A 57546-nucleotide genomic window follows, 5' to 3' on the forward strand; every position below is an offset into this window, starting at 1 on the left:
CAAGCAAGGCGGGATTTGCTCAAACCCAAATGCGGCGCTAAACAACTCATCAGGGCGGTGCGAAGGCTGGTGGTCATCGAAGGATCCTTTTGCTGAAGAATCCTCCATTCCATCATATCGCGCCGCCCGCCGATACACTGTCGTGTACTGTGGATTCAAAGAAAGCGGATCCGCTCTAAGAAGCCGCTCCACTCCCTTGAAAGATAATTCGCCAGTTGGCCTGTAAGCCGGGTTCTGTATGGCTCCGGCAAAGCCGGAACGTGGCAGCCATTCATCTGGGACGACGCTTGCGCGCCGCCTCGTGCAACCCACCCGGATGACCGGCCCGGAAACGGGCTGGGGCGCTTGCGCGCCCCGCGTCATCCCTATTCGGTCTTGCTCCCGGTGGGGTTTGCCGTGCCGTCGCTGTTGCCAGAGACGCGGTGGGCTCTTACCCCACCCTTTCACCCTTACCCGCTTGAAGCGGGCGGTTTGCTTTCTGTGGCACTTTCCCTAGGGTCGCCCCCGCCGGACGTTATCCGGCACCGTGTTTCCGTGGAGCCCGGACTTTCCTCCCCTCACCGCCTTTCGGCGTTGGTGAAGCGCGGCTGCCCGGCCAACTGGCATGGGCTCCTTAACCGAGAGCCGAGGGGATTGCCACAGAAATTTGCCCTGCTGCTCGCAGGCATCAAACGAAGATCGGCGTCAGCTCGGCCCCGAAATCCTCAGCGCCGAGACCGCCTTCGCGCATCAATAGCGCGCCGAGGCGCCCGAGCTCATCCGAGCACTTGGCGGCAACGAAATTGCCACCGGTCAAGACGGCGATGCGTGGCGCGTCGGTAAATCCGACATAGGGATAGGACGTGCGCGTGAAGGAAGCGACGCAGGCGGCACTGCTGATAGGGCAACCCTCAAGTCCGGGCATGATCTTGCGCGCGATGCCAACGAGATGATCGCGTTCGGCCGGATCGCCCTCCGAGCGGAACCAGTCGCCGATATCGCCAAGGCTGCTGAAGACGCGCCCCTCGCTGTCTCCGCCGATCTTCAGGTAGGTCTTGCCGTCGGGATAGACGACCGGCGGCAGGATATAGACCAGATCCTCATCCCTCTCCGCAAAGACGACGGCCGAGGGCATGTTCGCAAAGATGGCACGCTCGCGATCTCCAAGTTCGAAGAAGACGACCGTTCGCGCCGTGACCCGCATATCGACCGGGCGCGGCAGCAGCGAATGGAAATTGCTGAACCCGCCGGCGGCCACCAGCACGCGTTCCGCCGTGTAGCGGTCACCGCTGGCCGTCACCACTTCGGCAGCGCCGCCGTTATCGCGCACTGCAACGACCGTATCGTCGATCACCACCGCACCGGCTGCCTTCGCGAGCACCGTCTCGGCGCGCACCAGCGCGCGTGGATTGAGATAGCCGGCCCGCTCGCGCTCGAAATAGCCGGTCAAACGCCGATCCAGTGAAAACTCAGGAAAGCGTCCACCGAGCGCCTCGGGCGCAATGGTCTCGACGTCAAGTCCGAGCTGATCGCGGACGCGAAAGGCCCTGCCGAGATAAACCGTCTCATCCTTCGGCGCCGGCCCGGCAAAGAGGCATCCGACCGACCTGCTGAAGACGATCCCGCTTTGCGCCTCCATTTCCCCGAAACGCGCAAGCGACCGCGAGGCAAGCGTCGACCATAGCCTGTTGTCGTCGAAGGTGCGGATAATGCGCGCCTCGTCATAGTGACTGGCAAAGACGCCGGTGTGCGCGCGGAGATCCTTCGGCTCGTCCGGGCCGATGACGGCAACCCCTTCGGCGGCCGTTGCCAGATGGCGGGCCGCCGCCGCTCCCATCATGCCGCGCCCGACAACGATATACTTGAAATCCAAAGCCATACGCTACCCGTGTCCTTTTTGAGAACGTTTCAATACTGCCGACATCCCTCACCCAACGCATAGCGTTCCCTTGCCGTCACCGCTCAGCTTCCAAAATGAGCTGAAAAATCCGTGTTATAGCCGTCATCCTTGATTCGACCTTCGAGCAGCAGCTCGGCGCCGAGCCGGCCGATCTCGTCCGAGCTCTTGGCGGCCATGCCGTTGCCGCCGGTCAGCACGGCGATCCGCGACGATGCCGTGTAGCCGATCATCGGGTAGCTGGTCGGCGTATAGGAGGTGACGCAGGAACCGGTCGAGAACGACAGCGCATTCAGCCCGGGAACAAGGCGTTTGATGAGCCGCGTCAGATGCGCGCCGACCAGCTCGCGGCCGTCGGTGCGGAACCAGGTCCGCAGGTCGCTTTCGCGCTCAAGATCGAAATCATCCGGATCGCCGCCGATCTTCACGTAGTATCGGCCGTCGGGATAGCGGATCGGCGGCAGCAGATAGATGCTGTCCACGTCCAGGGCGCTTTTGAAGATCAGCGAAGGCATGGCGGCGAGCGCGGCGGCGTCGGCTTCGCTCACTTCAAAGAAGGCGATCGTACGGCCGCGAACCTGCAATTGAACAGGCGCCGCTAAGAGACCGTCCGCAATGGAAAATCCGCCCGTGGCGAGCAACGCCTTCTCGGCGCTGAAAGTTTCTCCCTCGACCGTGCGAACGACCGCCAGGCCATTTTGTTCTCGCACCGAAGCGACCGTCTTCTTGATGATGCGCGCACCCGCCTTTTCGGCGAGCAGCGACTGTGCCTTCACCAGCCGGCGCGGGCTGATGTGGCCGGCGCCGTTCGCTTCGTGCACGCCCTCGCTGCGTTCGGGAAAGGAGAAGAACGGGAACCGGTCTTTCAGGCGAGCGTCGTCCAAAAGCGCGGTCTCGACGCCGAGGCGCGTCGCGGCGTCCAAGACGTTGCCGATGTATCTGTCCGTGCCGCCGCGCTCGGGGCCAACGACGAGGCAGCCGGTCGGCGTGTAGAAATCGATGCCGCTCTCGCGTTCGATGTCGGCGTAACGCGCGATCGAGCGGTTGGCGAGCAGCGCCCAGTCGGCATCCGGATCTATGGTGCGCGTAATGCGGCCCTCGTCGTAGTGACTGCCGAAGACACCCTCATGAAGCTTGAGATTTTCCGGTTCGTCAGGTCCGATCGCGGCGACGCCGTCGGTCTGCCGCGCCAGATGCCGGGCTGCCGCCGCGCCCATCATGCCCCGACCAATGACGATATATCGAAAATCCGCAGCCATGCTTCGCTCCTCGTTTCGGACGAGACGGGATAGCATGGCAGCGGAACGATTCACCACCCCACCGGTCGGTTGAGGGCGTCAGCGTCAGTCGAGCAGGGCCAGGACCTTGCCGCAATATTTCTCGGAAATCGGGTTCATGCGGGTTGCGGCGTGGCCGGCATTGTATTTGAGGATCGTGTTGCAGGTCTGACCGCCGCCGAGCCGCTGAGCCTTCGCCAGATATTTCATGCCGATCTTGATATTGGTTTCCGGGTCGTAAAGGTCCTTGACCGACCCCTTGTAGCCCATCAGCCGCGCCGTCGCCGGCTTGACCTGCATCAGGCCGATTTCCCCGGCACTACCGCGCTTCTTCGGATTGAAATTGCTTTCGATCTGGACGACGGCCGTTGCGAGCTCCACCGGAACCCCGGTTTCCAAGGCATACTTGGAAATCAGATACGCATAGGGATTGGCCTTCTCGACGGAGCCGCTGGTGGCGCTGGCCACCTTATCGGTTGCCAGGGAGGCAACGCTCGGCCCGGCATAGCCCTCGCTCCGGGTAGCGGTTTTCAGGGGCCGGGTCTCGGCCTTATCGGCTGCCGAGGCGCAATGAACTCCCATCAGCAGCACGCTTGCGCATGCCACAGCCGCAACAATCATATTCTTCATGCAGTCTTTTCTCTCCGACCGGGGGAACGAAGGACCGCGCAAGGCGCAGCCGATCCCGAGCGCTTCGCCAAGAACAGGCAACAGCACCGCAACGATCCCCGTAGTTTGATTTACGGTCGCACGGGAACAACAAACTGGGGTTGTGCGACCGCCGTTCAGTGAGCGCCGTTAGACCATCGCAATTGGGAGATAATAGGGAAATGATGTGGCAGGGCAGGATGTTAGGAATATTTCAATATTAAATCGTTATCGGCCCGCCGGCACGGGTACAACCAGATCACGAAAACCGCGGAAGCGTCGCGAGCAGACGGTGCAGCGTATCGATGGTCGAGAAGTCGGCGATACCGTCCACCCTCTCCTGGCGAAAATGGCGCTGGAAGGCCTCGACGACACCGACAAGTGCCGGCGAAAATTCCCCATTGATTTCGGTAGCATATCCATAGAGCGACAGCATTGACTGCAGGGCCTCGATCGGCTGGCCGTGGTCGCCTTGTTGGAAGAAGCGCCCCCCGCTGATCGGCGCCGGATCCACCCAGTGTCCAACCCCCGCCGCATGCAGGTTTGCCCAGGGGAATCGCTCGCCCGGATCGACCTTGCGGACGGGGGCGACATCGGAGTGGCCGAGCACCCGTGACGGCGGGATGGCCCAACGCTCGCCGCAATCGCGACACAGTTCGATGACGGCTTCGATCTGCGCATCGGGGAAATGCGGCAAACCTCCCGGATGGCCCTCGTTGGCGATCTCGATGCCGATCGACATGGAGTTGACATCGCCCTCGCTGGCCCAGCTGCTCTTGCCCGCATGCCAGGCGCGACGCTCCTCGGGAACGAGCTGGATGACCCTGCCGTCCTCATAGACGAAGTAATGGCTCGAGACCTGGCTTTCCTCGCGACAAAGCCAATCAAGCGCCGCATCGGCGGTTCCCATGCCCGTGTAATGGAGAAGAATAAGGTCGGGCTTGCGCCCAGCCACCCGCTCCCCGTGGTTGGGGGAAGGATGGACGGCGGCGCGATCATAGTCGGCCCTGAATGCAGTCATGCGGCGCGGCGTTCTTTCTCGATTTCGGCGTAAGCCGCGTTGAGTGCCGCCATGCGCTCATTGGCGATGACCTGGAACTCCTGCGGCAAGCCGCTCGAAAACAGCCGGTCGGGATGGTGCTCGCGCACGAGACCACGGTACCGGCGGCGGATCGTCGAGAAGTCGTCGGCAGGCGACACGCCGAGCACCTTATATGGATCTCGCCCGTGCACGGAGACGTGACGCGCCATGATCTGCTCGAAGCGTTCGCGGCTCATCTTGAAGATTTCGGCGATGCGCTCGAGGAAGGCCAGCTCCATCTCGTGGATCAGCCCGTCCGCCTTGGCGATATGGAAAAGCCCGTCGAGGACGTCTTCCAGCACCGGGCAATTCTTCGAGCATGTGACGCAGAGCGTCGACAACCGCTCGGCGTAGGTCTCGAAACCCGCGACATCCTGACGCGCGAGGTTATAGAGACGCGCGACGTTCTTGCCCTGATCCGGTGGAAATTCGAAGATCTCGCGGAAAGCGTCGACCTCGTTTTCGGTCACGACGCCGTCTGCCTTCGCCATCTTGGCGGAAAGCGCGATGATGGCGACGGAGAAGGCCACCTTCCGGCGTGTTTCCGGATCGCCCTCGAACACAGTTCGAATAGCGTCGATGACCGATCCCAGCGCGTTGCCGGCGCTGTCGGTCATGGCACTCAGCAGTTTTTCCCAAAAGGATATCGAAGCCACTGTCGCTCTCCTGATGGGAAACACCATGACCAAATATTGCCTGCCTTTGCAACCCGTCCATTGGTCGCACGGTTGAAAACACCTTTCACATTTCCGTATCGACACGGACGGACTGCGAATTGAGGATGGCTTCCGTCGCTTGGTTCGCCGCTCGGCCCGCACTACCTTCAATTCTTCACTTTACAGACTCCCTTCGCTATCGCATCCATTTCTACGGCGCCGCGCATCCTGACGTGCAACGGACGCTGGAACACTCTTTATGTGCGCATGATCCTTCTTCGAATCAATTCCGATCTGAAGGGCCACGCGCCAAGAAGCGAATGCTATGGCGCGAGGCGCCTGCGAGGAGGACACGATGGCCAAGAAGAAAGTCGCAATGCTTACCGCCGGTGGATTGGCACCGTGCCTTTCCTCGGCAGTTGGCGGCCTCATCCAGCGCTACACGGATGTCGCGCCCGACATCGAACTCATCGCCTATCGCTCCGGCTACCAGGGCGTTCTTCTCGGCGATCGGATCAACGTGACTTCAGCCATGCGCGAGCGCGCCCATCTCTTGCACCGCTATGGCGGCTCGCCGATCGGCAACAGCCGCGTCAAGCTCACCAACGCCGCCGACTGCGTCAAGCGCGGACTGGTCAAGGAAGGCGAGAACCCGCTTCGCGTCGCGGCCGAACGGCTGGCCTCCGACGGCGTCACCATCCTCCATACGATCGGCGGCGACGACACCAACACGACGGCGGCCGATCTTGCCGCCTATCTCGGCGCCAACGGCTACGACCTCACGGTCGTCGGCCTTCCGAAGACGGTCGACAACGATGTCGTGCCGATCCGCCAGTCGCTCGGCGCATGGACGGCCGCCGAATATGGCGCGACCTTCTTCGACAACGTCAGCAACGAGCAGAGCGCGGCACCGCGCTCACTCGTCATCCACGAAGTGATGGGGCGCCATTGCGGCTGGCTGACGGCCGCCACCGCTCGCGCCTATATCCAGAAGACGAGCGCCAACGAATATGTCGAGGGCTTCATGCTGGATGCGGAGATGAAGAAGATCGATGGCCTTTACCTGCCGGAAATGGCATTCGATATCAACGGCGAGGCCGAACGGCTGCGGCAGGTCATGGACAAGACCGGCCATGTCACGCTGTTCGTTTCGGAAGGCGCCTGTCTCGATGCCATTGTTGCCGAGCGGGAAGCCGCCGGTGAAAGCGTCAAGCGCGACGCTTTCGGCCATGTGAAGATCGACACGATCAATGTCGGCAACTGGTTCCAGAAACAGTTCGCCGCCCTCCTCAACGCCGAGCGATCGATGGTGCAGAAATCGGGCTACTACGCCCGCTCGGCCCCCGCCAACGGCGATGACCTGCGCCTCATCCAGGGCATGGTCGATCTGGCTGTCGAAAGCGCGCTCAACAAGGTGTCCGGCGTTACCGGCCACGACGAGGCACAGAAGAACAAGCTCAGGACCATCGAATTCCCGCGCATCAAGGGCGGCAAGCGCTTCGACATGTCCGCCGAATGGTTCGGTAAAGTGATGGATCACATCGGCCAGAAATATCAGTCTGCATGATTGACGGGCAGCGAGGAAGCTGTCTTTGCTGGTCGGAACGGCGCCCCCGCTAAAATCATGGGGAGTGCGCCTATTGCAAAAGCATGGTGCGGTAGCGGTCGAGGAGTTCGCTATCGCCTCGTGCCCGATGCTCTGAATTTGGGAGGCGGTGTTCGGATTTCACGCAGGTCGGAGTTGAAGTCATCCGCCATTGGAATGGGAGAAATACATGTCCCTCGAAACCTGGCTGGCCTTTGCCGCCGCTTCGGCGATCATGCTCGCCATCCCCGGCCCGACTATCCTGCTGGTCATCTCCTACGCGCTCGGCCACGGCCGCAAGACGGCGCTCGCCACGGTGAGCGGCGTCACCCTCGGCGATTTCACGGCCATGACCGCATCGCTTGCCGGGCTCGGCGCCTTGCTTGCGACATCGTCCACATTGTTCACGGTGCTGAAGCTCATCGGCGCGGCCTATCTGATGTACCTTGGCATCAAGCTGTGGCGCGCACCGATCGTGACCGGCCCGTTGGGCGACAACGACAACCTGCCTGAAGAAAAGCCGCTGAAGATCATGGCACACGCATACCTTGTAACTGCCTTGAACCCGAAGAGCATCGTCTTCTTTATCGCCTTCGTCCCGCAGTTCCTGGACATGCATAAACCCTTCCTGCCGCAAACCCTTATTCTGGAGGCTACCTTCCTGACGCTCGGCGCCTTGAACGCGCTTCTCTACGTCTTTTTGGCCGACATGGCGCGGGGCTTCATCCGCAAGGCAAGCGTGCAACGGGCTGTCAATCGGACCGGCGGAACGCTGCTGATCGCGGCCGGCGCTGTGACCGCGGGCTACCGCCGACTGGCCGCGTGAGGTCGTCCGCGCTTGCGACCCCGGGACGAATAGGTTAAGGAAAATTCATAATTTTATTTTTCCTGTGACTGATTTGCATCGCAGAGGGGCTACATTTTGAGAGTGAGGGAATGGTAGGGACAGGATTTTCCAGCCTGAAACACAGCGTTGCCGCGTCGGCAATCCTGTGCGGCCTGCTCACCGGTTGCGCGAGCACCGAGCAGCATGCCCAGGCGGGCCTTTCGCCCGCACAAACCCCGGCGCCGGCCAATGTGCCGCATCCGGCTACCGTGGCGGATGCGTCCGCCCCGGGTGTAACCGAGGTTGCACAAGCGGGTTCGACGCTCGCCCAGGGCGAGCAGACTACTCTGGCAAAGACCGGCCGCCTTCAGCCCGGCCAACCGCTGCCGGGCGTACCGCAGTCCGTTGCGACACAGACCGCTCAAGCGCAGGCTGCACCGGGACAAGTCACCGACCCCGCCATGCTTGAACAGCGGATGGCGCAACCGACGGCGAACCAACCGCAGGCTGCAAGCCAGGGCCAAGCAGCGATTTCCGCCGCCACAGGCGTTGCTGGCGCCGGACAGACGGCAGCGGCCGCGTATGCAGAACCCGCCGTCCCTATGGTGGTGGCGATCCCGATGCCAAATCCCGCCCGCCCGGGCGAGGAAGAGGCGATGCGGCCGCTGATGGCCAATACATATGCGGAACAATCGCCTATCCCGCTGACGCCGGAAATGGTGGCGATCCAATCGGTCCTTCCGATCCCGCGTCCGAACGAAGGGCCGGCATTCGAGCCCACCGAAGTGGCACTTGCCTCGCCGGTGCTGCCGCTCGCCTACGCGACCCGGCCGCAATACGATTTCAACTTCGACACATCAGGCCCGACCGTCGTCCCAGCCGTGCTGGACTACAGCAACGACGCGTCCGCCGTATCGCCGACCGAGAAGGCATATATTACTAAGCTGATCGACAAATACGCGAAGATCTACCAGGTGCCGGCGGCACTCATCCATCGCGTCGTCCATCGCGAAAGCCGGTACAATCCGAAGGCCTACAATAGCTACGGCTATTTCGGCCTTATGCAGATCAAGTACAACACGGCAAAATCCATGGGATATGAGGGGCCGCCCGCCGGTCTCCTGGACGCTGAGACGAACATCAAATACGCCGCCAAATATCTGCGCGGCGCCTGGGTGGTCGCCGACGGTGAGAAGGACCCAGACAACAAGCAGGCAGACGCCGTCGGCCTTTACGCTCGCGGCTATTACTACGAAGCCAAGCGCAAGGGCCTGGACGATATCGCCAACGGCGATTACTGAGCGCATCCGGATGCGAGACAACAAAAGCCCCGCTCCGATCGAGCGGGGCTTTTGCGTTCAAGGCTTGCGTTAGTTGGGAGCAGCGCTTGCCGACTGCGGCGCCGCCGTGGTCTCTTCGAGCAACTTTTGCAGAAGCCGCTGGGGGCGGTAGCCGAGAGCGGAGGGGGTGAGCCCAAGCCGAACGAAGACGAGATCGGCGGAGGGCAGGATCGCGATGGACTGGCCGTCGTGGCCCTGCATCCAGAAGGTATCCACCGGCAATCCCAGTTCGCCGACCGCGCCGCCAGGACCATGAAGCCAGGCCTGCACCCGGCCGTAGCTGCCGTTCGATGACTTGCTCGGCGTGCGCATCGCGCCGACGAATCCCTCCGGCAGGAGGCGCTGACCGTTCCACACCCCGTCTTGCAGCAGGAACTGGCCGAATCGCGCCCAGTCGCGGGCGGTGGCATAGAGATAGGATCCTCCGACGAACGTACCGTGCTCATCCACTTCCAGCGTTGCGCTCGACATTCCGAGCGGCCCGAACAGGGCGTTGCGCGGATAGGCGATCGCCTCGCCGGGGGTCGAAAACTTGTTCATCCAGAGCCGCGACAACAGCACCGCCGTGCCGGTCGAATAGCTGAAGCGTGTGCCGGGCGCGGCGATTTGCGGTGCGCTCGCCGGCAGTGCCGCCATGTCCGGCGACAAATACAGCATCCGCGTCACGTCGGAAACGGCGCCGTAGCTCTCGTTGAAGGCAAGGCCGCTTTCCATTCCGAGCAGGTCGCCAAGTCGGATATGGGCGCGCTCATCGCCATGCCATTGCGGCAAGAGATCGCTGTCGTCGAACGACAGGCGGCCGTCCTGCATCAACCGGCCGATGATCGCAGCATTGACGGTCTTCGTCATCGACCAGCCGATCAGCGGCATATCCTTGTTGAAACCGTCGGCATAGGTTTCCGCGATGATTTGACCGTTCTTGACGACGACGATCGCGCGCATTCCGGGGCCGGAGAGATCCGGATCGCCGATAAGTTTCGTGAACCGCGCGTTGCCATCGGCATCGACCCGATCGCCAGCCGGCCAGAGCGCATCGCCGCCGGAGACCGGATGGACTGCCGGCAGAGCCGCCGCCTGCAGGGCCTCAAGATTGCCGTCCGGCACGGAGGTGCAGCCGAGCCCTGGCCGATAGAGCGCATAGTTCGGTGCAAACAGGCCGAGGATGCGCGCCGTGACCAGCCCCCTCTCCCGATCGACGCTCGCCCGGATGAGTGTCAATGCCGGATTTCCCGGCGCCTGCACGTCTTCGCTCAACACCGCCTGCGGATCGCGTCCGGCGAGAAACGTATTCGAACAGATGATCTTCGCGGCATAGCCATCCCCGACCCGCAATAGATCGGGCGGCGTCGTGGCAAGCCACACAGCACCTCCTCCAAGGATGGCTGCTACCAGGGCCGCGCCGGTCCAGGCGAGCTTCTTCCATAGTCTCATGCAATTCTCCTCCAACTGCCAGGACAGAAGCAGGAAAGCGTGCCGCACGAAATAGGCGGCCAGCGAAAAGTCGTGCCGAAGCGGGGGTATCCACCGGTTGCAAACCGGCCGCGTCATCAAACTGTATCAGTGGCGGGGTACATGCCCTCAACGCGATAAAACGGTCAGGAATCAGATGACGGAATTCGCCCCGGACGCCGGTTTCCGCAAGAATCGGAAGCTGAAAGATGCCCTCCTCCAGCACAAGGCACTGTCGAAGGACGGCCTTTCCGAGCGCCTGTTCAGCCTGCTTTTCTCCGGTCTCGTCTACCCCCAGATATGGGAGGATCCGGATGTCGATATGGAGGCGATGGAGCTTCAGCCGCATCACCGCATCGTTACGATCGGCTCGGGCGGTTGCAACATGCTCGCCTATCTGTCGCGACATCCTTCTTCCATCGATGTCGTCGACCTCAATCCGCACCATGTCGCTCTCAACAGGCTGAAGCTGGCGGCATTCCGGCTTTTGCCTGTTCATGCCGATCTCGTACGCTTCTTTGCGACGCCAAAGTTGTCGAGCAACAGCGCAGCCTTCGATCGGTTCATCGCACCTGAGCTGGACGTTTCCACGGCTGCCTATTGGAACGGACGCGACCTTTACGGCCGCCGCCGCATCACGGTGTTTAATCGCAACATCTACGAAACCGGACTGCTCGGCCGCTTCATCGGCGCGGCGCACCTGCTTGCGCGCCTGCACGGGGTCAGGCTTCAGCGGATCACCGAGGCTCGCACATTGCGCGAACAACGGCGGTTCTTCGAAGAGGAGATCGCGCCGATCTTTGACCGGCCCGTGGTACGATGGCTGCTTTCCCGCAAGAGCTCTCTTTTTGGACTGGGCATCCCGCCGCAGCAATATGACGAGCTTGCCAGCCTGGCTGGCGGCGGCTCCATTACCCAGGTGCTAAAGCAGCGACTGGAAAAGCTTGCCTGCCATTTTCCGCTTCAGGACAACTATTTCGCCTGGCAGGCTTTCGCGCGGCGTTATCCCGATGCGGGCGAAGGACCGCTGCCGACCTATCTGCGGCCCGAGCACTATCCGGCAATCCGCGCCAATGCCGGGCGCGTGACCGTTCACCATGCAAGCTTCACCGAACTGCTTGCCGCCGAGCCTGCAGCCTCGCGCGACCGCTATGTGCTGCTGGACGCGCAGGATTGGATGACCGACGAGCAGCTGAACGCACTCTGGGGCGAAATCAGCCGGACAGCTCGTCCCGGAGCCCGTGTGATCTTCCGTACCGCCGCTGAAAAGAGCATCATCGAGGGCCGCCTTTCACCGGCGCTTCGCGCGCAATGGCACTATGACGAAGAGCGCTCGCAGGCGCTGAATGTCCGGGATCGGTCCGCCATATACGGCGGTTTCCACATCTATGGGAAAGCAGCATGAGCGGGGCGAACGCGGAGCTGCGCGGCGAAGGCGCCGCCCACGCCGGACTGATGGACGGCATGTACCGTTATCAGCGGCACATCTATGACCTGACCCGCAAATACTATCTGCTCGGCCGCGATCGCACGATCCGCGAACTCGGCGTGCCGTTCGGCGGCTCGCTGCTCGAGGTCGGTTGCGGCACGGGCCGCAATCTGATTCTTGCCCGCCGCACCTATCCGAACGCGAGGCTCTACGGCCTCGACATCTCCCAGGAGATGCTGACCTCGGCCAACAACAATTTCCGCGGTCTGGCTCCCGCCCCGGTTCTGCGCCTTGCGGATGCCACCGACTTTTCGCCGAAGGATTTCGGCGTCGACGGCTTCGACCGGATCATGATTTCCTATGCGCTGTCGATGATACCCGATTGGCAGCGCGCAGTGGATTCGGCGCTCGATGCGCTTGGCCCGGGCGGCGAGCTCCACATCGTCGATTTCGGCCTGCAAGAGGACCTGCCGCGCTGGTTCCAGCGCCTGCTGCAATCCTGGCTGAAGCGGTTCCACGTGACGCCCCGCGCGGAGCTCAATGCGGTCCTTCGCGCGGCCGAGAGCCGCTGCGGCGGTCGCCTGACGATCGAGAACGTCGGACGCGGCTACGCGCGGCGAGCGACAATTATGACGGATAGGTAATATTTCGCTTGAAGCTAACGCATTTTTTACGTTGATATGGTGAAAAGGAGGTTACGCCTCCTTGGAAGCATCGGGGACAAACAAGCACGGATGCGAAGCATTGGGGCAGCTAGCTAACTCTCGCCATTTCGGGACGTCCATGCGCCGGCTTTTGTTGAGCTTATTCCCGCTCGCCCTCATCCTCAGCAGCTGCACCGCGGGCTATGACGCCCTTTCGACCGCGTCGGTCAAACCCGCGCGTCGCTTCCACGATACCAAGCCCCAGGACTTCGGTGGCAACCGGCCGGAAATGCGCCCCGTCCACGGCATCGACATTTCGAAGTGGCAAGGCGATATCGATTGGGCGAAAGTCCGTAACTCGGGCGTCGCCTTCGTGTTCATCAAGGCGACGGAAGGCAAGGACCGCGTCGATTCGCGCTTCGACGAATATTGGCAGGAAGCCCGCGCCGCCGGCATCCCGCACGCGCCCTACCATTTCTACTATTTCTGCTCCACCGCCGACGAGCAGGCGGATTGGTTCATCCGCAACGTGCCCAAGGAAGCGATGAAGCTGCCGCCCGTGCTCGACGTCGAGTGGAATGGGGCATCGCCCACGTGCCGCTTCCGCCCGGATCCGGCCACCGTCCGCGCCGCGTTGCAGCGCTTCATGGACCGACTGGAGACCTATTACGGCAAGCGTCCGATCATCTACACCTCCGTCGATTTCCACCGGGACAATCTCGCGGGCTATTTCCAGGACTATCATTTCTGGGTCCGCTCCGTCGCCAAGCACCCCGAGGTGACCTACGCCGACCGCCGCTGGGCGTTCTGGCAGTATACTTCGACGGGCGTGATACCCGGCATCAAGGGCCCCACGGATATCAACGTCTTTTCCGGCTCCGAGCAGAACTGGCACAATTGGGTCGCAGCCGTCGACCGAAACGGCAATTCGTAAGCTTTGCGGAATTTTATCCCTTGCTTCCGTCACAATCTTTTGGGAAAGCCACGCAATAACTTTCCGCAAAAGAGGCTGGCTCTATGAATTGCTTCACTGCCCGACGCACTGCACTTGCGCTGTTCTTCGCGTCCGCCCTGACGGGCGTAGCGGCGGCGCAGGATGCGACATCTCCTCAGGCGCCCTGCGGCGGCGATCTCAACGAATTCCTGGCCGGCGTCAAAGCCGAGGCGATCGCGGCCGGTGCGAGTGCCGAAGCCGCCGACAAGGTACTCGCGGGCGCGCAGATCGACCCGAAGGTGCTGTCGCGGGACCGGGCGCAGGGCGTCTTCAAACAGACCTTCCTCGAGTTCTCGCAGCGCACCGTCAGCCAGGCGCGGCTCGATATCGGCCGTCAGAAGATGAAGCAATATGCCGACGCCTTCGCGAGAGCCGAGCAGGACTACGGCGTGCCGCAGGGCGTTATCACCGCCTTCTGGGCGATGGAAACCGATTTCGGCGCCGTTCAAGGCGACTTCAACACCCGCAACGCGCTCGTGACGCTGTCGCATGATTGCCGCCGGCCCGAGCTCTTCCGCCCGCAGCTGATCGCGCTCATCAAGATGGACGAGCACGGCGACGTCGACCCGTCAGTCACAACAGGCGCCTGGGCCGGTGAGATTGGCCAGACGCAGATGCTGCCGAAGGATATCATCGCCTACGGCGTCGACGGCGACGGCGACGGGCATGTCCGCCTGAAGGAGAGCGCGCCCGACGTCATCCTGACCACGGCCAACTTCATCAAGCATCTCGGCTTCGAGCGCGGCCAGCCCTGGGTCCAGGAAGTGACGCTGCCTGAAAACCTCCCTTACGAAAAGTCCGGCATCGGCGGCGCGATGACGGCGGGCGACTGGTTCGCACTCGGCGTCAAGCCGCGCGACGAGAACACGTCCTTCGGCTCGCTGAAAGCCGACCTCATCCTGCCGCAGGGCCGCATGGGACCGGCCTTCCTCACCTATCCCAATTTCGGCATCTATCTCGAGTGGAACAAGTCGTTCATCTACACGACGTCCGCCGCCTACTTTGCCACGCGGCTTTCCGGCGCACCCACCTATCTCAAGGGCCAGCCGGAACAGGGACTGAACGACGCCGAAATGAAGGTGCTCCAGACGAAGCTGCAGGCCCATGGCTACGATGTCGGCAAGGTCGACGGTATCCTGGGCTCCGGCACACGCGTCGCGATCCAGAAGGAACAGCAGCGCCTCGGGCTGCCGGCCGACGGCTGGGCCACGCCCTCGCTGCTCAGCCAGCTCTAAACACCAAAAGGCGGCCAATCGGCCGCCTTTTTCCATCTGGGTTTCATAACTAAATGGTGGAGCCGAGCGGGATCGAACCGCCGACCTCCGCAGTGCGATTGCGGCGCTCTCCCAGCTGAGCTACRGCCCCTTGGCTAAATTCTTATCCAAGATTATCAATCCCAGCAAGATTGGTGCAGCGTTTACGCTTCACGTCGGCAGGTTTCGGGTGGTCTTGTCGCGCCCTCATGCGATTGTCCCGAAATCAAAGGGAGAGAGATTCGATGAAGTCCGAAAACACCATGAACGCGCTGACCTGGGGCCTTTTGGCTGCGCTCGGCCTGATCTGGGGAGGATCGTTCTTCTTCGCGCGGATTGCCGTGCAGGATGTGCCGCCGCTGACGCTCGTGTTCCTGCGCCTGTCGCTCGCCGCGCTTGCACTGCACGTCTATATCGCCGGACGTTTTGGGCTTTACGACATGCTGCGCACCCGTTGGCGGCAGTTTCTCGTGCTCGGCCTCATCAACAACGCCCTTCCGCACACGATGATCTTTCTTGGCGAAACCGAGATCGGCGCCGGTTTGGCAGCGGTACTGAACGCCACGACGCCGATCTTCACGGTGATCGTCGGCAACTATCTGACCACCGACGAGCGGCTGACGCCCGCAAAGCTGCTCGGCTGCATCGTCGGCCTTCTCGGCACCATGGTCCTCGTCGGCCCGAGCACCATGGCGGCAAACGGTGCCCCGCTATGGGCGCTGCTGCTGCCCATCCTGGCGGCCGTATCCTATGGCTTCGCGGCGGTCTACGGAAAGCGCTTCAAGGGCATGCCGGCACCGTCGATCGCGGCGGCGCAGCTGACGTGCTCGTCGCTGCTGATCCTACCCGTGGCGCTCGTCGTGGATCGGCCCTGGGAGCTTGCCATGCCGCCAGTAGGCTCGATCGAGGCGATCCTGGCGCTCGCGCTCCTCTCCACCGCCTTCGCCTATATTCTCTACTTCCGCATCATGGCCCTTGCCGGCGCGACCAACGCCTCGCTCGTCACCCTGCTCGTACCGCCGAGCGCGATCCTTCTCGGCGCGGTGTTTCTTAACGAGACGCTCGGCATCACCGAAGCTGCCGGAATGACGTTGATCGGCGCAGGTCTCGTCATTCTCGACGGACGCGCCTTCAAGCGCTTCCGGCCGGCTTGAAGGGACCGCCACTGGTGTGTGAAATCCGATGCTGCCGTGCCGCGAACGCGCTCGACAATGGCCAAGTGGGTTAACCATAACTAGCCATATTTAACACTTCATTAAATTACGTGAACGCGCCTGTGGATAATTTTATCGCATAAAACCAATGGGTTAAAAATATAACTGGACCGAAGCCTTGTTTTGATGACGCAACGCAGCATCGATTCTGCCTTCCACCCTTCGCAATTCTGACATAAGTTTTAAGGGTTAACTGAGGAGGCAGACATGGGACTGACGCAATCCTTCAACGTCCTCTTGGTCAGTGCAGCGTTCGTGTTCGTAGTGGCGATGCTCTTCATCTGAAAGCGACATTCACTCACTCCGGCAATCAAGACGGCAATGCAAACTCCTGAAAGCTAACAGCAAAGACCGTTGACGGAAAAAGCGCGTACCGAGAGGGAACGCGCTTTTTTCTTGTCCGCTTTTGAAACGGCCCGGTGCAATGTCGGACTATGCCGCGGCTCCGGCGCGACGATCCGACCGGTTCCGAAGGCCGAGACGATCGAGCACGGCGCTCACAAGCGGCGCGCGGTTCATTGTGTAAAGATGGAATTCGTCGAGGCCGCGACGCATCAGATCCTCGATCTGCTCGGCCGCCACGTCGGCTGCGACCGCCGCCCGCTCTTCGGGCTTGTCGTCGAGGCCGGCGAAGCGATCGTCCAGAAATGCCGGCACGGACGCGCCGCAGCGGCGGGCAAACCGCTTGAGTTGCGTGAGGTTCTGGATCGGCATGATCCCCGGCACGATCGGAATGCCGATGCCTGCCGCTCTTGCCTGCTCTAGATAGCGCTCGTAGACGTCGTTATCGAAGAAGAATTGCGTCAGCGCCCGTGCGGCCCCCGCATCGGCCTTGCGCTTCAGCGTGTCGATGTCGGCGTTAAAATCCGGGCTTTCCGGATGCTTTTCCGGATAGGCCGAGACAGAAACGTCAAAATCGCCATAGGCCATGAGCATGCGAACCAGATCGGCCGTATCTGAAAAACCCGTCGGATGCGGCACATAGGCTGCGCCGATGCCGGCGGCGGGATCTCCCCTCAGCGCCACGATGCGTCTGACGCCGGCGGCGCGATATTCCTCGACCACCGCCCGCACATCGTCCGTGGAAGCGTCGACGCAGGTCAGATGTGCCGCCGTCTTCAAACCGGTCTCGGAGATCATGCGGGTGACGGCTGAGAGCGTCGGCTCCTTCGTCGATCCGCCGGCGCCATAGGTCACGGTGACGAAACGTGGGTTCCAGTCCGCGAGTTCACCAACTGTCTCCCAGAGCTGCGCTTCCATCTCGTCGGACTTCGGAGGAAAGAACTCGAACGAGATGCGGACATCGCGGCCGCCATTTTCCGCTTTCGAAGCCATATCAAGCCCTCTTCGCAAGAATGCCGGGAATTTCGCTGTCGTTTCCGGCGGCCATCAGCATCCGCGGATCGCGGGCGAGCCAGATGGTGACGGTAAGCGCCGGGTTTCCCTCCCCGCCAGCGCGGAGATCCTGAACCGTTTCCACATCCAGCTCCGCCTTCGTCAACCAGTCGGCCACCATCTGGTGCGAAAAACCGAGGCGCAGATGGGCGTGCTCGTCGCGCAGGTATTCGAGATTATGCGGCGCAAGATCGATGATCACCAACCGGCCGCCCGGCCTCAGGAGCTTCGCCGCTTCGGCGATCGCGAACTCCGGCTGGTCTAGAAAGTGCAGCACCTGATGGATGGTGATGAGATCGAAATCCTGCGCGTCGAGCGGCAGATTGAAGATGTCGCCGTGGCGGACGGAGGCGGCAGTGATCTTTGCCTTGTCGAGATTGGCACGGGCAACCGCAAGCATGTCGCGGCTGGCATCGACGCCAACGGCGCGCCGGTAGTGGCCGGAGAGAAGCTGCAGCATGCGGCCTGTGCCGGTGCCGAGATCGAGGAAGGCATCGACGGGCTTTTCGCCGATGAGCTCGATCAGCGCCTCGTCCACCTGCTCGTCGGCGACCTGCAGCCGACGCAGCTCGTCCCATTCGGCGGCATTGCGGCTGAAATAGTCCTGAGCGCGCTCGGAGCGGATGCGCTTCACTGCGGCTAGCCGCTCGGCGTCGCGCTGAAGCACCGGATCGTTTTCCGACGCGTATTTGAGGAGCGTATTGGCAAGCTCGACGGAGGCACCCTGCTGGGTCAGCCGAAAATAGGCCCAGGCGCCCTCCTGATAGCGATCGATCAGCGCCGCCTCGCCGAGCAGCTTCAGATGGCGCGAGATCCGTGGCTGCGACTGGCCGAGAATTTCAGTCAGATCGGTAACCGTGAGATCGCCGGCGGCGAGCAGCGCAAGCAACCGAAGGCGCGTCGGTTCGCCCGCCGCCTTCAGCACATCCACCAGAGAATCCAGTCCGAATTTCACGAAATTCGCCATGACGCCAAGCCCAATCAAGATATAAAGATATCTTTATGTGATTTGCATCATTCTTGCAAGAGCAATACCGCCGTCGCGATATCACAAGCTTACGTCGCCCTTGGGAAAACGCAAAAGAAAACCCCGGAAGCCGGGGTCTGGAAGTCGCTGGATGGAGCGTCTCCGTTTTTCTTCAAAACACGGAGACGCTCTAACTCGCCGGAATTGCCTTATCGCGTCAGGCGCTTGTAGGTCACGCGGCTGGGATTGACACTGTCGGCGCCCAGGCGACGGATCTTGTCCTGCTCATAGTCCTCGAAGTTGCCTTCGAACCATTCGACATGGCTGTCGCCTTCGAAGGCGAGGATGTGGGTCGCAAGACGGTCGAGGAACATGCGGTCGTGGCTGATGATAACGGCGCAGCCTGCGAATTTCTCGAGCGCGTCTTCAAGTGCGGCCAGCGTTTCGGTGTCCAGATCGTTGGTCGGTTCGTCGAGCAGCAGAACGTTGCCGCCCGCCTTCAGCATCTTTGCCAGATGCACACGGTTGCGCTGCCCGCCGGAGAGATTGCCGACCTTCTGCTGCTGGTCGCCCCCCTTGAAGTTGAACGCACCGCAATAGGCCCGCGAGTTCATGTCGAACTTGCCGAGCTTGATGATTTCGGCGCCGCCGGAAATCTCTTCCCATACGGTCTTGTTGGCGTCGAGCGCGTCGCGGCTCTGGTCGACATAGCCAAGATGCACCGTATCGCCGACGCGGATGGAGCCGCTGTCAGGCGTCTCCTGCCCGGTGATCATGCGGAATAGCGTGGTCTTGCCGGCGCCGTTCGGGCCGATCACGCCGACGATGCCGCCCGGAGGAAGCTTGAGCGACAGCCCGTCGATGAGCAGGCGATCGCCATAACCCTTGGAGATGCCGTCCATCTCGATGACGACCTGGCCGAGACGTTCGCTGACCGGAATGATGATCTGCGCATCGCCCGGGCGCTGCTGTTCGGCGGCCGTAACCAACTCGTCATAGGCCTTGATACGGGCCTTCGACTTTGCCTGACGGGCCTTCGGGCTGGATGCGATCCACTCCTGCTCGCGCGAAATCGCCTTCTGGCGAGAGGCCTCTTCGCGGCCCTCCTGCTGCATGCGCTTGGCCTTGGCCTGCAGGTAGGCGGAATAGTTGCCTTCGTACGGAATGCCGCGGCCGCGGTCGAGCTCGAGAATCCAGCCCGTGACGTTGTCGAGGAAGTAGCGGTCGTGGGTGATCATCAGCACGGCGCCCGGATATCCGCGCAGGTGCTTTTCGAGCCAGGCGATGGTTTCGGCGTCGAGGTGGTTGGTCGGTTCGTCGAGCAGCAGCACATCCGGCTGCGACAGCAGCAGTTTGCAAAGCGCCACGCGGCGGCGCTCGCCGCCCGAAAGGCTGGTGACATCGGATTCCGCCGGCGGGCAACGCAGGGCATCCATGGCCATTTCCACCTGGCTTTCGAGATCCCAGAGGTTCTGGCCGTCGATGATGTCCTGGAGCCGTGCCCCTTCATCCGCCGTCTCGTCGGAATAGTTCATCATCAGCTCGTTGTAACGATTGAGGATGGCGGTCTTCGAGGCGACCCCTTCCATGACGTTTTCGAGTACGGTCTTTGCCGGGTCGAGCTGCGGCTCCTGCGCGAGATAGCCGATGGTGGCGCCTTCGGCGAGCCACGCTTCGCCGGTGTATTCCTTGTCCAATCCCGCCATGATCCGAAGCACGGTCGATTTACCGGCGCCGTTCGGGCCGAGAATACCGATCTTCGCATCGGGATAGAAGGAAAGGTGAATGTTTTCCAAGATCTTCTTGGCGCCATAGGCCTTGTTGAGGCCGGCCATATGGTAAATGAATTGACGTGCCATTGCTGCGCGCTCCACGGACGGAAGAATGAAATTCGTGCCGCTATGTAGGCGAAACACGCCTATCGGGCAACGCCGAAACCGGCATTGCACGGGATTTATGCGTCCGATCGGGAAATAGGAAGATGACGGAGCCTCAGTGTCCGACTGCGCTGACGACACCTTCATTGCAGCCGAACGACGTCCGGCCCGCCGACTGGATGAGGTCGGCAAGCCGCGCGCCGGGTGCGGCCTGATCGAGCGCATCGGCGGAAAGGCCGATTGTCAGCTCCGAAATCACGCGCTCGTCGCCCACCCGCCGGCAGCTCATCTTGACGCGGTCGCCGGCACCCGGACCAAAGCTTTCGTCGAACGCCGCCTTGATGCTCTCCGCATCGATTTTGCGTCCGATGTTGTCTGCGAACAGCTGCCTGACGGCCGAAGCGTTCAACTGGTCGATGAAGCCAACCGCCGCACGAAAATAGGCGTCGGGGGACACTTTGGTGCAGGTGCCATGCTTGGTCCATTCGTGCCGTTCAAGGCCGGATTGCGTGCCAGGCATTGCCTTGTCGAGCACCGCCTTCGTCTCCGGCGAAAGCTGCACGTCCGGCAGGCTCTTCCAGTCGCCGTCGCGATCGGCGCGCTGTTGCTGCTCGGACACGTCGCAATAGTCCTCGCGCATCGGCCATAGACCGTGGAGCGAGAAATTCTTCGCGTCAAAGCCGTCGCGGGTTTGAACGCGGCACTCGCTCTTCTGCCGGTTTGTAGCACAGAAGGCCGGCTGCCAGCTGGCAGCGAGGATGAAGCGCGTGGCGCCCCTGCCGGCATCACGTGCCGCGCCGTCCGAAACGAGCGCCAGCAGACAAACAACCGCCGCGCCCAGCGCTCGCATCCATGTCGCCATGGTTAGCCCTCCAACCAGAACAATAGAGGAACAAGTAAGCAGGTTGCAGCAACTGACGCAACCCCTAATCGCAAAGATCAGCACAAATTGTTCCGTGTTCTTTGATCGCTTGGCGTTGCAATCACGCGGCAGATAGCCTTTGTTCGCGGGACTGAGGAGGACCGTATCGCCAATGTTTGCCCACATGCTGCGGCACGACAGCCCGACCGGGGCGTCGCTTGCCTACCATCACCTGCCGGCGGAAGGTAAGGCGCGGGCGATCCTTCTCGTCTGTCATGGGCTTGCGGAACACGCGCGACGCTATCAGCGCTTTGCCGAAGCCATGGCCGCACGCGGTTTCCACGTCTATGCCCATGACCACCGCGGCCATGGCGAGACGCGCTCTGCCGATGCTCCGCTCGGGCGGTTTTCGCGCCACGACGGCGTCGAGCGCGTGATCGACGACGTGATGGCGATGCGCGCCGTTGCGGCCGCCAATCATCCGGGCCTGCCCGTCATTCTGTTCGGTCATTCGATGGGCGGACTGATCGGCCTCAACACGGCGGTCAGCCATCCCGGCAGCTTCGATGGCGTCGCGGTCTGGAATTCCAATTTCAATCCGGGGCTCGCCGGCCGGCTCGCACAGGTCATTCTTCGGACTGAGCGGATGCTCAAGGGCTCCGATGTGCCGAGCGCTATTCTGCCGAAACTCACCTTCGGCGCCTGGGGCCGATCGGTTGCAGATCGCCGTACCGACTTCGACTGGCTCTCCCGCGATCCGGCAGAGGTCGACAAATATGTGGCGGACCCGCTCTGCGGCTTCGACGCCTCGGTGTCGCTGTGGCTCGACGTCTTTGCGCTGACGTTCCGCGCGACCCAGCAGAGATATCTGGACAGGCTGCCGCGCGGCCTGCCGATCCATCTCGTCGGCGGCGGCCATGATCCGGCGACGGCAAACGGAAAAGCGGTCGAATGGCTGGCAAAGCGTTTGAAACGGGCCGGCTTTTCCCATATCACTCTTCAGATATATCAGAGCATGCGGCACGAAACCCTGAACGAGCTGGGCGCCGACGCCGCTATCGACGAATTTGCGAATTGGTGCGATCGGGTCGCCAAGCGATGCTGATTGCCGAGGAATGACGTGAATGACGGCCCAGAACGGCATCCCATCGCCCCGCCTGCGTGCTTCGGAGCTGACGATCGGACTGCTGACGATGTTCGTGGCCGTACTGATATCTCCGATCATCGACATCTTCTCGAAGCTCGCCGCCGTCACGGTACCGCCCGTCGAGGTCACCGCCGTGCGCTTTCTCCTTCAACTCGTCTTTACGCTTCCCGTCATGCTCGTGAGGCGCAACTGGGGCGTCTGGACATTTGAGCACGCAGCGCTTCATGCCATGCGCGGCGGCACGCTGATGCTCTCCATGATCTGCTTCGTCACGACGCTTCAGGTCATGGAAGTGGCGGATGCAATCGCCATCTTTTTCGTCGAACCGATCATCCTGACCATCCTGAGCAGCGTCTTCCTGAAGGAAACCATCGGCTGGCGCCGCTACACCGCCTGCGCCGTCGGTTTCTTCGGGGCGATGCTGATTATTCAGCCGAGTTTCCAGGAAGTCGGGTTGATCGCCCTGCTGCCTGTCGTCACCGCCTTCTGCATTGCAGTCTACGCGCTTCTGACACGGGTGGTTTCCCATCGCGAAGATGCCTGGGCCATGCAGTTTCAGACCGCCATTTGGGGCATGCTCTTCAGCGGCATCCTGCTCTGGCTCGGACACGGCAGCGGCTCGCCGATCTTCGATAGCGTCGTGCCGAGCCTGCGCGCAGGCCTTTACCTCCTCGGCGTTGGCGCCACCGCGGCACTCGCCGGCATCCTCAGCGTCTATGCCTATCGTTCCGCCCCCGCCTCGACGCTGGCACCGATCCAGTATTTCGAGATCGTCTCGGCGACGATCTTCGGCTGGCTGATCTTCGACGATTTCCCAAATCTCATGAAGTGGGTCGGCATCCTGATCATCATCGCTTCGGGTCTTTATATTATCTGGCGCGAGCGACGCTTTGCTTCCAAACCCGTATCCGATACATCTGAGGCGACGCGCGCGCCTTGAAGTTGACCACCAGGACCGACATGACAAACGTGACTGAGAAGAAACCTCCCCTTTCCGGCATACGCGTCATCGAGCTTGCCCGCGTGCTCGCGGGCCCCTGGGCAGGGCAACTGCTTGCCGATCTTGGCGCCGACGTCATCAAGGTGGAGAACCCCGACGGCGGCGACGACACGCGCCAATGGGGCCCGCCCTTCGTCGAGGGCAAGGACGGAGAAAACCTGTCCGCCGCCTATTATCATTCCACCAACCGCGGCAAACGCTCGATCACCGCTGACCTCAAGACAGCGGAAGGCCAGGACCTCGTCCGCCGGCTGGTGATGACGGCCGACGTGCTGATCGAGAACTTCAAGCTTGGCGGCCTTGCCAAATACGGGCTCGACTACGAAAGCCTGAAGAAGATCAATCCGAAGCTCGTCTATTGCTCGATCACCGGCTTCGGCCAGACCGGCCCCTACGCGGAGCTCGCTGGCTACGATTATATCGTGCAGGGCATGTCGGGCTTCATGTCGATCACCGGCGAGCCGGACGGCCAGCCGATGAAGGCAGGCGTCGCGATCGCCGACGTCTTCACCGGCATCTATGCGGTATCGGCCATCGAGGCGGCGTTGATCCATGCGCTGAAGACCGGCCAAGGCCAGCTTGTCGACATGGCGTTGTTCGACGTCCAGTCCGCCGTGCTCGCGAACCAGAACATGAATTACCTGATCTCAGGCAAGGCGCCGCAGCGGCTCGGCAACGCGCACCCCAACATCTCCCCCTACGAGGTGGTGCCGGCATCGGACGGCTATCTCATTCTCGCCGTTGGAAACGACGGCCAGTTCCGCCGCCTCTGCACCATACTCGGCATCGAGGAACGGGCCGGCGACGAGCGCTTTTCGACCAACAAGGCCCGTATCGCCCATCGCGACGAGGTTCGTCGCTTCGTCTCCACCGAGACCCTGAAGTGGAGCAAGGACGAGCTTTTGCGCGCCTGCGAGCAAAACGCGGTCCCTGCCGGCGCGATCAACACGATCGAAGAAATGTTCGCCGATCCGCAGATCGCGGCGCGCGGCCTCAGGATCGAGCTGGAAGACGCGGCCGGGACCAGCATCCCGAGCGTCCGCACGCCGATCGTGCTTTCGGAAACACCCTTGCGCTATACGCGGCCAAGCCCGCGTCTGGGCGAGCACCAGGAGGAGGTGCTTGCCGAATTGAATGACCTGGAGAGGAAGGCTTAGAGAATGAAAAGAAGTGGAGGAGAGCTGATCGTCGAGGCCCTGAAGGCCAACGGGGTGAAGCGAATTTCCTGCGTTCCCGGCGAGAGCTTTCTCGCCGTGCTCGACGCGTTGCACGACACCGACATCGACGTGCTTGTCTGCCGTCAGGAGGGAGGTGCCGCGATGATGGCGGATGCCTGGGGCCGGCTCACCGGCGAACCCGGCATCTGCATGGTCACCCGTGGTCCTGGCGCCACCAATGCGTCGGCCGGCTTGCACATCGCGCGCCAGGATTCCATTCCGATGATCCTGTTCATCGGCCAGGTCCAGCGCGACGCCCGCGAGCGCGAGGCGTTCCAGGAAGTGGAATTCCGGCGTGCCTTCACAGAATTCGCCAAATGGGTCGGCGAGATCGACGATGCGTCCCGTATTCCGGAGTTCGTCAGCCGCGCCTTCGCCGTCGCTACCTCCGGCCGCCCCGGCCCGGTCGTCTTGACGCTGCCGGAAGACATGTTGCGCGACGAGGTGGATGCACCGGCCGCAAGGCCCTATACCCCCGTCGAGAGCCATCCGGGCAGGAGCCAGATCGCCGAGCTCGGCCGCAGGCTTGCCGGCGCCGAACGACCGATGGTCATCCTCGGCGGCACACGCTGGGACGAGCAGGCGGTTACCGGCATCAGCGCCTTCGCCGAGCGCTTCAAGCTCCCGGTCGGCTGCTCCTTCCGCCGCCAGATGCTGTTCGACCACACGCATCCCTCCTACGCCGGCGATGTCGGCATCGGCATCAATCCGGCGCTCGCCAAGGAGATCAAGCAATCCGATCTGCTAACCCTGATCGGTGGCCGCCTGGGCGAGATGCCCTCCTCCGGCTATACGTTGATGGACATCCCCTACCCCTCGCAGACGCTGGTCCATGTCTATCCAGATCCCTCCGAACTCGGTCGCGTCTACCGCCCGGAGCTTGCGATCTGCGCAAGCCCGACCGAGTTTGTCGCCGCCCTTGCCGAACTGGAAGCGCCCGCGTCGCCGAAATGGGCAGCGCGCACCGAGCAGATGCATGCGGCCTACCGTGCCTGGTCGACGACGCCGGAAACGAGCCCGGGTGCCGTCCACATGGGGCGGATCATGGACTGGATCGAAGCCAATACGGCGCCGAACACCATTTTCACCAACGGCGCCGGCAACTACGCGACCTGGCTGCACCGTTTCCACCGCTTCCGCCGCTTCGCCACGCAAGCAGCCCCCGCCTCCGGCTCCATGGGCTACGGCCTGCCGGCCGCGGTTGCAGCCAAGCAGCTTTTCCCGGATCGCGAGGTCATCTGCTTTGCCGGCGACGGCTGCTTCATGATGCACGGCCAGGAATTTGCGACCGCCGTGCAATACAATCTGCCGATCATCACGCTCGTGATCAACAACGGCATGTACGGCACGATCCGCATGCATCAGGAGCGCGATTATCCCGGCCGCGTCAGCGCGACCGCGCTTAAGAACCCGGATTTCGCGGCTTTCGCCCGCGCCTACGGCGGTCACGGTGAAACGGTGAAGGCAACGGAAGAGTTTGCCGCAGCCTTCGAACGGGCACGCGCGAGCGGTAAGCCCTCAATCATCGAAGTCGTGCTCGACCCGGAAGCAATCACCCCCTCGCGAACACTCAGCCAGATTTCGGCGGGGAAGTAGGCCGAGCGCAAGCCACAAAAAAGCCGGTGAGCAAAACTCACCGGCCTCTCTGTCCGCGGCAAGTTGAGATGCCTCGGCTTATATCCACAATCCAGAGCGCGGCGATGCTTCACGCTGCGCGGCGGAAGGAAAATGTCCGGTTGTCGTTGGTGGAAATCAACCCCATGCGATGAAGCGACGCTAGCACGGCTTCAACGGACCGCCGCGCCTTCTGCCCCTGCTTGAAGCGAGCCGCGATCGTCGCAGCATCGAGCGCGGCATCGGCAGCCATAAGCTGATACAGCACGGCCGGCGTCTGGTCGCGATCGTCGGACGGAAAGCCCGGTTTTGGCCCAGCGGCGATTGGCATCACCTCGCCGAGATCGGCCTCGAGCTGCTCGGCCTTTTCCTTCTCCGATCCGAAGCGGGGGATCTGGTAGTCGGGACGCAACCAGCGGACCAGGCCGCGCCTTTCCTCATCCGCCCGCTCTTTGTTAAGTGCCACCAAGCGACCAAGCACCTCGTCTTCCGGCAGATCAGCCGGCCAGCCATAGGCCTCGGCCACGGCTTGATCCAGCTTCTCGTGTAGTTCCTTCACGATCAGCACCAGCCCGTCGTCGAAGATGCGTCGCCCCTTAGGGTCGAGATCGTCCGGCCGTCCGCCGCCCTTCAGCCGCTCCAGCACGTTGTAAAGCCCAGTCAGGGTGAGGTGCGCGTGATCCCCCAGGACACGTTTGCGGTGTGCATCCAGTTCCTCGGCGATCTCGCCGATCTTTTGTTTTTGCTCGTCGGTGGCGGCAGGGAATGGGAAGGGGTCGAAGCAGCGGGATTTTGAATAGCGAGGATCGTTCCCGATGCCCAACCAACCACCAGCGCGCAGAGCCCAAATGCCATGAAAGCGCGAAGATAGGACGCCGAGGCAGTCACCGCCATCGAGAGCTATTGCAATGAGCATATGATCAGGAAGGATGCTGCCGTCGAGAAATTGAAAAACTCGGTGTTTCGTTGTTTCAACAGTCGCGGTATAGCGGGATTGACCAACCAACGCCGGCCTCAACTCTGTGCGGGGCCGACCAAAGATCCACCACCGCTCCCGAAATGCCCTTTCGGCGTTTCGATCCCGCTCGGGCTTCACTCGACTCAGAATATGTTGATAGACACGCGGGTATCTCTCCCTTACCTCCTGCGAGTCTAAACCATACAAGTCTATAGCTTTCAGGTTCCTCGGCCTCGAAGTCAAATCCCGTCCATTTCGATAATCGCGAATATGATGACCGAGGCCAGCATCTGATCCAAGCCCCAAGAAGACGGCTTCTTGGGCGGTTACTAGAAATCCGTTGCCCGCTATCATAACCCCATTGCTGGAAAGGCCCGAATTCGCCTTCAAAGCTACTGCGGTTGTTACATCAACCCCTACAGTCAAATCCGAATTAATCCTGCCGCCCCGTTCTTCGAACACGATCACTGGACTGTCGGTCTCGACCCCCTCCTCCGCGATCACGTCAAAAAGCAAACCGTCCTTCTTTCCAACTTCCGCCACCGTCATGGCGATACGCACGGCGGCACTGTCGCGTGTAACCTTTGTCCATGGATGGTCGGCGATCGCCATGATGACCGAGAGCGGCTTCTTGGTATTGAGATGCGTCTCCATTACCCGTCTATTGAACATCTGGCTGATAGAGTTGGTAGTAACGAAACCGAAACGCTTTAGCCGCGTCTTCGGCTTGAGCAAAATATCTGCGGCGCGATCCCACCAGTACATGACGAAATCAGCGCTCTCGTTCATGTGCGGATGTGCCTTCCACAGCGCTTTAAGTTTCGCTTCTGCAAAAGCCGCGCGCATCGGCTCTCCTTTGCCGACAAAGGGCGGGTTGCCGACGATGTAGTCCGCCTCGTAACCCGCCACCTTCCAGCTCGGCCGGCGCGGATTGGGATAGGCCTCTTTGCCGTCGACAACTTGCGGCCATGGATAACCGTCCCAAAGTAGCACGGCGTCCCGGTTCTCGACGTTGTGGAAAGCTTTCAAGATCGGCTCGGAGGGAGCGATACCGCGGTTGCGGAAATGCCATTGCAGATGGCCGATCCAGAGCACCAGTTCAGCTATCGCCGCCGCGCGCGGATTGAGTTCCAGCCCTAAGAACTGGTGCGGGTCGACAGTGTGGCTTTCAAGGGCCAACGCCTCCTGACCGCCGAGATCGGCAAGTGCTTCCAGCACCTCGCCTTCCAGCCGTTTCATCAGTTGCATCGAGACATAGAGGAAGTTGCCCGTGCCGCAGGCCGGATCGAGCACGCGGGTGTCACAGAGTTTCTCGTGAAAAGCTTTCACCGTTGCGATAGCCGCGTCACCCCTGCCCTCGCTCTTTTGCCGGTCCGCTGTGGAGCGTGCACTGTCCCATTCGGCACGCAAGGGGTCGATGACAGTCGCGATCACCAGCCGCTCAACATAGGCGCGTGGCGTGTAGTGGGCGCCGAGCTTGCGGCGATCGACCGGGTCCAATGCCTGCTCAAGGAAAGTGCCAAAGATCGCCGGCTCCACATCGCGCCAGTCATAGGCGGCAGCCGCGGCCAGTTCACCGATCTCCTCTCTGGCTAGAGGCAAAGCACGACGGTTCTTGAAGAACTCGCCATTGAATTTCTTCACCTTCTCACGAAGTGTGGCGGTAAAACCGCCCTCGTCCATTGCCTTCCAAAGATCTTCCATCATGCCGGGAAAAATTTTAGGCTTCTCGGCGCAAAGCTTGAGAAGATCCTTGAAACTGTCCTTCGGCAATAGCTCCACGTCCTCGGCAAACATCGTGAAGAGCACGCGCATGAGGAACATCGCCACCTCTTCCGTGGCATGCCCTTCCTTTTCCAAGGCTTGGCTGACCTTGGCAATGCGTCTCGCGATCTCGCGGGTGACCTTGGCGGCATGGCGGGAGGGATCGAGCGAAAGTGGATCGGACCAGATAGCGATAAGTCGGTCGCGAACCTCCGGGTGTTGCAGATCTTCGAGATAGATACGAAATGAGCGACGGTCGGGAAACTGGTCGTAGGCCTTTCCGTCACGGCGGAAATTGGCATAAATTTCGATGCAATGGCCGACGTCGCAGACCAGCACGAAAGGTGGCGGCTCATGGGAAGCCGGTAGGAGCCGCACATAATTCTCGGCCTGTGTACGCGCATTCATCATCAGCACGTCCCAAGCGCGATTGGCACCGGCGCGCCGGCCGCGTGGAGCGATTTCGAGTCCGGGGAGCGTCGGCGTATCCGCCAACTTCTTTTCTCCTGTGAGCCGACTCTGCTTGGCTTCAAGTATGAAGCAATCGCGCTTATAGAGATCAATACGCTTGAAAGAGATGGAACCATCGCGGGCCACCTCTTTCACACTCCGCTCGAAAACATAGTCGTTGCCCTCTGTCCTGGCAGAGGCGGGGTCAGCATGGGGAAGACCTAACAGGTCGCACAGTTCAGTCAGGAAAAGCGCGTAGTTCGCTCTTTCTTGCCCGCCTTCCTGCCCCTGCCAGCGGCTGACAAAGAAACTTGCTTTAGATTGCATCTATATAAATAAACCCTCAGAGAGGGTATTATTGATGGAATCGGCGGCAAATCAAGCGATATTTACAATCTAAAGCTTAGATAATTTCAACTCCATTTCTCTTGTCTCGAAGCACCACCCAACAAAAAAGCCGGCGGGCGAACCCACCGGCTTCCGATTCGGCTACGTGGGCTCGATCAGTCGATCGCCGCAACAACCGTGAACTCGACCTTGTACTTCGGCGCAGCGAGCTTGGCTTCGCTGGTGGCGCGGGCGGGCGTGTTGGCTGGGTCGACCCAGGCTTCCCAGACGGCGTTCATTTCGGCGAAGTCGCCCATGTCGGCAAGGTAGATCAAGGTCTGCAGGAGCTTGGACTTGTTGGAGCCGGCAGCCGCGAGCAGGCGATCGACTTCGGCGAGTGCGAACTTGCACTGTTCGGTGACGCTTTCGCCTTCGCCGACCTGGCCCGAGAGGTAAATGGTGTTGCCGTGGACAACGGCGCCGCTCATGCGTGTGCCAACTTCGATACGCTTGATGCTCATGGTCTTCTCCTGAAGCATTCGATGATGAAAGGTCGCGGGCGCTGCCCGCGGCGGCGCCCTCAACGCGGGTGAATGGATGTAGGCGAGCCTCAGGCGCGGATGTGCTGCGTCTTCTGATAGATCGCCGTGGAGCGGGCGCCGGAGCGGCAATAGCCGAGCATCGGGCGCGGCAGTTCATCGAGCGCGTCGACCATGCCCTGCACGGCCTCCTCGGTCACGCCCATCGGACCGACCGGCACATGCGTGAGTTCCAGGCCGAGCTCCCTCGCACGCGTTTCGATCACGGAAAAGGGCGTCTGGTCGGGAGCCTCGCCGTCCGGACGATGGCAGACGATCGACTGAAAGCCCATCGCTTTGATCTGATCGAGATCCTCGACGGTGATCTGGCCGGACACCGAGTATTCGTCATCGATCTGGCGGATATCCATGGCTCATTCCTCTTTAATAAAGACCGGGCCTTTTGAGAGCCCGTGATTTGTCCTGAAAAGGCGGCCTCTGATCTACGCTGCCTGGCCGCGAGCGTCAACCGCTCGACGCAGCCTAGACAAAGGCAAAACTCAGGGCAAAGCTGCGGCTTTCACCGGGCTCGACCATGTTGAACTCACCGGCTTTCTCAAGCTCGACGCGCCCCACCCAGCGGTGCGAGACAGGCTCGATCCCGAGCACGTGGGCGGGTGCCTTCTGGTTGCGCCAGACCTGCAGGAAGGGCAGCGTTTGCGCATCGAAGCGCACGCGCAGCGTCCTGCCGCCGATCGCGGCGATCGGGCCAAGCGAGACCTCGGCAGATTTGCCTTCCGTCGCCGGCGCGGCCACGCAGAAGATGCCGCCGAGCTCTTCGCCGAACGTCCAGGGAAAACCGCTGCCCTCGAGCATCTCGCCTTCGAGCCGGACGCCGGGATCGAACCATTTGCCGCCGACATTCATGTGATACATCAGAAACACCGGCATCGTCTCGGCGCTGGTATTGACCACGCGGTCCGAGAGATGCACCTCGCCCGTTGTCCCGTCGATCCGCCACAGCCGCTCCAGTCGCGCCGTCCGCCCCTCCGCGGTGACGACGTCAACGTCGGCGCGGCACGCGGCGTTGCCGTCTTCGAACCGTGTCCAAAGCACGTTTGCCGGATGTGACGAAAACGAGCCATGCAGCGGATAGGATTTTCCCGCGAACGCCCCGGTCATCGGTTGGCGATGGCGGATGTGATCCGGTCCGCATGTGAAGAGGAAGCCTTCGAGCGAGTGATCGATTCGCGGATCGCCGTCGTCGGGTATGGCGCGGCCCGGCGCCAGATCGTTGCCCTCCACGATGCAGGCGCCGATATCCAGGACCGATGCGGGATCGAGCTTCAGTTTCGGCCCCGTGGCCGCGGCAAATTCGATCATCGACAAGCTATCCTCCCCAAAAACGATACCTCCACGGTTAGGATGCAGCCAAACCACCGTCAATCGAGAAAGCAGCGGTGTGAGCGCCGGGCGTGCCAGAAGAAACCATTTGCGCAAGGGGCCGTTAAACCACTAATAAACAGCGCAGATTTTTATACTTTATTCAGCATGATCACCGATACTTCCACACTGGCGTCAAAATTTCCATGTGTGTGTCTGCGGCATAACTGATCAAGGACGATACGGACGTGAACGGACTTTCGAAAGCGAGCTTTCTCCCGGCGGCTCTGGCTGCGGCACTCATTGTGTCTGCGCCCGCTGCCGAGGCGCAGTATTTTAGTCCGGCCGATAGCGGCATGATGCTCGTCACGCCGGACGGACGAATTCTCGAAGGCGTTCCCGATAACGGCGACTACGTGATGGCGCGCGATCGCCGCGGCCGCCGCGTGCTCATCGACCGCTACGGCACCGTGCTCGCAACCGAGATGCGAGCCAGGAACTACTATCCGCGCCCGCCGGTGCGCGACGCCAACAATGACGGCTACGGCAATCAGGGCGGCCGCCGCTATGGCGATACGCAATTGGCCGAGGGTGACGGATACGGCGGCTACGGCAATGATGGGTATAGCGACCAGGGCGCCGTGACCGGCGCTATTCCGCGCGCGGGCTCGGTCGTACGCGTTCCCTTCGACAATCAGGCGATGCCGCCCGCCGATGCCGATAACAACGGCGGCGGCGGTGGGGATTCCTTCGCATCCATCGACCCGGATGCGTCGGCGATCGAAAACGCAACGCCGGACGAACCGGTCATCACGCTCAAGAACAAATCGAAGAACGAGATCACGGCACTTCAGGTGTTCCTCGACCGTCAGGGTGTTTCGCCCGGCGCCATCGACGGACGCATGGGCGGCAACGTCACCAAGGCGGTTTACGCCTACCAGAAGATGACCGGCCAGACGTTCGACCCGAACGACACCGATGCCATCCTGGAGCAGCTCAGGCTTTCGGGCGGAATGCCGATCATCAATTACACGATCACTCCGGCCGATGCCGCCGGCCCCTATGTCGCGGAAATCCCCGAAGACTACGCCCAGAAGGCCACGCTCACTTCGCTTGCCTACACCTCGACGACGGAAATGCTCGCCGAGCGTTTCCACATGGACGAGGCCTATCTGAAGTCGATCAACCCCGGTGCCGATTTCACGGTACCCGGCACGATCGTCAAGGTCATCAATCCCGGCCAGACGAAGACGGGCAGCGTCGCGCGCATCGTCGCCGACAAGGGCCGCAAGCAGGTCTTCGCCTATGATGCGAATGGCGGCTTGATCGCCGCCTACCCGGCAAGCATCGGCTCCAACGACACCCCCTCGCCTTCCGGCACGGTAACGGTCGAGCGCGTCGCCTTTAATCCGGGCTATACCTACAACCCGAAGATCAATTTCCAGCAGGGCGGCAACGACAGGATCCTCGATATCCCGCCCGGCCCGAACGGCCCGGTCGGCACCGTATGGATGGCACTCTCGAAGCCCACCTACGGCATCCACGGCACGCCGGATCCGTCGCGGATCGGCAAATCCCAGAGCCACGGCTGCGTGCGCCTGACGAACTGGGACGCGACGGAGCTTGCCAAGATGGTGAAGCCCGGGGTGACCGTCGAATTCGTCGACTGAAGCGGCAGATCATTGTAGATCTTCGACCGAAGCCGGCTTGGCCGGCCTCGGTAATGATTGCTGTCCGATGTGGTCCGCGACAAGAATTGCTGTCGCTGGAAGTTTCATGCGTTATCGCTTCAAACCCACCGACATCTCGCCCGTGGCGACACGCTCGATCAGGCTGAGATACTGCTTGCTGAGATCCTTGAAGTCGTAACGCTCCAGCATGAGGCTGCGTGCTCGCTCCCTGAGCGGGGCGTACTTCGACGGGTCCGCCAGCACGGCGGCGAGACGTTGGGCCAGCGTTTCCGGCTCAAAGAATGGCACAAGCAGGCCGTTCTCTCCATCGGTTATCATCTCCCGCACCGGTGGCGTATCCGAGCCGACAAGGAGGGCGCCGGCACTCATGGCTTCCATCATCGACCAGGAGAGGACGAAAGGTACGGTCAGATAAACATGGGCGGCGGAAACGCGCAGGGCGTCACGCAGCATGCGTATCGGCTGGTTCCCCGCAAAGTGAATACGGCTACTATCCAGCGTAAGGTTCTCCAGCGCCCACTCCTTGTAAGTCTTGCCATCGTCACGGGGAGTACCGTAGGCAACCCTGTCCTCGCCGAAGATGACGACATGCACTTCGGGGTCAGTCTTCTGGAGAATCGCTACCGCCTCCATGAATTGCGGAAAGCCGCGATACGGCTCCATGCCACGCGCAATATAGGTGACGAGAGGATCTCCCTTGCGAAAGGTGTGCTCGCCTATGGAGAAACGGGCGGTCTCGTCCGGCGAGAAATAATCCGTGTCGACACCGTCGTGCAGGACGGAGATGCAATCGCTGAGATGTGGGGGGAATTGACTTTTCTGGTATTCCGTCGGGCATTGCCCCCAGTCCATCGCGGCCAGGTCCTGCAACATGCCGGTGTTCTTCATGCGGATCTGGATCTCTGTGTCCCGCTTTTGCGGCGCATCATGCTTCAGAAACGAAACATCCGATCCATAGCTATGATAATACCATTCGAAATAGGGCATGTATTTCGCTTGCGGCCAAAGATCCTTCATGAAGAGACCGTCGCCACGCCCGGAATGGGCGAGAATGATATCCGGGCTCCAGCCGCTTTTCTTCAAGGGAAGGAAAGCGGTGAGCGCTGCCTGCCCTCTAATGACTGACCCTTCCGTAAAGCGCAGCGCCGGATGTATATCCTTCCGTGCCTCGCGATGCGGCGTGTAGTCGATTCGTTCGATGATTGGCCGCCGCTGATTGGTGGAGAGCGAGCCCGAACGCATGTCGATGTGTTTAAAGTCTTTCAGGTAGCTAACGATACGTGCGTATTGACCAGGAAAATTGCCGTGAACAAATAGGATTTGCATATAATTTCTTTCACTTTTAATCGACCACTCCTTTAATGCAAGACTAGCCCGAGGGGAACGGCCTTGCGGTCCAGACCCGGTTTTCAGCCGTTGATCTCGACGATATCAGCAAAGTTTGTATGTGCCTGATGCGATATCAGGCCTAAGCCGCGTCGGCGAGGCCCGCACGTGCCGCTGCCGGCAGGCTCACCGGAACCCGCAACATTACCTCGTATGCAAGGTCCCCGGCATTTTCCCGCGCCTTGTCGAGGTTGCTGACGCGATTGGGGTCCATGCCATGCAGCGTACCGCCGCAGTCGAAGATATCGCGGTAGGCAGAGCGCTCGACGATCGCCGTGTCAAGAACCCGCACCTGGCGCTCCTCGAGCAATGACTTGACCAATTGCAGCGCACGCGTCGTCACCAGCGAGTTGACGCGGGTGAGAACGACCGAATGGGGGATCCGGATGCCGGCCTTTTCCTCAAGACATTGCAGAAGTTCCAGAACCTGCGCGCCGCCGCGCGCGTCCATGGCACAGCCCTGGATCGGGATCAGCACGTGGTCGGAAAGACCGACCGCGGTTGCCAGCAATGGATTGCGGGCGCCAGGAAGATCGACAATGAAATAGTCGGTATTGTGCTTGTTTTCGCTGATATGCAGCGGCAACGAGGCGGTCGTCACAAAGTTGATGACGGATATGTTCTCGACCTTGCCCGAAATCTCGTACCAGCGTGTGATCCAGTTTTGCGGATCGGCATCTACAATGGTCACCCGGTATCCCTTGCGCGCCAGTTCGGTCGCAAGGAGAAGTACGGCGGTCGTCTTGCCGGCCCCGCCTTTGGTGTTTGCAAAAGTGATGACTGCCATGGCCAAGATCCTTGAAAGGTCCGAGCTAAAGTCGCTCTCAAACCGCGCCGTTGAGATGGGCGGTTAATACATTCTTACTCAGGATGGTTAACAAAACCCAAACACGTAGCCTCAGTCTGAAACGGCGTCTTTCCGTAGCTTTGGCTCGCTTTCTCGCACAACTAAGTTTCAGGCAGAGAAAAGCCCGGAAACGGCGTTTCCGGGCCTTAAGATCATCAACGATTGGAAACTTCAGAAGCAATCCCTAAACAACGCCTTGGTGTTTTCGAGCGTCAGGGCGACCGGATTGCCGCCGGCGCTAGGGTCCTCGATCGCCATGGCGGAAAGGTCGTCGATGCGGTCGGGCTGAATGCCCATCGCCGTCAGGTTTTCCGGAACGTGAAGTTCGGTGCGCAGCTTCAGCACATAGTCATAAAATCCGTCGAATCCCCCGGCAATGCCGAGATAGGCGGCGGCGCGGGCGATCTTGTCTTCAATCGCTTTGCGATTGAACCGAAGGACCGCCGGCATGACGACGGCATTCGTCATGCCGTGATGTGTGTTGTAGACGGCGCCGATCGGGTGCGACAGGGCATGGATGGCGCCAAGCCCCTTCTGGAAGGCGACAGCCCCCATTGCGGCTGCCGACATCATGTTGGCGCGCGCTTCGAGATCCGTTCCCTCGTGATAGGCACGCGGCAGGTATTCCTTGACCAGGCGCATGCCTTCGAGCGCGATCCCGGCCGACATCGGATGGTAGAAGGGCGAGGAATAGGCTTCCAGGCAATGGGCGAACGCATCCATGCCGGTGCCGGCGGTGATGACCTTCGGCATGCCGACCGTCAGTTCCGGGTCGGCGATGACGACGCCGGGCAGGAACTTTGGATGGAAAATGATCTTCTTCACATGGGTTTCGGAGTTGGTGATGACGCTGGCGCGTCCCACTTCCGAGCCGGTGCCCGCCGTGGTCGGGACCGCGACGATCGGCGCGATGCCTTCGACGCTCGCCCGCGTCCACCAGTCGCCGATGTCTTCGAAATCCCAGACCGGCCGGGTCTGCCCCGCCATGAAGGCAACGCACTTGCCAAGATCGAGGCCCGATCCGCCACCGAAGGCTATAACGCCGTCGTGGCCGCCGTCCTTGAAGGCCTTCACGCCGGCCGCGAGGTTCTTGTCGTTCGGGTTCGGATCGACTTCGGCGAAGATGGAGCGGCCGAGGCCTGCTTCCTCGAGAATGTCGAGCGCCGTCTTCGTGATCGCCATCGAGGCGAGGCCGCGATCGGTGATCAGCAGCGGCTTCTTCATGCCAAGGCTCTTGGCCGCGTCCGCCAATTCCTTGATGCGGCCCCGGCCGAGCTTGACGGCTGTCGGATAGCTCCAGTTGGCTGTGATGTTGCTGCTCATGCTGTGACTTTCTTCAGGTGATAGGATTTCGGGCGGGTCAGATTCTGGAAACCGAGGATCGAGAGCGAGCCGCCGCGGCCGGTTTCCTTGACGCCGGTCCAGCACAAAGCCGGATCGAGATAGTCGGCGCGATTCATGAAGACCGTGCCGGTCTCGATGTCGCGGCCGAGACGCGCGGCGCGTTCGGCATCCTTCGTCCAGAGTGAAACCGTCAGCCCGTATTGACTGTCGTTCATCAGGCCGAGCGCTTCCTCGTCGTTCTTCACCTTCATGATGCCGACGGCGGGACCAAACGTTTCCTCACGCATGAAGCTCATGGAATGGTCGACGTCGACGAGAACCTGCGGCGCAAGATAGGCGCCACCGTCGTCGGCAGGGAAAAGTTTCGGATCGACGAGAGCCTTGGCGCCCTTGGAAACAGCGTCTCTGATCTGCTCGCGCACCACCTTGGCGAAGCGCTTGTTGGCCATCGGCCCGAGCGAGGTTTCAGGATCGAGCGGATTGCCAAGCTTGTAGTTCGATACCCAGGCAACCGACTTTTCGACAAAGCTGTCGTAGAGCGTTTCGTGCACATAGATGCGCTCGATGCCGCAGCAGCATTGACCCGAATTGTAGGTCGCCCCATCCATCAGCGTATCGACGGCGGCGTCGAGGTCCGCATCCTCCATCACATAGCCGGGATCCTTGCCGCCAAGCTCCAACCCGAGGCTGGTAAATGTGCCGGCAGCGGCCCGCTCGATCGAACGGCCGCCCTGCACCGAGCCGGTGAAATTGACGAAGTTGAAGCTGCCGGCAGCAATCAGCGCCGAGGTCGTATCATGGTCGAGGAAGATGTTTTGGAAGACGTCTTCGGGAACGCCCGCCTCGACGAACGCCTGCACCAGCCGCTCGCCGACGAGCAGCGTCTGCGACGCATGCTTCAGGATGACCGTGTTGCCCGCCATCAGCGCAGGCGCGATCGTGTTGATCGCCGTCATGTAGGGATAGTTCCAGGGCGCGATGACGAAAACGACACCATGCGGTTCGCGCTCGATGCGGCGCTCGAAGCGGTCGCTTGCTTCCACCACCAGCGGCGAAAGCGCATCGGCGGCAATTGAGGCGACGTAATTGGAACGTTCGTTGAAGCCCTTGTATTCGCCGCCGTAGCGCACCGGCCGCCCCATCTGCCAGGCCAATTCCGGCACGACGACATCGGCCATTTCATTGAGACGCGCCGCACCCTTGAGCACGAGCTGGACGCGCTCCTCGAGGGGCCGTTTCGCCCAAGCCTTCTGCGCCTTCCTTGCCCGCGCCACAACATCCTTCGCGGCCTCCAGCGACAGCGCCTCGCGCTCCGCGTAGACCGATCCGTCGACCGGCGAAATACATTGGATCATTGTCATGCTCTTCAGTCTCCAGTTTAGCAGGCCAGGGTCTTCACATGGCCAGCCGCGCCGTAGGCGAGAATCGCCTTGTCGCGGGTTATGATAGTCAGGTCGTGTTCGCGCGCGGTGGCGATGAGAATGCGGTCGATTGGATCCTTGTGAATCGGCTGTGGAAGAAACGATGAGGCTATGAAGATATCCGTTGTCACAGGCTGCTCGTTCACGTGAGCCTCAAGAAGAAAATCGTCATACCACCGCTTGGCACTTCTTGTTTCCCTGATGCGCCCCCGCGAGACCAACATTCCCATTTCCCAGGCGCTGACAGCGGATACGAACACAGTTTTGCTCCCGTCTCTGCAATTCGCCATGATAGCGACCGCCTGAAACGTCAGAGGCTCCTTCTGCGACATCCATATGACGGCGCATGTATCAAGCAAATAGGCATTACTCATTGTAGAGCTTTTCGCCCCACTCTTCGTCCCAATCCATCGGCGCCGTCAGATCGACGCCCGGCATGACCGTCATGGTCCCCTTCATACATCCGAAAATCGGATGCAACTCAATCAATTCTCCCTCGTCACCTTCCATCCATTGCTTGCCGTCGCTGTAGATGACGTCCGCTTCCGTAAACATCTTCGCGGAAGACACCTCCGGAGAGGGCTGGACATCTGCCGCGTAATCGGCCTGCTTTCGCTCGCTGAAACCCAGCAGCTCTCCGCGTCGATGAAGTGCCACCTCTTCGATCGTCACACCAAGGAAGGCAGCAACCTGGTCTTGTTCGTCCGCGCTCATCTTGCGTTCGCCTCTCAGCATGCGTGAGGCCGCGCTGGCGTCGATATTCAGGTAGCGCGCCAGGCCGCGAACGGATTGGCTACGCGCATCTAGCCTCTGATGAAACCACGCCGTATCGATAGCTGCCATGGCCGACCTCATTGGAAAGCCAATCTTCGTGCGATGGCATGGCTTTGTCAAAGATAATCACAACATGTTGCGATTTACGCACGCTCGAACCCGCGCGCCACCTCCCAATCGGTGACGCGGCGATCGTATTCTTCCTGCTCCCATTCCGCGGCGCGGGTGTAGTGGTCGATGACCTCGTCGCCGAAGGCGGCGCGAAGCATGGCCGAGCCCGTCATCGCGGTGGTCGCGTGGCGCAGCGTGCGCGGAATTTCGCGAACCTCCTTGCCGCCGAAATAGGCGTCGCCGACAAAAGCTGCTTCGAGGTCCATCTTCTTCTCGATGCCGTCGAGGCCGGCGGCGATCAATGCCGCAAAGGCGAGATACGGATTGAGATCGGAGCCGCCGACACGGCATTCGATGCGGATTGCCTTGGTGTCCTCGCCGCAAAGGCGGTAGCCAGCCGTGCGGTTGTCCTTGCTCCACACAGCCTTCGTCGGCGCGAAGGTGCCTGCCATGAAGCGCTTGTAGGAGTTGATATAGGGCGCGAGGAAATAGGTGATCTCGCTTGCGTGGCTTAGAAGGCCGGCGACGTAGTGCTTCATCATCGGCGACATACCGTGCTTTTCGTTTTCGTCGTGGAAAAGCGGTGTCTTGCCGTCGGCGCTCCAAAGCGACTGATGAATGTGCGACGAGCTGCCGGCGGCGGCATAGTTCCACTTGGCAAGGAAGGTTATGGCCTTGCCCTTCGACCAAGCGATCTCCTTGCAGCCGTTCTTGATGATCGCGTGGCGGTCGGCCATCGTCAGGGCGTCGGTATAGCGAACGTTGATTTCTTCTTGGCCCGCGGACGCTTCGCCCTTGGAGTTCTCGACGGGAATGCCGGCACCCTGAAGGCCGGTCCGGATCGCCCGCATCACCTCCTCTTCCTTCGTCGTCTGGAAGATGTGGTAGTCCTCGTTGTAGGCGCTTGCGAGCTTGAGGTTGCGGTAGCCGGAGGCCTGGGCCGCCTCGTAGGTCTGGTCGAAGAGGAAGAATTCCAGTTCCGAGGCCATAAAGGCCTTCATGCCCATCGCCTCGAGGCGCTTGACCTGCTTCTTCAAAATGGCGCGCGGCGAATGCGGCACGTCCTCGTGGGTGTGATGATCAAGCACGTCGCAGAGCACCAGCGCCGTGCCCTCGAGCCATGGAATACGCCGCAGCGTCGTGAGATCCGGCTTCATCGTATAGTCGCCGTAGCCCTTTTCCCAGCTCGTCGCCTTGTAGCCCGAGACGGTCTCCATCTCGATATCGGTGGCTTGCAGATAGTTGCAACTATGCGTCTCTTTCCAGGCGCTCTCGATAAAATACTCGGCCTGGAAGCGCTTGCCCATCAGGCGCCCCTGCATGTCGACCTGGCACGCCAGAACCGTGTCGATGCGGCCCTCGGCCACATCCTTCTTGAGGTCGTCGAACGTATAGCTGCTGCTGCTCATGATAAACCGCCTGAAACGATGAAAGGGATTGTCCGCACGACAATGCGCGGTAGACAAGCGGGGCCGAAATCAGCGGCCCCGCTCTGGTATGGCGCTAAAGGCTCAAGCCTCGCCGACGGCTCGTTCCGCTGCCGCGATCTCGGCCTGACGCTTGGCGATCATGTCGCCGATCGGCGGCCCCTGGAACCGGCTGCGTTCGAAGCCGAACCAGACGATCGCGGTGACGACCAGGAAGCCGACGGTGATGTAGAGAGCCCAGTCGTTCGGCGGCTGGATGCCGAGAACGAAGATCACGACCATGGCGATGATCGACAGAATGGCGAACAGCTTGAACATGCCCTCGCCGAGGTTCCACGGCCCCATCTTGTCCCACTTCGAGGTTCCCCAGGCGAACAGGCCAAGCGCGATCGGGATCGCGAAGGAGAAGAACAGGAAGATGACGGTGCAGGAGACGACGATCGAGTATACCGGCGTATCGCCGATCGAGACGAGCGAGGACCCCCACACGAACAGGACCGACAGGATCGAGCCCGTCCAGATGGCCGCGACCGGCGTGCGGTATTGCGGGCTCACCTTCGAAAGGGCCTTGGAGGCCGGCAGGCCGCCGTCACGCGAGAACGCGAAGATCATGCGCGACACCGACGTCACGGTCGCCAGACCGCACAGCCACTGGCTCACGAAGATAGCCAGATAGAGCAGGATCTTGATGGTCGGGTTCACCTGCGCGTCCATCGCCCAGAAGAATACGTTCCAGCCCTGCTTGGCGGCGTCGTCCATGCTCGGGAGCATCAGCACGAAGGAGCACAGCATGATGTAGCCGAAGAGCGCCGACCACAGCACGGAGGAGACCATGCCGCGCGGTACGGAATGAGCAGCTTTCAGCGTTTCCTCCGACGTATGGGCGGAGGCATCATAACCGGTGATCGTGTAGATCGGCAGCAACAGACCGAGCGCGAAGACCCAGCCCATCGAGAACTGCGGCCAGACCGGCGCGCCGGTCAGTGATCCGTCGGCGGCAACCGTCGCCACGCCCGAATAGTTGGTGAAGGTGAAGAGGCGGGCGATCTCGTAGGATGGCGCGGACGCCAGGCACACGAGGGAAAGTATGATCGCGGTCGCGAAGATCAAATAGCCCGAGAAGTCCGTGAGTTTCGCGGTCAGTCCGATGCCCATGTGGTTCACCAGGGCCTGCAGGCCGGTGATGATCACCAGGAACACGATGCGGACAACCGTCGAATCCGCGATCCCAAGATGCGTACCGAAGGCGCCGAGGAAGAAGTAGTAGGTGCCGACGTTGATGGCGCCGAGCACCGTGACGAGGCCGAGCAGGTTGAACCATGCGGTCAGCCAGCCCGTGAAGCGGTTGCCGAGGATCGAGCCCCAGTGATAGAGGCCGCCAGCCGTCGGATAAGCCGAGCTGATCTGCGCCATGGCAACGGCGAAGACCAGCGAAATGAAGCACCCGATCGGCCAGCCGATGCCGATGGCCGCGCCGCCGGCGCCTGAAGTGGCCTGCGCGAGCGAATTGATGCCGCCTGACAGGATGCAGATGATCGAAAACGAGATCGCAAAGTTCGAGAACGAACTCATGCGTCGTTCGAGTTCCTGCGCATAACCCATGGAATGCAGGACGTGTGTGTCGTGCTTTTTGTCTGTTTCGGTGTATTCCGCCATCGAATTCCCCTAAATCCGCGGTCGTCCGCCCGATTGCCGATGACCCATTGCGTTTCAGCCGTTCAGACATTCAGCCCGCGCGGCCCTTTGCAGTTCAACTGCTCCCCTGGGTCGTTTCTTTTTGTTTCAGGCGTCCAGACTGGTCCGGATGAGCCCCGACAGATAGTCAGCCATGACCCCCTGGCTGACCTCGTCGACAATGAGGTCGTTGCGGACCTCGATCATGACGTTATAGAGGCCGTTGGCGATCCCATGCAGCTTCAGCGTATGGGTGACGCCGTCCTTCGGCCCGTAAGGTTCGTTTCGCTCCGTTCGATAGAGCGGCGCTTCGGCGGCCGCCGCAAGCATGCGATCGGCAAGCCAGGCATCTTCGTCGTGCAGAATGCCAAGTTCCACCGCGCGCGGCTTGCCGTTATAGACCGGCGTGAAACTGTGGATCGTAACGAGCACCGTCGGCTGCCCGCGCGCTGCCCGCTCCTTGACGAGCGTTTCGATGCGGTCGTGAAACGGAATGTAGAGCGCCCGCGTCCGCGCCTCACGCTCAGCTGTGGAAAGGCCCCGGTTGCCCGGGATCTCGTAAATCTCGCTCAGTTCCGGCATCGCACCCGGTGATTCGGGCGGCCGGTTGCAGTCGTAGATCAGCCGTGAGAAGCGCTGGGAGACGAGCGTGGCATCAAGGCTGGCCGAGAGGCCGCGTGCGATCGCGAGCGCACCCGGATCCCAGGCTATGTGGCTCGAAAGAGCTTCATCCGACAATCCTAAATTACCGTATCTGCTCGGCAAAAGGTTCGAGGCATGTTCGCATACGACAAAAACGGGGCTGCGTCCGTCCGGTCTTTCGACCGCAACGCAACTGCCTTCCGCTTTGCTCAGAACATCAACCCCGACAAGCATCCGGGTCCCCACCCAATACTTAACGAATTCTTCAAAGAAAAGAATTCTTCAGGATTCTGCTTCTGTCAACAGCGGACTGAAATTTTCTCTTCAATGAGCCGTTGACTCGATTGTGACAGCGTTATTAAATCCTCTGAGGAGACAGGCGAAGACCTTCCCAGGGGAACAGGGTGAATACTGCGTCGAAGACAGTTTCGGACGTCATCAACGCTCGTTTCGAAGCGCTCACCCGCGCGGAGAAGCAGCTGGCGCGTAGCCTTCTCGAAAATTACCCGGTTTCCGGATTGGGCAGCATCACGACGGTTGCGGAAAACGCCCAGGTTTCGACTCCGACCGTGGCGCGCATGGTGCAGAAACTCGGCTTCAAGGGATACCCCGATTTTCAATCGCGGCTTCACCAGGAGGTCGAGGCGACGATCTCCAATCCCCTCACCAAACACGACCGCTGGGCCTCCAAGGCGCCGGGTACGCATATCCTCAACCGCTTCGCCGACGCCATCACCGGCAATCTGCGCCAGACGCTGGCGGATCTCGACGCGAGCACGTTCGACAGCGTGGCGGCTTTGCTGTCGCAGCACAAGGGTGGGCTCTATTTCGTCGGCGGACGCATTACCGGAGCGCTGGCGGAGTATTTCTTCACGCATATGCAGGTCATCCGGCCGAACACGACCCTTCTGTCGTCCAATTCCAGCTCGTGGCCGCAATATGTGCTCAACATGAAGGCTGGCGACGTTCTCGTGATCTTCGATATCCGCCGCTACGAACAGGAGATGGTCAGCCTGGCTGCGGCCGCACGCGGGAAAGGCGCCGATATCGTCGTCTTCACCGATCAATGGACGACCCCTGCGGCAAAGTATGCGCGCCATACCTTTCGGGTGCAGATTGAAGCGCCGTCTGCCTGGGACTCCTCTGTCGTAACGCTTTTCCTCATCGAGGCGCTCATCGAGGCGGTGCAGAGTGCCACATGGGATGAGACGAGCGAGCGTCTGAAAACGCTCGAAGGCCTTTTCGAGCAGACTCAGCTGTTTCGCAGGCTAAGCTGAGGCGGAAGGGGAGGAACCAACACGCGAACCGCGGTCTGAGGAGCAACCTTCCGTTTGGCCATCGCATACATCGACCAAGCATGCCGAAATTGGTCCTCGGGACCGTCACACAAGCTTCACGCTACGTCATTAACAGCAACGCCGGACACGGACACTAAAAGGGAGAATGCCAGTGATCAAGAAATTCAACCGCTTGCTTTCAGTTACCACCGCCATGATGGTCGCATCGACGGCAATTGCCGCGGCCGCGCCGAGCGATGAACTCATCGCCGCCGCCAAGAAGGAAGGCACGCTGACGACCATCGCACTCCCGCACGACTGGTGCGGCTATGGCGAGGTTATTGCCGGCTTCAAGGCCAAGTACGGCATCGAAGTCAACGAGCTGAACCCTGACGCCGGCTCGGGCGACGAAGTGGAAGCCATCAAGGCCAACAAGGGCAACACCGGCCCGCAGGCGCCTGACGTTATCGACGTCGGTCTCTCCTTCGGCCCGTCCGCCAAGAAGGACGGCCTGATCCAGCCTTACAAGGTCTCGACCTGGGACTCCATTCCGGATAGCGCGAAGGATGCCGACGGCTTCTGGTACGGCGACTACTACGGCGTTCTGTCGTTCCTTGTGAACAAGGATCTCGTCAAGACCTCGCCTGCCGATTGGTCCGATCTGCAGAAGAGCGATTACGCCAACTCGGTGGCGCTCGCCGGCGATCCCCGCACCGCCAACCAGGCGGTTCAGGGCGTTTATGCCTCCGGTCTGTCTGCTTCCGGTGGTGACGCCGCCAAGGCAGGCGATGAAGGTCTGAAGTTCTTCGCCGCGCTGAACAAGGCCGGCAATTTCGTCCCCGTCATCGGCAAGGCAGCGCCTTTCGCGCAAGGCTCGACGCCGATCATCGTCGCCTGGGACTATAACGCCCTCTCCTGGGGCGAAGGCCTGAAGGGCAACCCGCCGTTCGAAGTCGTCGTTCCGAAGACGGGCGTCGTCGCCGGCGTTTACGTGCAGGCGATTTCGGCCTTCGCGCCGCATCCGAACGCCGCCAAGCTTTGGATGGAATACCTCTATTCGGACGAAGGTCAGCTCGGCTGGCTGAAGGGCTATTGCCACCCGATCCGCTTCAACGATCTTGCCAAGAACAACAAGATCCCGAAGGAGCTGCTCGACAAGCTGCCGCCGGCAGCAGCCTATGAAAAGGCCGTGTTCCCGACGCTCGACGAGCAGGCAGCCGGCAAGGAGAAGATCACCAAGAACTGGGATTCCGTCGTCGGCGCCAACGTCAAGTAATCAACGCACGAGCCTCTCCGTCCGACGGGCGGGGAGGCTCTTTGTTTTCCTGAAGTTGGGAATTTCATGAGCAGCACCGCAACCACATCGACGATCAGTTCCGCCGCCTTTGTCGATAGGCGTGCCGTGATCGATTGGCTCGGTATCGCGCCGTTTACGATTTTCGCGTTGCTGTTCCTGATCGCGCCGACGATCTATCTGGTGGCCGGAGCGTTCCTGACGCCGGAGGGCGCCTTCACGCTGCAGAACATCGCGGACCTGTTCACGCCGACGATCCTCAGCGCCTATTGGGTCAGCATCAAGGTTTCGGTCGCCTCCGCCCTCGGCGGTGGCATCATCGGCTTCTTCCTCGCCTGGGCCATCGTCTTCGGCGGCCTGCCGTCGTGGATACGCCACGGCCTGCTGACCTTTTCCGGCGTGGCCTCCAACTTCGCCGGCGTGCCCCTTGCCTTCGCCTTCCTGGCGACGCTCGGCCGCACCGGCCTGGTAACCGTCTTCCTGCGCAACTGGTTCGACTTCAATCTCTATTCGACCGGCTTCAATCTGCTGAGCTTCCTCGGGCTTACCATTACCTACATGTACTTCCAGATCCCGCTGATGGTGCTGATCCTGACGCCGGCTCTCGACGGCATGAAGAAGGAATGGCGCGAGGCGGCTTCGATCTTGGGCGCCACGAACCGGCAGTATTGGCGCATGGTCGCCTTTCCGATCCTGTGGCCGAGCCTGCTTGGCACGACGCTGCTGCTCTTCGCCAATGCCTTCGGTGCCATCGCCACCGCCTTCGCGCTCACCGGAAGCTCGTTGAACATCGTGCCAATCCTGCTTTACGCGCAGATCCGCGGCGACGTCCTGCACAACGCCAACCTCGGCTACGCCCTGGCGCTCGGCATGATCGTGATTACTGGCGTCTCGAACATCATCTACATCATGCTGCGCATGCGCGCCGAACGGTGGCAGAAATGAAGCTGGAACGCCTCCTCGCCTGGATATCCATTGCCATCGGCGTCACCTACTTTTTCGTGCCGCTGCTCGGCACGTTCGAATTCTCGCTGCGCATGCGCCGCGGCGAATACAGTTTCGACGCCTACCAGTCGGTCTTCGCCGACGCTTCGTTCCGTGCCACCTTCGGCTTCTCGATGCTGATGGCGATGCTCACCATCGTCTTCGGCATGCTCCTCGTCGTGCCGACCGCCTACTGGGTGCGGCTCAGGCTGCCGCAGATGCGTCCGGTCGTCGAGTTCGTGACGCTGATGCCGCTGGTGATACCGGCGATCGTCATCGTCTTCGGGTATCTGCGCCTCTACAATTCCTCTTCGATCCTGCCCTTCACCGGCTCCACCTTCGGCACGAACGTGCTGCTCGTCTGCTCCTACATCACCCTGTCGCTGCCCTATATGTACCGCGCGGTCGACACGGCGATGCGCACGATCGACGTCCGGACCCTGACGGAAGCGGCAGAGAGCCTCGGTGCGAAGTGGCCGACCATCATGTTCCGCTGCATTTTCCCGAACGTCATGAGCGGCGTGCTTTCCGGCGCCTTCATCACGCTTGCAATCGTCATCGGCGAGTTCACCATGGCCTCGCTGCTCGGGCGCCCCGCCTTCGGCCCTTACCTGCAGCTCGTCGGCGCCAACCGGGCTTATGAACCTTCAGCGCTTGCGATGATTGCCTTTGCGGTCACCTGGCTCAGCATGGGCCTCCTGCAACTCGTCTCCCGTTTCAACCGGGCCGCTCCGGCCAAGGCTTGAGGTTTCCGCATCCATGGCTTTTCTCGAACTCTCCAACCTCAAGAAGTCCTTCGGCAGCGTGCAGGTGGTGCATGATTTCACCATGCACATCGAGAAGGGCGAGTTCGTTTCTTTCCTCGGCCCCTCGGGCTGCGGCAAGACGACGGTCTTGAGAATGATCGCGGGCTTCGAGACGCCCAGCGCCGGCTCTATCACGATTGCCGGCAAGGACCAGATCCAGCTGAAGCCGAACCAGCGCAACATCGGCATGGTGTTCCAGGCCTACGCCCTTTTCCCGAACATGTTGGTGTACGACAACGTCGCCTTCGGCTTGAAGGTTGCCGGCGCCGGCAAGGAAGAGATCGACGCGCGCGTTAAGGAAATGCTCGGTCTCATCAAGCTCGAACATCTCGCCGACCGCTATCCCTACCAGCTCTCGGGCGGCCAGCAGCAGCGTGTGGCGCTCGCCCGCGCGCTTGCCGTCAAACCGCAGGTGCTCTTGCTCGACGAGCCGCTCTCGGCTCTCGACGCCAAGATCCGCGTGTCGCTGCGCGAGGAAATCCGCCTCATCCAACAGAAGCTCGGCATCACCACCGTCTTCGTGACGCACGATCAGGAAGAGGCATTGTCGATCTCCGACCGCATCGTCGTGATGAACGCCGGCCGCGCCGACCAGATTGGCACGCCCTTCGAGATCTACAACACGCCCGCCACGCGCTTCGTCGCATCCTTCGTCGGCACGCTCAACATGATCGAGGCAAAGGTCGTCGACCCCTCCGCCAACCGCATCATGATCGGCGACCAGGGCGTGACGCTGAAGCAATCGGTGACCGCCTTCAAACCCGGCGATACGGTTTCACTGGCGCTGCGCCCGGAAGCGGGATCGCTCTCCGAAGCCGCGCCCGGCGACACCGCACTGACAGGCCAGGTCGCCTCGGCGCATTTCCTCGGCTCCGTCATCCGCACCCGCTTGAACGTCGGCGGAAACGTCATTTCATTCGACATGTTCAACAGCCCCGGCATGCTCCCGCCCGCCGTCGGGGAGACGGTCACGCTGCGCTTCTCCGCATCCGACCTGCTGGTGATCCGCGACTGACCAGGTTCCTCATCCGCGACTGACCAGGTTCCGCGACGTAAGCGGTCTAGGCGTCAGCGCCCAGGAGTTCAAAGACCTCGATCTCCTCCAGACGTCCCTTCGCCTGCGCAAGGCCGAGCGGCCGGAAACGGAATGCCTTGCCGGCGGCCTCGTAGACGGCGCGGCTGGCAAGGATGGACGTTCCAAACTGCTTGTTCATCCCCTCGAGGCGCGATGCGACGTTCACCGTATCGCCCATGGCGGTATATTGCCGTCGTGACTGCGCCCCGACGCTGCCGACCACCGCAGGCCCCGTGTGAAGACCGAAGCGGGTGATGAACTCAGGACGCCCCGCCGCGCGGTTTTCCGCGTTGAGCGCGTCGATCGCCGTCTTGAGGGCCAGCGCGCCGCGGCAGGCGTTCTCCACATGCTCGGGATCGGCGACCGGCGCATTCCACATGCCGAAGATCGAGTCGCCCAGATATTGGATAATCGTGCCGTTGTGTTGTTCAACGACATCGTTCATCCGCTGGAAATAGGCCGACAGCATCTCGACCACCGCCTCCGGAGAGTGCTGTTCCGAGATCGTCGTGAAGTCGCGGATATCGGTGAAAAGCAGCGTCACGTCCTGGCGGGCCGCCGCATCGGCGCCCTGCCCGGAATCTATGATCTTGCGCACCAGCTCGCGCGGAACGTAGAGGGAGAAATTGTAGATTGCGTCGCGTGCCGCGCCGAGCGCCCTCGACAACGTGTTGATCTCGGCAATGAGCGAATGCGTCGGCTCACGCTTCTCCAGCTTCAGATCGCCGATCCGGCGAGCCTCGCCGGCAAGGGAAAACAAGGCATTGCTGACCAGCCGGGCGACCATCAGGGCAGCCAATATGCCTGCGATCAGAAGCGCTGCGGCGATCAGCAGCGTCTTGGTGAGAAGCCGGTTGCTCGGCCCCACGAAATCCTCAAGCGGGGCCGCGATCACAACGGTATTGCCCTTCAGCAGCCCGGAAAATTCGACCGGGGCGACGACGGCGAGATAAGGCGCTCCCCCGACGTTGAACCCCATCGTACCGCCCTTCGATGCTTCGCCCCCCTGCAGCAACGCCTGAATCGGCTCGATCGCCGGATCGCCGGTAAGGGAGGCGGCGTCGCCGCCCCTGGGGGTGTTTGAGAGGGTGTCAAGGATCCGCTCCATGAGCACAGGGTCGGAATGCACCATCAGCCGCTTGTCGCTGTCGAAGACATAGCCTCGCGCGTTCGCGGATACGGCGTTGCGGTTGAGAAGATGGCTGATGGTTTCGAGAAGAACGTCGGCGCCGACGACGACGTGCGGGTCCTTCGCTGACGGCATTGCGAGCGTGAGGCTCAAGGATTTCGTCGTCGCCGTCGCGTAGGGACCGACGGAGACCTGGCCAGCAGCGGCAACGGCGGCGCGATACCAGGGCCGGCGCCGGGGGTCGAAGGTGTCGTCGCGGTCGGCACGCTCCAAGAGCAGATTGCCTCCACCATCGAGAAACCGCCATGTGGACAGCGCCCCGCTCCCGTCCTTCTCGATCGTCCGCATTGCGTAGACCGTGCCACCAGGTGCTGAGAGCGCTTCGCGCCAGTTGGGGTTTGCTGCGACATTGACGGCATGAACGAAAGAGCCGCTCGGGTAGCCCGCATAGATCCCATCGATGAAAGGCGAGCTTTGCAGCGCCTTCAGCAGAAAATCCCGCTTTGAGCCGATATCGCCGGGCGGCGGCGACAAGAGCTCCGGCAGTACCGATGCCATCGAGACGGCGGAATATCCATCGCCGAAGACGTTGCGATAGCGGTCGATGACACGCAGCCCCAGATCCCGCATCTGGTTCTCGCCGGCCGTGATCGCGGCGGCGCGGCCGTGCTGATACGTCAGCCACATCAGCGGCGCGGAAATCGCAACGAGCAACGTCACGATGACGATGCTCAGATGCAGTCTCAGCGGCCTCGCCCAGCGGCGAGACGACATGCCGGCATCATCCTGTGTTTCATCTGCGCGTTCTTGCGTCATTCATGCCTTACCGGCGACCGATCGGAATCGGGCCCGCCGTATCTCCTCCCATCCGGCCATCTTTCCATCCCTTGGCTGCCATGCGCACGACGGCGTTGGCTTACAGATGTCGATCCTCCCAGCCACAAACAAAAGAGCCCCGCTCGAGAGCGGGGCCAAGTTGCCTTCGAGCTTGTGGATGCTCAAGCTCGGATCGCCTGATCCTTGTCATCGAAGCGATGCATGTGCCCCCTATCAGGGGTGGCGTAGACGATTTCGTCGGGTTGGTAGGCGTGCTCGCCGAACAGCCTCACTGTCAGGAGGCCGGTGTGCTCCGATTCGAGGTAGATGATGGTGTCGGCGCCGAGATGCTCGACGTGGATGACCTTTGCAGCCCAGGTACCCTCACTCCGCGACAGGGTAATGTGCTCCGGGCGAACGCCGATGGTCTTTGCCCCCGCTGCATCGCCCAGCCGGTCGGCGGCGATGAAGTTCATCTGCGGCGAGCCGATGAAACCGGCGACGAAGACGTTGGCGGGGCGATTGTACAATTCCATCGGCGAGCCGATCTGCTCGATGGCACCGGCGTTCAGCACGACGATCTTGTCGGCGAGCGTCATCGCCTCGACCTGATCGTGGGTGACGTAGACCATCGTCGCTTTCAGGCTGCGGTGCAGGCGGGCGATTTCGAGCCGGGTCTGGACGCGCAGCGCCGCGTCGAGGTTCGATAGCGGCTCGTCGAAAAGGAAGAGTTCCGGCTCGCGCACGATGGCACGTCCGATCGCCACACGCTGGCGCTGGCCGCCGGAAAGCTCGGCCGGGCGACGCGCAAGATAAGGCGCAAGCGACAGCATCGCCGAAGCCTTGTCGACGCGGCTTTCGATTTCCTGCTTCGGCTTGCCGGCCTGCTTCAGCCCGAGCCCCATATTGTCCTTGACCGTCAGATGCGGATAGAGCGCGTAGGACTGGAACACCATGGCAATGCCGCGCTGGGCGGGCGGCGTCACGGTCACATCCTTGCCGTTGATTAGCACGGTGCCGTTGGTGACATCCTCAAGGCCTGCGATGCTGCGCAAAAGGGTCGACTTTCCGCAGCCGGATGGGCCGACGAAGATGACGAACTCGCCGTCCTTCACCTCGAGATCAATGCCCTTCAGCACCTCGTGGTTGCCATAGGCCTTGCGGATGTTTTTGAGTTGAAGCGATCCCACAGTATCTGATCCTTTATAGAAATACGGGCTGGCCGGAGCGCACGCTTTCGTCGGCGGCAAGGCAGATGCGCAACGACTGGACGGCGTCCGCCATGTGACGGGAAAGGTCGAGATCCTCTCGGACGGCCCTCAACATGAAGGCTTGTTCGAAGTCGCAGAGTTCCTGGTGACCGGGCTCGCCGGCCATCTTCAGATCCTCGTCCGGACGGATGAATTTACCGTCAGGCCCGGTCTCGGCGTTGTGCAGCCGGATCACCGATGTTTTCGTATGGGTATCGATGTCGTCGGATTTGGCGTTCGGATCCATGACGATGGACACGGCCCCGTTCGGCGACATGACGTCCTTCACGAAGAACGCCGTTTCCGAGATCATCGGACCCCAGCCGGCCTCGTACCAGCCGACCGAACCGTCTTCGAACATCACCTGCAACTGGCCGTAATTGTACATGTCGGGTGCGATCTCATCGGAGAGGCGCAAGCCCATGCCGCGGACCTGAACCGGCTTTGCGTCGGTGATCTGGCACATGACGTCGACATAGTGAACGCCGCAGTCGACGATCGGCGAGGTCGTCTGCATCAGCGCCTTGTGCGTTTCCCAGGTGGGACCGCTCGACTGCTGGTTCAGGTTCATGCGGAAGACATAGGGCCCGCCCAGCTGGCGCGCTTCCGCGATCAGCCGCATCCAGGAGGGATGGTGGCGCAGAATATAGCCGACCACCAGCTTGCGGCCCGCCTTCTTGGCCGCCGCCACCACCCGTTCAGCATCGGCGACCGTGGTTGCCAGCGGCTTCTCGACAAAGACGTCGCATCCTGCTTCGAAGGCCATGACGGCATAGTCGGCATGGCTGTCGGAATAGGTGCAGATCGCACAAAGATCCGGCTTCAACGCATTGAGGGCGTTCTCAAATTCAGTGTGTATCTCATATCCGGCAAGCTCCGGCGCCAGCACCGGTTTCGAGCGGTTGACGAGGCCGACGATCTCGAAGCCGGGATTGTTGTGATAGGCGAGCGCATGGCTGCGGCCCATATTGCCGAGGCCGGCGACGAGAACGCGAATTGGCTTCTCCGTTGAACTCACTTGACTGCTCCTGACGTGATGCCGCGGATGAGCTGACGCGAGAACAGAACGTAGAGAACGAGGATCGGCAGGATGGCGAGCGACAGTGCCGCCAGCACCGCATTCCAGTTGGTCACGAACTGGCCGATGAAGATCTGCGAGCCGAGCGTCACGGTCTTGGTCGCCTCCGCCGGCGCAAGGATCAGCGGGAACCAAAGGTCGTTCCAGATCGGGATCATGGTGAACACGGCGACCGTCGCCATCGCCGGGCGCACCAGCGGCAGCACCAGCCTGAAGAAGATCGAATATTCCGAGAGCCCATCGATCCGCCCGGCATTCTTCAGGTCGTCGGAAACGGTGCGCATGAATTCGGAGAGAATGAAGATCGCGAGCGGCAGCCCTTGCGCCGTATAGACGAGCACCAGTGCCGTCAGCGTGTTCACAAGACCCGCAGCCACCATGCCCTGCAGGATAGCGACCGTGCCGAGCCGGATCGGGATCATGATGCCGATCGCCATGTAGAGGCCGGTGACCGTGTTCAGCCGGAAACGATACTCCGACAACGCGAAGGCCGCCATGGCGCCGAACAGCAGCACCAGCACGATCGAAGCGATCGTGACGATGAAGCTGTTCTGGAAATAGGTGACGAAATCGCCCTGCCCCAGCACCGTCTGGTAGCCGATCAGGCTAAAGCTCGACGGCGTCGGCACCTGTAGCGGCGCGCGGAAGATCGAATTGCGATCCTTGAACGAATTGATGATCGTCAGGAACACCGGAAACAGCGCGATCAGCGTGTAGGCAATCAGCGCCAGATGGACGAGCCCGCTGCGAATGGGGGACGTGCGTGCCTTGGACATGACCGGCCCTCCTTTAGAACTGGTAGCGGCGCATGCGCCGTTGGATTGCGAAGAGATAAAACGAAACGCCGGCAAGGATGATGAGGAACATCACGGTTGCGATCGTCGCACCCATGGAGCGGTCGCCGAGCTGCAGCTGGAAACCGAAGAAGGTGCGGTAGAGGAGAGTGCCCAGAATATCCGTCGCACCGTCGGGACCGGCGAGCGCACCCTGTACCGTATAAACAAGGTCGAAAGCATTGAAATTGCCGACGAAAGTCAGGATCGAAATGATGCCGATCGCCGGCAGCACCAGCGGCAGCTTGATCTTCCAGAACTGGCTCCAGCCGGTGATGCCATCGCATTCGGCGGCTTCGATCACCTCTTCGGGAATGTTGAGCAGCGCCGCATAGATCAGCATCATCGGAATGCCGACATACTGCCACACCGAGATCAGCGCCACCGTGATCAGTGCCGTGCCGGGCTTGCCTAGCCAAGGCGAAAAGAACGACTTCATACCGACGAGATCCATCATCCATGGAGCCACGCCCCAGATCGGCGACAGGATCAGCTTCCAGATGAAGCCGACGATCACGAAAGACAACAGCGTCGGCAAAAAGATGGCGGTGCGGTAGAACGCAACGAAGCGCAGCCGCGGCAGCGACAGGAGCGCCGCAAGCGCAACCCCGATCGGGTTCTGCACGCACATGTGGATGATGAAGAAGATGAAGTTGTTGCGTAGCGCGTTCCAGAAATCGTGCGACCAGCGCGGATCGCCGAACAATACCTGGAAATTGGCAAGCCCGACGAAGGTCGTTTGCCCGTCGACGAGATTGTAGAGCGAAAGGCGCAGCGTCTGGGCGAGCGGCAGGATCATCACGGCCGTGTAGACGAGGAAAGCTGGCAGCAGAAAGACGAAGATATGCCAGCGTATCGGGCGCTTGATCGGGACCGCATCGACGGCGGCAGCGGTATGGGCGTCGCTCATGGCCTTTTGCCTGTTTTTTTTCGGCGGGCGCGCGAGGCGCGGCGCGAGTAATAGATGACACCTCACTTCCACTCAGCCTCCCGGCCAAGCAGCGAGAGGTGATGGAGGAGTGCGTTCTGCGGTGGGCACCTCCCTTTTGAGAGGAGAGGTCGCAGCGAAGCTGCGGGTGGGAAGGTGCGTCGGAGCATCCCCCCACCCGGTCTTTCGGACCGACCCTCCCCGCCAAGGGAGGGTCGGCGCCTTGCTTACTTCGCCGGCTTGAACCAGCTGTCGAGGCCGTCCTGCAGCTTCTTGGCAGCGGCTTCCGGGGTTTCCGTGCCGTTGATCACATTGGCCGAGGCAACCCAGGTCTCATTTTCGAGGTTCGGCGTGCCACGCGACAGGATCTGGTAGGTCGAGCGGATGGTCGACTTGCACTTGCCGCGCCAGGAGGTGAATTCCTGGGCAAGCGGATCCGTCATCTTCACCGGATTGGAGTTCAGGCTGAAGAAGCCGGGGAGCGAGTTCGCGTAGATTTCCGCGAATTCGGTCGAGGCAACCCATGCCAGGAACTTCTTGGCTTCCTCGGGATGCTTGCCCTTGGCGTTCAGGCCGACGCCGATATCCGGATGATCCGAGATGTAGCAGGTATCGCCTGCCTTCTCGACCGGCGGCGGGAAAGCGCCCATCTTGAACTGGGCCTGCGTGTTGAACAGGCCGATTTCCCAGGAGCCTGCCGGGTAGATGGCGGCGCGGCCGAGCGTGAAGAGGTTCTGGCTATCCGAATAGGTCTGGGCTTCGAAGCCGTCGCCGAGATAGGGCTTCCACTTGGCGATCTCAGTGAAAGCGCCGACCCAAGGAGCGTCGGTGAGCTTCTGCTTGCCGGCGATCAGGGCCTGGCGGCCGTCCTCACCCTTCCAAATGTTCGGGCCGACGTTCTGGTAGGCCATGGTGGCGGCTTCCCAGAGATCCTTCGTGCCCATGGCCATCGGAATGTAGGTGCCGTCTGCCTTGATCTTGTCCAGGGCGGCGTAGAATTCAGCCTGCGTCGTCGGAACCTTGATGCCGAGCTTGTCGAAGGCATCCTTGTTGTAGATGAAGCCGTGGATGACGGCAGCCATCGGCACGCAGAAGGTCGTCTTGCCGTCGTCGGTCGTCCATGCAGCCTTTGCGACCGGCGAGAAATTGTCCATTCCCGGCAGATCGTTCAGGCTCGCCAGATTGCCGCCCTTGAACCATGCAAGCGACTTGTCGAAAGGACGGCAGGTGAGGATGTCGCCAGCGCTGCCGGCGTCAATCTTGGCATTGGTTGCGGCGTCATATTCCGTCGGAGCCGTCGGAGAAAATGTCACCTTGATGCCCGGGTTCTTCGCTTCGAAGGCCGGGATGATCTTGTCCTGCCAGATCTTCAGGTCGTCGTTACGCCAGCTCTCGATGTTGAGCGTGACGTCCGCGGCGTGGGCAAGGCCCGCCGAGGTGATCACGCAGGAGGCTAGCAGCAGGCTCTTCAGAACGTTTGTCTTCATTTCCCTCTCCTTTGGGCGCTTGCAACAAGCGCTGTTTTTCGTCTGAACACATCCGTTGGCATGCATGAGGAAGCACCCAACGCCTCACCGGGATCGCCAGAATTGCCGATCCCAAATGCACGCGGACCACCACGACGCCAACCGAAGCCGTCCGACTGCCCGCGCCTCGCTCGGACTGCCCGGCGGGCGCGCTAAACTCAAGGGAAACAATAGGATGCAGGCAATCGCGAAGGTGCACGCGCTTCGCCTGACACGGCAGCGGCCACTTTACGCGAGGCTCTCCGGCTTATTGTTTTTGTTGCCGGTAATCACCAATGCCATATTCGAACTGTTCCCTGCGCTGAATTAAGGCCAAAAAAATACCAATTGTCCAGCCGAATTTTAACTTTTTCGCATCACAAAATTCAGATGACGAATTTATTCAAAGTTTTTCAATATGATATGAATTCGGAAATTTGCCGCGATTGGCTATTGGTAAATGGTATTTTTTTGGTATTGTAGCCAAGGAGAAGGCGGCGGCGGCATCCGGAGGGACAGATGACGGAGTTTGCGATCGGTATCGACGGCGGCGGAACGAGTTGCCGCGCTGCCGTGGCCGACCGGAGGGGCACCATCCTTGGCACCGGCAAGTCTGGCGCGGCCAACATCATGTCCGATCCTGAGACAGCTCTTGCGAATATCGTCGCGTCGGCGCGCGCCGCGTTCGAAAGCTCCGGACTGGCCCCTTCTCTCATCGAAAATGCGAGCGCTGTGCTCGGCGTCGCCGGCGCCAATGTCGGCCCCTATGGCGCCAGCATCAAGAAGGCGCTGCCATTCGCTGAAAGCCGCGTCGTCACCGATTCCCTGATCGCGCTTCGCGGCGCGCTCGGCGGCGCTGACGGCGTCGTCGGCACGATCGGCACAGGCTCGGTCTACGGCGCGCGGCGCGACGGCAAGATACGCGAGATCGGCGGCTGGGGGGCAATTGTCGGCGACCAGGCAAGCGGCGCACGTCTCGGACGCGACCTCCTTGAAGCGTCGTTGCTTGCCCACGATGGCGTCCGCCCCGCTTCGACGGTCACCGCACAGGCAATCGCTGAGTTCGGCGGCGCCCCAGAACGCTTGGTGGAGTTTGCCCACGGCGCCAAGCCGAAGGATTTCGGCCGTTTCGCACCGCTCGTCTTCGAGGCGGCGGGACGCGGCGATGCGATTGCGGTCGCAATCGTCAAGGCTGGAGCGCAGGCGATCGACGCAAGCCTTGAGGCGCTGCTCTGGCCGGAGTGTCAAACGATCTGCCTGCTCGGCGGGCTCGGCGGCCTCTACCGACCGTGGCTGAGCGCCGCGCACCAGGCGCTGGTCGTCGAACCCGCCGCGGATGCGCTCCAGGGTGCGCTGGCTTTCGCGCTTGAACTTTTGAACAGCGATGGAGGCCGCGGCGCATGAGCGAGGACCTGATGCGCATCTTCACTCCCGAAAGGCTGACCGCCGGCGGCAGCGGCCCGCTCTACGTCAAGCTGCGACGCACCCTCGAGGATGCCGTAA

Annotated in this window: 49 protein-coding genes, 1 tRNA gene and 1 other RNA gene (1 of these 51 only partly in view); 20 read left to right on the plus strand and 31 right to left on the minus strand. The window is 61.3% G+C overall.

The window, feature by feature from the left end; translation table 11 throughout:
* Positions 1-207 precede the first annotated feature (207 nt).
* The 6 genes from rnpB to AB4048_RS08460 all read right to left on the minus strand — a co-directional run bounded on the left by rnpB (position 208) and on the right by AB4048_RS08460 (position 5529).
* An RNA gene (gene rnpB / locus AB4048_RS08435) (RNase P RNA component class A) lies at positions 208-603 on the minus strand.
* A 64-nt stretch (positions 604-667) separates the two neighbouring features.
* A complete protein-coding gene (locus AB4048_RS08440; protein ID WP_442201489.1) occupies positions 668-1858 on the minus strand; it encodes an NAD(P)/FAD-dependent oxidoreductase in 1191 nt (396 codons plus the stop codon).
* An 83-nt stretch (positions 1859-1941) separates the two neighbouring features.
* Positions 1942-3135 (minus strand): NAD(P)/FAD-dependent oxidoreductase, encoded by a 1194-nt coding sequence (locus AB4048_RS08445; RefSeq protein WP_442201490.1) that lies wholly within the window; start codon positions 3133-3135, stop codon positions 1942-1944.
* An 84-nt stretch (positions 3136-3219) separates the two neighbouring features.
* On the minus strand, positions 3220-3783 hold the full coding sequence (locus tag AB4048_RS08450) for a lytic transglycosylase domain-containing protein (RefSeq protein WP_442201491.1): 564 nt from the start codon (positions 3781-3783) through the stop codon (positions 3220-3222).
* A gap of 277 nt (positions 3784-4060) precedes the next feature.
* The gene (locus AB4048_RS08455; protein WP_442201492.1) at positions 4061-4822 is read right to left on the minus strand and encodes an N-acetylmuramoyl-L-alanine amidase; all 762 of its coding nucleotides are present in this window, start codon (positions 4820-4822) and stop codon (positions 4061-4063) included.
* The gene (locus AB4048_RS08460) at positions 4819-5529 is read right to left on the minus strand and encodes a TerB family tellurite resistance protein (RefSeq protein WP_442201668.1); all 711 of its coding nucleotides are present in this window, start codon (positions 5527-5529) and stop codon (positions 4819-4821) included. Before AB4048_RS08460 ends, AB4048_RS08455 begins: the two co-directional genes overlap by 4 nt.
* Positions 5530-5893: 364 nt before the next feature.
* Here AB4048_RS08460 and AB4048_RS08465 point away from each other — a divergent pair, with 364 nt between their 5' ends.
* The 3 genes from AB4048_RS08465 to AB4048_RS08475 all read left to right on the plus strand — a co-directional run bounded on the left by AB4048_RS08465 (position 5894) and on the right by AB4048_RS08475 (position 9250).
* Positions 5894-7105, plus strand: coding sequence for a pyrophosphate--fructose-6-phosphate 1-phosphotransferase (locus AB4048_RS08465; RefSeq protein ID WP_442201493.1), 1212 nt, complete (start codon positions 5894-5896; stop codon positions 7103-7105).
* Positions 7106-7313: 208 nt separating this feature from the next.
* On the plus strand, positions 7314-7949 hold the full coding sequence (locus tag AB4048_RS08470; RefSeq protein ID WP_442201494.1) for a LysE family translocator: 636 nt from the start codon (positions 7314-7316) through the stop codon (positions 7947-7949).
* A 110-nt stretch (positions 7950-8059) separates the two neighbouring features.
* Positions 8060-9250, plus strand: coding sequence for a transglycosylase SLT domain-containing protein (locus AB4048_RS08475; RefSeq protein WP_442201495.1), 1191 nt, complete (start codon positions 8060-8062; stop codon positions 9248-9250).
* A 69-nt stretch (positions 9251-9319) separates the two neighbouring features.
* Here the strand turns inward: AB4048_RS08475 and AB4048_RS08480 are convergent, their stop codons facing one another.
* Positions 9320-10720, minus strand: coding sequence for a serine hydrolase domain-containing protein (locus tag AB4048_RS08480; RefSeq protein WP_442201496.1), 1401 nt, complete (start codon positions 10718-10720; stop codon positions 9320-9322).
* Positions 10721-10895: 175 nt separating this feature from the next.
* Here AB4048_RS08480 and AB4048_RS08485 point away from each other — a divergent pair, with 175 nt between their 5' ends.
* From AB4048_RS08485 to AB4048_RS08500, 4 genes are all read left to right on the plus strand, one after another.
* Complete coding sequence (locus AB4048_RS08485; protein WP_442201497.1) at positions 10896-12143, plus strand: DUF3419 family protein; 1248 nt, start codon at positions 10896-10898, stop codon at positions 12141-12143.
* Positions 12140-12811 (plus strand): class I SAM-dependent methyltransferase, encoded by a 672-nt coding sequence (locus AB4048_RS08490; RefSeq protein ID WP_442201498.1) that lies wholly within the window; start codon positions 12140-12142, stop codon positions 12809-12811. Before AB4048_RS08485 ends, AB4048_RS08490 begins: the two co-directional genes overlap by 4 nt.
* Positions 12812-12950: 139 nt before the next feature.
* Entirely contained in the window at positions 12951-13745 is a 795-nt protein-coding gene (locus tag AB4048_RS08495; RefSeq protein ID WP_442201499.1) for a glycoside hydrolase family 25 protein, read from the plus strand.
* A gap of 83 nt (positions 13746-13828) precedes the next feature.
* The gene (locus AB4048_RS08500) at positions 13829-15040 is read left to right on the plus strand and encodes a lytic murein transglycosylase (protein WP_442201500.1); all 1212 of its coding nucleotides are present in this window, start codon (positions 13829-13831) and stop codon (positions 15038-15040) included.
* 54 nt (positions 15041-15094) lie between these two features.
* On the opposite strand, the gene AB4048_RS08505 is transcribed toward AB4048_RS08500, so the two are convergent.
* A tRNA-Ala gene (locus AB4048_RS08505) sits at positions 15095-15170 on the minus strand.
* Positions 15171-15303: 133 nt separating this feature from the next.
* Between AB4048_RS08505 and AB4048_RS08510 the strand changes: the two genes are divergently transcribed.
* Complete coding sequence (locus AB4048_RS08510; RefSeq protein ID WP_442201501.1) at positions 15304-16212, plus strand: DMT family transporter; 909 nt, start codon at positions 15304-15306, stop codon at positions 16210-16212.
* A 492-nt stretch (positions 16213-16704) separates the two neighbouring features.
* On the opposite strand, the gene metF is transcribed toward AB4048_RS08510, so the two are convergent.
* The 4 genes from metF to AB4048_RS08530 form a co-directional block, all read right to left on the minus strand.
* Positions 16705-17607 carry a methylenetetrahydrofolate reductase [NAD(P)H] gene (gene metF / locus AB4048_RS08515; protein WP_442201502.1) on the minus strand — a complete coding sequence of 301 codons (903 nt, stop codon included), beginning with the start codon at positions 17605-17607 and terminating at the stop codon, positions 16705-16707.
* Between the two features lies 1 nt (position 17608).
* On the minus strand, positions 17609-18634 hold the full coding sequence (locus AB4048_RS08520; protein ID WP_442201503.1) for an ArsR/SmtB family transcription factor: 1026 nt from the start codon (positions 18632-18634) through the stop codon (positions 17609-17611).
* A gap of 209 nt (positions 18635-18843) precedes the next feature.
* Entirely contained in the window at positions 18844-20493 is a 1650-nt protein-coding gene (gene ettA, locus AB4048_RS08525) for an energy-dependent translational throttle protein EttA (protein ID WP_442201504.1), read from the minus strand.
* Positions 20494-20626: 133 nt separating this feature from the next.
* Positions 20627-21373 (minus strand): ribonuclease T2 family protein, encoded by a 747-nt coding sequence (locus AB4048_RS08530; RefSeq protein WP_442201505.1) that lies wholly within the window; start codon positions 21371-21373, stop codon positions 20627-20629.
* Between the two features lie 172 nt (positions 21374-21545).
* On the opposite strand from AB4048_RS08530, the gene AB4048_RS08535 reads away from it, so the two are divergent.
* Genes AB4048_RS08535 through AB4048_RS08550 form a run of 4 tightly spaced genes read left to right on the plus strand, consistent with a single transcriptional unit; the run spans position 21546 to position 26333 of the window.
* Entirely contained in the window at positions 21546-22478 is a 933-nt protein-coding gene (locus AB4048_RS08535; protein ID WP_442201506.1) for an alpha/beta hydrolase, read from the plus strand.
* A gap of 19 nt (positions 22479-22497) precedes the next feature.
* Positions 22498-23460, plus strand: a complete 963-nt coding sequence (locus AB4048_RS08540) for a DMT family transporter (protein WP_442201507.1) — start codon at positions 22498-22500, stop codon at positions 23458-23460.
* Between the two features lie 20 nt (positions 23461-23480).
* On the plus strand, positions 23481-24677 hold the full coding sequence (locus tag AB4048_RS08545) for a CaiB/BaiF CoA transferase family protein (RefSeq protein ID WP_442201508.1): 1197 nt from the start codon (positions 23481-23483) through the stop codon (positions 24675-24677).
* A gap of 3 nt (positions 24678-24680) precedes the next feature.
* Positions 24681-26333: a thiamine pyrophosphate-binding protein gene (locus AB4048_RS08550; protein ID WP_442201509.1), complete on the plus strand. Its 1653-nt coding sequence runs from the start codon at positions 24681-24683 to the stop codon at positions 26331-26333.
* 109 nt (positions 26334-26442) lie between these two features.
* On the opposite strand, the gene AB4048_RS08555 is transcribed toward AB4048_RS08550, so the two are convergent.
* The 4 genes from AB4048_RS08555 to AB4048_RS08570 form a co-directional block, all read right to left on the minus strand.
* Positions 26443-29850, minus strand: a complete 3408-nt coding sequence (locus AB4048_RS08555) for a class I SAM-dependent DNA methyltransferase (protein ID WP_442201510.1) — start codon at positions 29848-29850, stop codon at positions 26443-26445.
* 176 nt (positions 29851-30026) lie between these two features.
* Positions 30027-30371, minus strand: coding sequence for a RidA family protein (locus AB4048_RS08560; RefSeq protein ID WP_442201511.1), 345 nt, complete (start codon positions 30369-30371; stop codon positions 30027-30029).
* An 89-nt stretch (positions 30372-30460) separates the two neighbouring features.
* A complete protein-coding gene (locus AB4048_RS08565; RefSeq protein ID WP_442201512.1) occupies positions 30461-30799 on the minus strand; it encodes a TIGR01244 family sulfur transferase in 339 nt (112 codons plus the stop codon).
* Positions 30800-30911: 112 nt separating this feature from the next.
* On the minus strand, positions 30912-31751 hold the full coding sequence (locus AB4048_RS08570) for a DUF4432 family protein (RefSeq protein ID WP_442201513.1): 840 nt from the start codon (positions 31749-31751) through the stop codon (positions 30912-30914).
* A gap of 248 nt (positions 31752-31999) precedes the next feature.
* Here AB4048_RS08570 and AB4048_RS08575 point away from each other — a divergent pair, with 248 nt between their 5' ends.
* Complete coding sequence (locus AB4048_RS08575; RefSeq protein ID WP_442201514.1) at positions 32000-33421, plus strand: L,D-transpeptidase family protein; 1422 nt, start codon at positions 32000-32002, stop codon at positions 33419-33421.
* A gap of 111 nt (positions 33422-33532) precedes the next feature.
* On the opposite strand, the gene AB4048_RS08580 is transcribed toward AB4048_RS08575, so the two are convergent.
* From AB4048_RS08580 to AB4048_RS08620, 9 genes are all read right to left on the minus strand, one after another.
* A complete protein-coding gene (locus AB4048_RS08580; protein WP_442201515.1) occupies positions 33533-34768 on the minus strand; it encodes a glycosyltransferase in 1236 nt (411 codons plus the stop codon).
* 142 nt (positions 34769-34910) lie between these two features.
* Positions 34911-35615 carry an AAA family ATPase gene (locus AB4048_RS08585; protein ID WP_442201516.1) on the minus strand — a complete coding sequence of 235 codons (705 nt, stop codon included), beginning with the start codon at positions 35613-35615 and terminating at the stop codon, positions 34911-34913.
* 231 nt (positions 35616-35846) lie between these two features.
* A complete protein-coding gene (locus tag AB4048_RS08590; protein ID WP_442201517.1) occupies positions 35847-36998 on the minus strand; it encodes an iron-containing alcohol dehydrogenase in 1152 nt (383 codons plus the stop codon).
* Positions 36995-38380: an aldehyde dehydrogenase family protein gene (locus AB4048_RS08595; RefSeq protein ID WP_442201518.1), complete on the minus strand. Its 1386-nt coding sequence runs from the start codon at positions 38378-38380 to the stop codon at positions 36995-36997. The genes AB4048_RS08590 and AB4048_RS08595 overlap by 4 nt, the downstream gene beginning before the upstream one ends.
* 17 nt (positions 38381-38397) lie before the next feature.
* Positions 38398-38814: a type II toxin-antitoxin system VapC family toxin gene (locus AB4048_RS08600; RefSeq protein WP_442201519.1), complete on the minus strand. Its 417-nt coding sequence runs from the start codon at positions 38812-38814 to the stop codon at positions 38398-38400.
* Positions 38807-39283: a helix-turn-helix domain-containing protein gene (locus tag AB4048_RS08605; protein WP_442201520.1), complete on the minus strand. Its 477-nt coding sequence runs from the start codon at positions 39281-39283 to the stop codon at positions 38807-38809. Before AB4048_RS08605 ends, AB4048_RS08600 begins: the two co-directional genes overlap by 8 nt.
* 74 nt (positions 39284-39357) lie before the next feature.
* Positions 39358-40734: a glutamine synthetase family protein gene (locus AB4048_RS08610; protein ID WP_442201521.1), complete on the minus strand. Its 1377-nt coding sequence runs from the start codon at positions 40732-40734 to the stop codon at positions 39358-39360.
* A gap of 102 nt (positions 40735-40836) precedes the next feature.
* Positions 40837-42408, minus strand: coding sequence for an amino acid permease (locus tag AB4048_RS08615; protein WP_442201522.1), 1572 nt, complete (start codon positions 42406-42408; stop codon positions 40837-40839).
* A gap of 126 nt (positions 42409-42534) precedes the next feature.
* Positions 42535-43302 (minus strand): N-formylglutamate amidohydrolase, encoded by a 768-nt coding sequence (locus AB4048_RS08620; RefSeq protein ID WP_442201523.1) that lies wholly within the window; start codon positions 43300-43302, stop codon positions 42535-42537.
* 170 nt (positions 43303-43472) lie between these two features.
* Between AB4048_RS08620 and AB4048_RS08625 the strand changes: the two genes are divergently transcribed.
* The 5 genes from AB4048_RS08625 to AB4048_RS08645 all read left to right on the plus strand — a co-directional run bounded on the left by AB4048_RS08625 (position 43473) and on the right by AB4048_RS08645 (position 48444).
* Positions 43473-44345, plus strand: a complete 873-nt coding sequence (locus tag AB4048_RS08625; protein ID WP_442201524.1) for a MurR/RpiR family transcriptional regulator — start codon at positions 43473-43475, stop codon at positions 44343-44345.
* 166 nt (positions 44346-44511) lie between these two features.
* Positions 44512-45621: an ABC transporter substrate-binding protein gene (locus AB4048_RS08630; protein WP_442201525.1), complete on the plus strand. Its 1110-nt coding sequence runs from the start codon at positions 44512-44514 to the stop codon at positions 45619-45621.
* A 66-nt stretch (positions 45622-45687) separates the two neighbouring features.
* Positions 45688-46584, plus strand: a complete 897-nt coding sequence (locus AB4048_RS08635) for an ABC transporter permease (RefSeq protein ID WP_442201526.1) — start codon at positions 45688-45690, stop codon at positions 46582-46584.
* On the plus strand, positions 46581-47369 hold the full coding sequence (locus AB4048_RS08640) for an ABC transporter permease (protein WP_442201527.1): 789 nt from the start codon (positions 46581-46583) through the stop codon (positions 47367-47369). Before AB4048_RS08635 ends, AB4048_RS08640 begins: the two co-directional genes overlap by 4 nt.
* Before the next feature lie 13 nt (positions 47370-47382).
* The gene (locus AB4048_RS08645; protein WP_442201528.1) at positions 47383-48444 is read left to right on the plus strand and encodes an ABC transporter ATP-binding protein; all 1062 of its coding nucleotides are present in this window, start codon (positions 47383-47385) and stop codon (positions 48442-48444) included.
* 46 nt (positions 48445-48490) lie between these two features.
* On the opposite strand, the gene AB4048_RS08650 is transcribed toward AB4048_RS08645, so the two are convergent.
* From AB4048_RS08650 to AB4048_RS08675, 6 genes are all read right to left on the minus strand, one after another.
* Positions 48491-50407, minus strand: a complete 1917-nt coding sequence (locus AB4048_RS08650) for an adenylate/guanylate cyclase domain-containing protein (RefSeq protein ID WP_442201529.1) — start codon at positions 50405-50407, stop codon at positions 48491-48493.
* 224 nt (positions 50408-50631) lie between these two features.
* The gene (locus AB4048_RS08655; RefSeq protein WP_442201530.1) at positions 50632-51639 is read right to left on the minus strand and encodes an ABC transporter ATP-binding protein; all 1008 of its coding nucleotides are present in this window, start codon (positions 51637-51639) and stop codon (positions 50632-50634) included.
* 13 nt (positions 51640-51652) lie between these two features.
* Entirely contained in the window at positions 51653-52717 is a 1065-nt protein-coding gene (locus tag AB4048_RS08660; RefSeq protein WP_442201531.1) for a Gfo/Idh/MocA family protein, read from the minus strand.
* On the minus strand, positions 52714-53553 hold the full coding sequence (locus tag AB4048_RS08665; protein ID WP_442201532.1) for a carbohydrate ABC transporter permease: 840 nt from the start codon (positions 53551-53553) through the stop codon (positions 52714-52716). The genes AB4048_RS08660 and AB4048_RS08665 overlap by 4 nt, the downstream gene beginning before the upstream one ends.
* A gap of 13 nt (positions 53554-53566) precedes the next feature.
* Entirely contained in the window at positions 53567-54520 is a 954-nt protein-coding gene (locus AB4048_RS08670; RefSeq protein ID WP_442201533.1) for a carbohydrate ABC transporter permease, read from the minus strand.
* A gap of 245 nt (positions 54521-54765) precedes the next feature.
* Positions 54766-56025: an ABC transporter substrate-binding protein gene (locus AB4048_RS08675; RefSeq protein ID WP_442201534.1), complete on the minus strand. Its 1260-nt coding sequence runs from the start codon at positions 56023-56025 to the stop codon at positions 54766-54768.
* Positions 56026-56562: 537 nt separating this feature from the next.
* Between AB4048_RS08675 and AB4048_RS08680 the strand changes: the two genes are divergently transcribed.
* Entirely contained in the window at positions 56563-57447 is an 885-nt protein-coding gene (locus AB4048_RS08680) for a BadF/BadG/BcrA/BcrD ATPase family protein (protein ID WP_442201535.1), read from the plus strand.
* Positions 57444-57546, plus strand: the 5' end (the start) of a protein-coding gene (locus AB4048_RS08685; RefSeq protein WP_442201536.1) for a GntR family transcriptional regulator. Its footprint extends 662 nt past the window's final position; 103 of the gene's 765 nt are visible here — the first part of the coding sequence; the start codon lies at positions 57444-57446; its stop codon lies beyond the right edge, outside the window. Before AB4048_RS08680 ends, AB4048_RS08685 begins: the two co-directional genes overlap by 4 nt.

The sequence above is a fragment of the Rhizobium sp. RAF56 genome, assembly GCF_052113965.1.
Lineage (GTDB): Bacteria > Pseudomonadota > Alphaproteobacteria > Rhizobiales > Rhizobiaceae > Rhizobium.

What these genes read in the sequence shown, in the direction of transcription:
- AB4048_RS08440 (WP_442201489.1), bottom strand. Translation starts at nt 1,858, where the DNA reads ATGGCTTTGGATTTCAAGTATATCGTTGTCGGGCGCGGCATGATGGGA.
- AB4048_RS08445 (WP_442201490.1), bottom strand. Translation starts at nt 3,135, where the DNA reads ATGGCTGCGGATTTTCGATATATCGTCATTGGTCGGGGCATGATGGGC.
- AB4048_RS08450 (WP_442201491.1), bottom strand. Translation starts at nt 3,783, where the DNA reads ATGAAGAATATGATTGTTGCGGCTGTGGCATGCGCAAGCGTGCTGCTG.
- AB4048_RS08455 (WP_442201492.1), bottom strand. Translation starts at nt 4,822, where the DNA reads ATGACTGCATTCAGGGCCGACTATGATCGCGCCGCCGTCCATCCTTCC.
- AB4048_RS08465 (WP_442201493.1), top strand. Translation starts at nt 5,894, where the DNA reads ATGGCCAAGAAGAAAGTCGCAATGCTTACCGCCGGTGGATTGGCACCG.
- AB4048_RS08470 (WP_442201494.1), top strand. Translation starts at nt 7,314, where the DNA reads ATGTCCCTCGAAACCTGGCTGGCCTTTGCCGCCGCTTCGGCGATCATG.
- AB4048_RS08475 (WP_442201495.1), top strand. Translation starts at nt 8,060, where the DNA reads ATGGTAGGGACAGGATTTTCCAGCCTGAAACACAGCGTTGCCGCGTCG.
- AB4048_RS08480 (WP_442201496.1), bottom strand. Translation starts at nt 10,720, where the DNA reads ATGAGACTATGGAAGAAGCTCGCCTGGACCGGCGCGGCCCTGGTAGCA.
- AB4048_RS08485 (WP_442201497.1), top strand. Translation starts at nt 10,896, where the DNA reads ATGACGGAATTCGCCCCGGACGCCGGTTTCCGCAAGAATCGGAAGCTG.
- AB4048_RS08490 (WP_442201498.1), top strand. Translation starts at nt 12,140, where the DNA reads ATGAGCGGGGCGAACGCGGAGCTGCGCGGCGAAGGCGCCGCCCACGCC.
- AB4048_RS08495 (WP_442201499.1), top strand. Translation starts at nt 12,951, where the DNA reads ATGCGCCGGCTTTTGTTGAGCTTATTCCCGCTCGCCCTCATCCTCAGC.
- AB4048_RS08500 (WP_442201500.1), top strand. Translation starts at nt 13,829, where the DNA reads ATGAATTGCTTCACTGCCCGACGCACTGCACTTGCGCTGTTCTTCGCG.
- AB4048_RS08510 (WP_442201501.1), top strand. Translation starts at nt 15,304, where the DNA reads ATGAAGTCCGAAAACACCATGAACGCGCTGACCTGGGGCCTTTTGGCT.
- metF (WP_442201502.1), bottom strand. Translation starts at nt 17,607, where the DNA reads ATGGCTTCGAAAGCGGAAAATGGCGGCCGCGATGTCCGCATCTCGTTC.
- AB4048_RS08520 (WP_442201503.1), bottom strand. Translation starts at nt 18,634, where the DNA reads ATGGCGAATTTCGTGAAATTCGGACTGGATTCTCTGGTGGATGTGCTG.
- ettA (WP_442201504.1), bottom strand. Translation starts at nt 20,493, where the DNA reads ATGGCACGTCAATTCATTTACCATATGGCCGGCCTCAACAAGGCCTAT.
- AB4048_RS08530 (WP_442201505.1), bottom strand. Translation starts at nt 21,373, where the DNA reads ATGGCGACATGGATGCGAGCGCTGGGCGCGGCGGTTGTTTGTCTGCTG.
- AB4048_RS08535 (WP_442201506.1), top strand. Translation starts at nt 21,546, where the DNA reads ATGTTTGCCCACATGCTGCGGCACGACAGCCCGACCGGGGCGTCGCTT.
- AB4048_RS08540 (WP_442201507.1), top strand. Translation starts at nt 22,498, where the DNA reads ATGACGGCCCAGAACGGCATCCCATCGCCCCGCCTGCGTGCTTCGGAG.
- AB4048_RS08545 (WP_442201508.1), top strand. Translation starts at nt 23,481, where the DNA reads ATGACAAACGTGACTGAGAAGAAACCTCCCCTTTCCGGCATACGCGTC.
- AB4048_RS08550 (WP_442201509.1), top strand. Translation starts at nt 24,681, where the DNA reads ATGAAAAGAAGTGGAGGAGAGCTGATCGTCGAGGCCCTGAAGGCCAAC.
- AB4048_RS08555 (WP_442201510.1), bottom strand. Translation starts at nt 29,850, where the DNA reads ATGCAATCTAAAGCAAGTTTCTTTGTCAGCCGCTGGCAGGGGCAGGAA.
- AB4048_RS08560 (WP_442201511.1), bottom strand. Translation starts at nt 30,371, where the DNA reads ATGAGCATCAAGCGTATCGAAGTTGGCACACGCATGAGCGGCGCCGTT.
- AB4048_RS08565 (WP_442201512.1), bottom strand. Translation starts at nt 30,799, where the DNA reads ATGGATATCCGCCAGATCGATGACGAATACTCGGTGTCCGGCCAGATC.
- AB4048_RS08570 (WP_442201513.1), bottom strand. Translation starts at nt 31,751, where the DNA reads ATGATCGAATTTGCCGCGGCCACGGGGCCGAAACTGAAGCTCGATCCC.
- AB4048_RS08580 (WP_442201515.1), bottom strand. Translation starts at nt 34,768, where the DNA reads ATGCAAATCCTATTTGTTCACGGCAATTTTCCTGGTCAATACGCACGT.
- AB4048_RS08585 (WP_442201516.1), bottom strand. Translation starts at nt 35,615, where the DNA reads ATGGCAGTCATCACTTTTGCAAACACCAAAGGCGGGGCCGGCAAGACG.
- AB4048_RS08590 (WP_442201517.1), bottom strand. Translation starts at nt 36,998, where the DNA reads ATGAGCAGCAACATCACAGCCAACTGGAGCTATCCGACAGCCGTCAAG.
- AB4048_RS08595 (WP_442201518.1), bottom strand. Translation starts at nt 38,380, where the DNA reads ATGACAATGATCCAATGTATTTCGCCGGTCGACGGATCGGTCTACGCG.
- AB4048_RS08600 (WP_442201519.1), bottom strand. Translation starts at nt 38,814, where the DNA reads ATGAGTAATGCCTATTTGCTTGATACATGCGCCGTCATATGGATGTCG.
- AB4048_RS08605 (WP_442201520.1), bottom strand. Translation starts at nt 39,283, where the DNA reads ATGGCAGCTATCGATACGGCGTGGTTTCATCAGAGGCTAGATGCGCGT.
- AB4048_RS08610 (WP_442201521.1), bottom strand. Translation starts at nt 40,734, where the DNA reads ATGAGCAGCAGCAGCTATACGTTCGACGACCTCAAGAAGGATGTGGCC.
- AB4048_RS08615 (WP_442201522.1), bottom strand. Translation starts at nt 42,408, where the DNA reads ATGGCGGAATACACCGAAACAGACAAAAAGCACGACACACACGTCCTG.
- AB4048_RS08620 (WP_442201523.1), bottom strand. Translation starts at nt 43,302, where the DNA reads ATGCTTGTCGGGGTTGATGTTCTGAGCAAAGCGGAAGGCAGTTGCGTT.
- AB4048_RS08630 (WP_442201525.1), top strand. Translation starts at nt 44,512, where the DNA reads ATGCCAGTGATCAAGAAATTCAACCGCTTGCTTTCAGTTACCACCGCC.
- AB4048_RS08635 (WP_442201526.1), top strand. Translation starts at nt 45,688, where the DNA reads ATGAGCAGCACCGCAACCACATCGACGATCAGTTCCGCCGCCTTTGTC.
- AB4048_RS08640 (WP_442201527.1), top strand. Translation starts at nt 46,581, where the DNA reads ATGAAGCTGGAACGCCTCCTCGCCTGGATATCCATTGCCATCGGCGTC.
- AB4048_RS08645 (WP_442201528.1), top strand. Translation starts at nt 47,383, where the DNA reads ATGGCTTTTCTCGAACTCTCCAACCTCAAGAAGTCCTTCGGCAGCGTG.
- AB4048_RS08650 (WP_442201529.1), bottom strand. Translation starts at nt 50,407, where the DNA reads ATGTCGTCTCGCCGCTGGGCGAGGCCGCTGAGACTGCATCTGAGCATC.
- AB4048_RS08665 (WP_442201532.1), bottom strand. Translation starts at nt 53,553, where the DNA reads ATGTCCAAGGCACGCACGTCCCCCATTCGCAGCGGGCTCGTCCATCTG.
- AB4048_RS08670 (WP_442201533.1), bottom strand. Translation starts at nt 54,520, where the DNA reads ATGAGCGACGCCCATACCGCTGCCGCCGTCGATGCGGTCCCGATCAAG.
- AB4048_RS08675 (WP_442201534.1), bottom strand. Translation starts at nt 56,025, where the DNA reads ATGAAGACAAACGTTCTGAAGAGCCTGCTGCTAGCCTCCTGCGTGATC.
- AB4048_RS08680 (WP_442201535.1), top strand. Translation starts at nt 56,563, where the DNA reads ATGACGGAGTTTGCGATCGGTATCGACGGCGGCGGAACGAGTTGCCGC.